This window comes from Pelistega indica (assembly GCF_000506865.1).
Classification (GTDB): domain Bacteria; phylum Pseudomonadota; class Gammaproteobacteria; order Burkholderiales; family Burkholderiaceae_B; genus Taylorella; species Taylorella indica.
Genome location: NZ_AYSV01000098.1, coordinates 1 through 53324 on the forward strand (window position 1 = coordinate 1; position 53324 = coordinate 53324).

Here is a 53324-nt window from a genome sequence, read left to right on the forward strand (position 1 = left end):
CATGATTTTCAGTCAGCTAAAAGTCTTTTACAAGTTTTTTCTTGTAGGTCTAGGCATACAGGCCACCACGAATAAGCTGAATAACTTGTACAATAAATTCAATTTCACGAATTCCGCCTTCGCCTAGTTTAATATTTTGCGAAGTATCTGTACCAGAACGATTAGCCGCTTTTTTTACCCATTCCTGACGTATTTGCTCACGTAATTTTCTTAATGACGCCAAGGCATCAAAGTCAAAGTATTTACGATAGACGAATGGGCGTCGTAAACTCTCTAAAGAATGAATGTCTTTTTCGGGATCACTATCTGAGAAAAATTTTACCGGAATGACGCGTGCTTTTAACCAAGCATAACGCTCCCATTCTCGACCTTGTGTGATTAAGTAGCTTTCTAAGGCATCTAGGCTCCAAGCCAAAGGACTACCGTCACCGTCTGGACGTAGGCGAAGATCTGTCCTAAATACAAAGCCGTCGGCATCAGGGTCTGAAATAATTGGCATCATTCGTTGGGTTAATTTGCCATAGAATTCATGATAACTAATAGGTCTTCTGCCAGTTGTCTCTCCCTCTGCACCATAGAGCATAATTAAATCAATATCAGAAGAAACATTTAGTTCTTGTCCTCCTAACTTTCCCATACCAAGTACAATCATTTCCATGGGGAGATTACTTAGTGGGTCAATAGGTACGCCATGAGCATTAGTTAAGTCTTGCATGACTGAACGATAAGCCATTTGTATAGCAATATCTGCCATCAATGACATGGCAGTTACTACTTCTTCTAAAGAGGCAATTTGATTGATATCTCTAACAATAAGCGTTTGGAAAATACGGTTTCTTAATTTACGAATGATAGAGCGGCAAGTCGCTACATCTACTGCTGGTGTATTGTTCAATGAACCCCCTAATTCAGTAAGCCAGTTCATTATCTGATCTGGCGTAACAGGGGTTTGGATATCTTCTAGTAATTGTTCACGAAGCTCTGGACGAGAATCTAAGCGTCTTTTAAGAAAATGGGACCAAAGTAAAGAATTTGTTAAGCTTTCGTTCATTTTTAATCACCAAACTGAGAAATCTATTCAACGTTATATAATAGTTTAAATACCAAATAAATTGATAATCAATAAGGTTTGTTTTGAATAAAGTTTTTAAATTACTTTTATATTTTTTCTGCAGCTGTTTGGTGCTTATGACACTACTTATATTGGTAGGGCGGTTTTATTTGGCTCCAAACATTGATAATTGGCGTCCAGAAATTATTCAATGGTTGCAAAAAAATGTACATCCTTCATTGCAATTTGAAAAAATTGTTGTGGATTGGGAAAAAGGCCTTATTCCTCATTTGCAGGTTAAGCAAGCATCATTAAGTAATGAAAAAAATAATGATGATGCAAAAATCGGTTTATTAGAATTAGCGATATCACCACGTTCTTTACTGATGTTTAAGCCTGAAGTTAGTAGTATTCGAGTATCAGATGCTGAGTTAGTGGTTGAACGCAATAGTGAAGGAAGAATATTGCTAGGAGGAAAACTCTTAGCTTCCCAAGATGGCAGTTTAAAAGTTAAACCAATGTCAGAACAGGATATGTTAGCGACTCTCAAACCTTGGCTTTCCTGGGGATTTGAACGCTTACCACAAAAAATCCTTATTGATAGTAGTCGTATTGTTTGGCGAGATAAGTTAGTCAGCGGTGTGGAGGATTTGGTTTTTGAGCCGGTGTATTTTAATGCTGAACATGACCAACAAAAATTAACAGTAGACTTACATATTAGTCCCCCAAAAAAAGCGGGTAGTTTTATTCTGCTAAATGCTAATGTAGATAAACAAGGTAATGGGTTTGTTAATATTAATTGGAAAGATTGGTATCCTCATTATTTTAAGAATTGGGTTGCTTTTCCTCTTATATTCCAGACAGGAAAAATTAAAAATGCAGAGGCTCATTTTACGTTTAATGAATTGAATATTACTGACTTTACGACACATTCTCAGTTAGAGGATTTTGTATTTCAAGATAAAGAGAGTGTAGGGGGGAAATTCCTGTTAAGTGGTAAAAATATTAGCGTAGATTTTTCTTCCAAAAATGGCTTAAGTAAACCTTATCAATTTGCATTGGCATCAGATGATTTACATATTGAGGCGAATGAGTTTTTCCGCCATCCTATGCAGGTTAACAAGGTGAGAATAGAAGGTGTATATAACTTACTTGAGGGCGATATACCAGAAGTGGTTTTTAATCATGCACACTTAGAAATTCCAAAAGGGAAGATGTCAGTGACTGGTTCGTGGCGATTTGATCCTCATAGTGATAATGGAATTGTTGATATTAACGCCAATGTCTCACGGTTAGAATTGAGCCAGTTAGCAAATTATCTGCCTAAAACGATTGATGCAGATGCCCTAGATTGGTTAGAAAAAGCATTTTTGCAAGGGTATGCAGAAAATGCTGAGATTAGTGTCAAGGGCGTTGTTGACCATATTCCCTTTGGAGAGCATGCATCGTCAGGTGATTTTAGAATCAAAGGGGATGTAAGGGATGTGCAATTACACTATCATCAATTTCCCGCAAGAGAAAATACCTATTGGCCTGATATCTATGTCAAGGAGGGGACTATTGATTTTAATCGTGGCAATATTCTGATTAAAGGTCCACAATTATCTTTTAATCCTGAATTAGCATTATCCAAGCTAGCGACTAATGATGCTCAAGTAGAAGTTAATAATATTGAGAAGAATACAAAAGTATTAATCAAAACTGGTATAGAAACCAATGGTGATAGTTTTTTAAAATTTTATCGTCATTCTCCGTTAAGACCTTTATTAAATAAGGTGTTAGATAAAACGAAAATATCTGGAGAATTAAAAGGCAACTTGGACTTAACGATTCCTATTATGGATCCAGATAAGACCAAAGTGGATGCTCAATTTGATGCATATGATACCAGTTTCCAATTTTCACCTAACCACCCTACATTGATGCATGCAGATGGAAAAATAAAAATTAATGAAAAGCATGTTGAAATTGAAAAAATTAATGGAAAGTTACTTGGTGGATCAGCTACTCTACAAGGAGGAATTGGTGCTAAAGGAGATATACTTCACGTAAATGGTAAATTTACGGGACAAGGACTAAGAGACTTTTTACCGTTAAAAGGATTGCATCGTGTACAGGGAGTGGCAGATTATGCCACACAAATCCATTTCTTAGGTGGTGATTTATTAGATGTAAATGTGCAGAGTCAATTACAAGGTTTATCAATAGATTTGCCAAATGGTATGGGTAAATCTGCTTCGCAAAAAACACCTTTGTCAGTAAAGCTTATTGCTCCAAAGACACATCAATATGAACAATTAAAAATAGACTTTAAGGATTTTGTACATATTGTTTTTGAGCATAAAAATAGGTCTATTAATGCCTTTAATCGAGGCGTCATAGCAATTAATAAGCCAGCGAAACTACCAGTAGATGATTTATCTATCGATGCCTTAGGAGGAGACTGGGATATTAATGCATGGTTAGATATTGTAGATGAATTTTCAACCTATAGTAGTGGTTCCTTACCTGTGAAATCTACTTCGTCGTCATCAGCTAAACCATCGTTATTCCCATCATTGCGACAAATTTCAGCTAAGGTCAATTCCTTAAGTTTGTTCGATGTCATAGTGAAAAATATTCAGGCTGTTGGGCAGTTACAGGCAAATACTTGGCAATTTAATTTGGATTCTAATGATATTCAAGGGGATATTAGCCTGAAATCTTTGCATGGTCGTGTAGAGCGTATTGATGCTGATTTAAATAGAGTAAGTTTTAGTGCGAAAGAGAATTTTCCTTCTTCAACTGATACAGATGATATTTCTAGTAAAACCTCTCGAGTTGATTTAATGGATATTAATGGAAAAATTAAGCAACTCTATTGGAATAAACAATTAATAGGCAGTATTGATATTAATAGTAAAAGGATCTCTAAAGACCAGTGGCAACTTGATAGTTTACGTGTTAGTAATGATGTAGCGAGTCTTTTTGCTACAGGGCAACTAATCAGTGATACGACTAAAACTGGTATGCAAATGAAGGTGAATATCAATACGGTCAATATGGGTGATTTTTTAAGTTATTTTAACTATAAAGATTTTATGAAGGCTGGTACTGGTTTTGCTAATTTGGAGGTGGCTGCTCCAGACGTTCGTCACATTCGTGTAAAGGATTTGGATGTGAGTGGTAATGCGCAAATTAAACATGGTGCTTTATTGACACTAGATACTACAGCGACAAAAGCATTGGCACTTATCTCATTACAGTCTTTATCAAGTCTTGCAAACTTAACCACAAAAACACCTAGTGTGATGGGGAAAGGCTTACCATTTGATTTTACGCGAGCTTTTTTTGAACTAAAAAATAATCGTTTTTATGTGAGTGATTTTCGACTGGATAGCCCTATATTGGCAATGGCTGCTGTTGGCAATACAGAGATTGCAAGCAAAAAACTAAACTTTCAAGTGGCAGCGATTCCTAAAATTGAAATGAGTGGAACAGCGGTTCTTGCTGGGATCATTGTTAATCCAGTAGTCGGTCTAGGCGCTTTTTTATCGCAATGGCTATTATCAGATAGCCTTAATAGGGCATTAACAACTTATTTACATGTTTCAGGTGATTGGGATAATCCATTAATTAATGATCAACCGTTGCCGAAGGATGAAGAGTTGAAAGATGAGAAACAACAAAAGAATATTGATGCACTTTATCGTAACTAAATTGCAGTTATTATCGATAAGGAATGCTATGATTACATCACAAAATAATCAATGATAATAACGAAAAAATTAGGAGATACTGCTAATGTTAAGTGTATTTGATATATTCAAAATAGGTGTAGGCCCATCTAGTTCTCATACGGTTGGCCCGATGATTGCGGCTGTGCGATTTGTCAATCGATTAGAAGAAGCTAATCTCATACCAGATGTGGCTCGAATCACCATTGAGTTATTTGGCTCGTTGGGTGCAACGGGGTTTGGTCATGCTAGTGACAAAGCTGTTATGGTGGGGTTGCATGGCTATTTACCTGATGAAGTGGATTGCGATATTATTCCCGCCTTAGTAGATAAAATTAGCTAGCCAACATAAAATTTCCTTATTGAATAAACAGGAAATAGCATTCAATCCTGATAAAGATATTATTTTTAATTGGCAAGAGACATTGCCACAGCATCCTAATGGTATGCGTTTCAAAGCGTTTGATGCTGATAATACGTTGTTGATGAAAAAAGAATATTATTCTATCGGTGGTGGTTTTGTGATGAATTGTGATGGTTTAAAAGTGAACTTATCGCCAGATGTCGTTGTACCATATCCTTTTAAGACGGGGGATGAGTTGATGGAAAAAGCTACTAAGAATAATCTTAGTATTGCTCAACTCATGATGGAAAATGAGAAGGTCTATCTACCTGAACAGCAAGTACGTGAGAAATTGTTAGACATCTGGTCTGTTATGCAAGCTTGTGTGAAAAGAGGCTGTTCACAAGAGGGTGTTTTACCGGGTGGTTTTAAAGTAAAACGACGAGCACATTCTCTTTATGAAACGCTAAAATCACGCCCCGAGGAATCTTTACGAGATCCTTTGGCAATGTTGGATTGGGTTAATTTATATGCGTTAGCCGTGAATGAGGAAAATGCGTCAGGTGGGCGTGTCGTGACAGCACCGACTAATGGTGCTGCTGGGATTATTCCTGCTGTAATGCATTATTATGATCGATTTTTGTCACCGAATAACCAACAGGGTATCATTGATTTTCTATTAACAGCAGGCGCAATTGCGATTTTATATAAAGAAAATGCTTCTATTTCTGGGGCAGAGGTCGGTTGCCAAGGTGAAGTAGGTGTTGCTTGCTCAATGGCAGCAGGGGCTTTAGCCGCTGTTCAAGGGGGAACGGTACAGCAAGTTGAAAATGCGGCTGAGATTGGTATGGAGCATAATCTTGGTATGACTTGTGATCCTGTGGGAGGGTTGGTGCAAGTGCCTTGTATTGAACGCAATGCTATGGGGGCTGTTAAAGCTATTAATGCTGCACGCTTAGCCTTACGCGGTGATGGACAACACCTAGTATCATTGGATAAAGTGATTTTGACGATGAAACAAACTGGCGCGGATATGAAGTCAACGTATAAGGAAACCTCACAGGCAGGTTTGGCGGTTAATATTCCAGCGTGTTAGTGTGATTTACTTAGAAAAATAATCACAGCGTGATTGGCTTAGAAAGGGAGCAGACAAAGCTCCCTTTGTTTTAGATAATAAATTGTTTAGTGAGTGGCTCTTTTGAAAACGATAAAATCAATTAAGAAAGCACCCACTGTAGATAAACCGGCAATAGCTGACCAGTGAGCGTGTCCGTGATTACCAATTACTAATAGTACGGTAGCAGAACCAAATAAAGCACCAAAAACTGCACGAGTGGCTAGGTAAGCCCAATTTTCATCAGATAATTTGCAATTGCCGTTAGAGCGGAAACGGAAATTTTGATGATCCAAGAAACATGTTGCTACTGATAGAAAAGTACCAAAAGCACCAAAGAATAAAGCAGTGAAGCTGATAGACCAGGTAACTAATAGAATGAATAAGCCGATAATAATTAAGGCAATAACAAAAGTGCCATTACTAAATGGAGAAGGGTGATTGGCTACCTCTGTTTGTGTGGTATTTTCAGCAGAATAATTAACTGTTTCAGTAGATTGTTCAGGTGTATCTTGCATAAATAACTCCTTTAGTACTTTAGTATTTAGTAATTAGAATAAGATAGTATGCTTAGCCCATTATAAAACATATATAAGGTTATCATATTGAATACGGACAGTTTATTATAGCTATCTCATATGAAAATTAAATTAAATCGTCTTATTATCGTTTCCCTTTTGGCGACTATGATGAGTGCTTGTACCTACTATGGTGGTGCAGGTGTGAATAATAGTGGTTATGGATGGTCGTTAGGAACAGGAGTGGCATTTTAGTTTTTAGAGGCTAATTATCCTAAACATCAAGTAGTAGATGAATTTAATCACTCTCTAGATAATTGTAATTTTAATAAAGTATTGATTTACAGATATTTAAAAAAAAAATTCGGATAAAATAGAGAGCTATTCATGTTTTTTTTTTATTAAAAGTAAGGTTAATTAAATGCAACCAACAGTAGAAACATTAGAAGGTTTAGAACGCCAAGTTGATTTAGTCGTATCATTAGACGACATTGAAAAAGAAGTAAAAACACAATTACAACGTGTGGCTCGTACAGCTAAAGTTCAAGGCTTCCGTCCAGGTAAAGCACCTTTGTCTGTTATTGAGCGTAGTCATGGTCCAAGCGTACGTTATGACGTATTAAACCAAAAAGTTGGGCAAGCATTTGATGAGGCAGTTAAGGCAGCTGGTTTACGTGTTGCTGGTGTCCCATCTATGGAACCAAAAGAGGGTGCTGCTGAAGGTACTGTAGCGTTTGTCGCTAAATTTGAAGTTTTCCCAGAAATTACATTACCTGATTTTTCAAGTATCGAAGCAACTCGTGTGACAACAGAAGTTGGTGATGAACAAGTAGAAAGTACTTTAGATATCTTACGTCAGCAACGTGCTAATTACGAAAAAGTAGATCGTGCAGCACAAGATAATGACCGTGTTACTGTTGATTTTGTAGGTAAAATTGACGGTGTTGAGTTTGAAGGTGGTAAAGCAGAAGCTTTCCCATTCATTCTTGGTCAAGGTCGTATGTTGCCAGAGTTTGAAGCAGCAGCAAAAGGCTTAAAAGCAGGTGAAGAAAAAACTTTCCCATTATCTTTCCCTGAAGATTATCAAGGTAAAGAAGTAGCGGGTAAAACAGCTGAATTTACTATCGTGATGAAAGAAGTTGCAGAGCCAGTATTACCAGAAGTTAATGGTGAGTTTGCTAAATCGTTAGGTCAAGCTGACGGTGATGTAGCTAAATTGAAAGAAGAGATTCTTAAAAATATCCAACGTGAAGCTAAAGCACGTGCATTAGCTCGTACAAAATCAAATGTATTTGATGCTTTAGTTAAAGTATCAACGTTTGATGTGCCAAAAGCGTTAATTACTGATGAAGTGAATTCTCGCATTGCCCAAACACGAGAAGAGTTAAAAGCGCGAGGTATGCCAAATGCTGATACATTCGAAATTCCGTCTGCTGCTTTTGAAGCAGAAGCCGATCGTCGAGTTCGTTTAGGTCTGTTATTAAATGAAGTGGTGGAAAAAGAGAATTTACGCCCAACAATGGATCAAGTTCGTGCTCGTATCGAAGAGTTTGCTCAAAACTATGAGAAACCAGAAGAAGTAGTGGCTTATTACCTAAGTAATAAACAAAGCCGTGCTGATATGGAAAACTTAGTGCTTGAAGATAATTTAGTGGATTTTGTGCTTTCAAAAGCGAAAGTTACAGACTCTAAAGTTGATTTCAAAGAAATTATGGGACAAGTATAATGACTAGCCGTTTTACCGATTTTTATGCGTCTTTGCATGGTGATGAGTCGGTGAGACCGACCAGTCTGGGCTATATTCCAATGGTAGTAGAGCAGTCTGGTCGTGGAGAGCGTTCTTATGACATCTACTCTCGTCTCCTTAAAGAAAGAATTGTATTTTTAGTGGGTGAAGTAAACGATCAGTCTGCTAATCTTGTGGTTGCTCAATTACTTTTCTTAGAGTCAGAGAATCCTGAGAAAGATATCTCTTTGTATATCAATTCTCCAGGAGGTGGTGTTTATGCTGGCCTCGGAATTTATGATACGATGCAATTTATTCAGCCAGAAGTTTCTACGCTTTGTACTGGTTTTGCAGCTAGTATGGGAGCATTCTTATTGAATGCTGGAGCTCCTGGCAAGCGTTTTAGCTTACCTAATTCGCGTATTATGATTCATCAACCTTTAGGTGGCGCGAGAGGGCAAGCGACTGATATTGATATTCAGGCACGTGAAATCTTATCGTTAAGAGAGCAATTAAATCAAATCATGGCGAAACATTCAGGACAATCCTTAGATGTTATTCGTCAGCATACCGAAAGAGACAAGTATATGAGTCCTGCGGATGCATTAGAGTTTGGCTTAATTGACAGAGTACTTGAAAAGCGTTCAGCGCTTTAAGGTTCTAAAGGGTTAACATTTGTTAATTTAGATGGTCGGTTAACGCCGACCTCTTTTATTTATAGAAAAAATCATATGACTGATAAATCTTCAAAAAACGAACGTTGTTCTTTCTGCCATAGTACAAAGGCAGAGGTTAAAAATTTAGTTGCAGGTCCTTCAGGACTTTATATTTGTAATAATTGCATCAACGATTGTTTAGAACTCATTAAATCAAATGATAAGAAACAGGCACAGGTAGGTGACGAAGCTCCTTTACCTACTCCTGTAGAAATTAAAGCATTTTTGGATCAATACGTTATTGGTCAAGACCAACCTAAACGTCATTTAGCTGTTGCAGTATATAACCATTACAAACGAATTCGTTATGCTGATAATCAGTTAGATACTGAAAATGATGATGTAGAATTAAGCAAAAGTAATATTTTATTAATCGGACCAACTGGTTCTGGTAAAACATTATTAGCACAAACGTTAGCTCGTCAATTGAATGTACCATTTGTGATGGCAGATGCTACTACTTTGACTGAAGCAGGCTATGTTGGCGAAGATGTCGAAAATATTATTCAAAAGCTATTGCAAAATTGTGATTATGATGTGGCAAAGGCTGAAAGAGCGATTGTATATATTGATGAGATTGATAAAATTTCTCGCAAATCGGATAATCCATCAATTACACGTGATGTATCTGGTGAGGGTGTACAACAAGCATTGCTTAAATTAATTGAAGGTACTGTGGCTTCTGTGCCTCCACAAGGTGGACGCAAACATCCTAATCAAGACTTTATTCAAGTGAATACAACCAATATTTTGTTTATTGTAGGTGGTGCGTTTGATGGCCTTGAAAAAGTTATTCAAAATCGAACAGAGAAGTCTGGGATTGGTTTTGGAGCGAGTGTTCAAAGTAAATCAGAAAAAGGTGTAGGCGAGTTATTTAATGAAGTAGAGCCAGAAGACATTATTAAATTTGGTTTGATTCCCGAATTAGTTGGTCGTTTGCCTGTCGTAGCGACTTTAAAAGAACTAGATGAAGATACTTTGGTACAAATTTTGACTGAACCCAAAAATTCATTAGTTAAACAGTATCAAAAATTATTTTCGATGGAAGGTGTTGAATTAGAAGTTGAGCCAGCAGCATTAAAGGCAATTGCTAAAAAAGCTCTAAAACGTAAAACTGGTGCCAGAGGATTGCGTTCTATTCTAGAGTCATCACTGATGAATATTATGTATGATTTGCCGTCACAAAAAAATGTAGCGAAAGTGATTCTTAATGTTGATGCCATTGAATCAGGTAAGGCGCCAGTATTAGTTTATAAATAAGACTTGAAATTTAGATACAAGCCACTATTTAAGCTACTTGTAGAAAACTTATTTTAAAGGATTTCAATGTCGACTAATCGCAAATTTCAAATGCAAAATACAGTTGAATTACCATTGCTTCCATTACGTGATGTAGTTGTTTTCCCGCATATGGTTATTCCTCTTTTTGTGGGACGCCCTCGTTCTATCGGAGCACTTGAAAAGGCAATGTCTGAGACTAACCATCAAGTTGTATTGGTCGCTCAGAAATCTGCAAATAATGATGACCCAGGTCCTGATGATATTTATGATGTCGGGGTGTTGGCAAACGTATTGCAGTTACTTAAATTACCAGATGGAACCGTCAAAGTGCTTGTTGAAGGCAAGCAACGTATACTCGTGCGCGAGATAAAAGAAGTGGATACGCATTATAGTGCTAGAGTTGAAGAAGTTGAGGTGGATGATACTCGTACACCCGAAATTCAAGCATTGATGCGTGCTGTACTTGAACACTTTGATCAGTATGTCAAAGTTAATAAGAAAATTCAACCAGAGGTATTGGGCAATTTACAAAGTATTGATAGCCCAGATCGTTTGGCTGATACGTTGGCATCACATTTAACGGTTAAGCAAGATAAAAAACAATTATTACTTTCTACCTTAGATGTGACAGAGCGCTTAGAACAAGTGCTTAGCATTGTTGATACTGAAATGGATATTATGCAAGTGGAGCGTAAAATCCAAAGTCGTGTCAAGAAACAAATGGAAAAAAGTCAACGTGACTATTACCTCAATGAGCAAGTTAAAGCTATTCAAAAAGAATTGGGTGAAGGTGAGGATGGCGTTGATTTTGAAGAGTTAGAGAAGAAAATCGAGGCGGCTGGTATGCCTAAAGAGGCAAAAGAGAAAGCCACAGCTGAACTCAAAAAATTAAAAATGATGTCACCGATGTCGGCAGAAGCGACAGTGGTGCGCACCTACGTGGATACGCTAGTTAATGTCCCTTGGAAGAAAAAATCTAAGGTGAATAATTCATTGGCTAATGCTCAGTCGGTTCTGAATGAAGATCATTATGGTCTTGAGAAAGTGAAAGAGCGTATTCTTGAACATCTTGCGGTTCAACAACGTGTGACTAAGGTTAAAGCACCAATTTTGTGCTTAGTAGGACCTCCTGGTGTGGGTAAAACGTCATTAGGACAATCCATTGCTAAGGCGACTAACCGTCAATATGTACGTATGGCGTTAGGTGGTGTTCGAGATGAATCAGAAATTAGAGGTCATCGCCGTACATATATTGGAGCAATGCCAGGCAAAATTATCCAAAATATGACTAAAGTTGGTGTTAAAAACCCTTTATTCTTATTGGATGAAATTGACAAAATGGGTATGGATTTCCGTGGTGACCCAGCATCTGCCTTGCTTGAGGTGCTAGATCCAGAACAAAATCATACCTTCCAAGATCACTACTTAGAAGTAGATTATGATTTATCCGATGTGATGTTTGTGGCGACAAGTAATACCTTGAATATACCACCTGCATTATTGGATCGTATGGAAATTATTCGTCTTGCTGGTTATACAGAAGATGAAAAATTACATATTGCTAAAGATCATTTGCTACCGAAATTGATGACAAATAATGGTCTAAAAGAAAATGAGTTGGTGATTCAGGATGAAGCTATTTTAGATATTATTCGTTATTACACCAGAGAAGCAGGGGTGCGTTCTCTTGAACGTGAAATGAGTAAGATTTGTCGTAAAGTTGTCAAAGAGATTTTATTGGCAGGGGCTGATAGTAAGGAAATCGCAAAACCTAAAAAAACAGCCGCACGTAAAGCGACTAAGACACGAACTATTACTGTTAATAGCAAAAATATTGAACAGTATCTAGGGGTGCACAAATTTACATTTGGCTTAGCTGAAAAAGACAATCAAGTTGGGCAAGTAACTGGTTTAGCGTGGACAGAAGTCGGTGGTGATTTATTGACTATTGAAGTCGCTGTCGTACCTGGTAAAGGTGCAATTCAACAGACAGGCTCTCTCGGTGATGTGATGAAAGAGTCAATGATTGCGGCACGCACAGTTATTCGTTCTCGAGCACATCGTTTTGGATTGGCTGATAGTCTTTTTGAGAAAAAAGATATGCATATTCACGTCCCTGATGGAGCGACACCTAAAGATGGTCCATCTGCTGGTATTGCAGTGACAACTGCTTTGGTCTCAGCTTTTACAGGTATTCCTGTTAAAGCAAATGTGGCAATGACTGGTGAGATAACCTTAAGAGGTGAGGTATTAGCAATTGGTGGCCTTAAAGAAAAGCTACTAGCTGCACATCGTGGTGGTATTACGACAGTCTTGATTCCACATGAAAATGTGAAAGACTTAGTGGAAATTCCAGACGCCATTAAAAATAGTCTTGAAATTATTCCTGTTAAATGGATAGATCAAGTACTAGAGGTAGCTTTGGAACGTATGCCACAAGCATTAACAGAGGCTGAAGTTGCTGCACTTAATATGGTTGAATCTGTTAAAGGAGTACAACCTATAGAGGTTAAAAAAACGAAAACTCGTCGTGTAGCTAGTCACTAGATCAGGTCATTATTAGTAAAAAGTCTAGTCATGGGCTGATTGCTTAGATGTGAACGGTTTATCTAAAAAGTGATGAAAAGGACTGCTGACTGTATTTAACAGATGGCAGTCCTTTTAGTTTTTACCTACATCATATCTGTGAGGTTTTCTTCTTTAGTTAATAGGAGAGGGGAATGTACTATTTTCTGTAGCGGCAGGTTTAGGGAAACTAGCGTTATCATTGCCAGATGCCGAGTTGGATGGTGTGCTTTGGCTTTGTGTTGTTGGACGAGTCGTAGCTGGTTTAGGAAAGCTACTATTTTCACTAGTAGTACTATCATTACTATTTAAAGGTAGCGTTTCCACATTACCCACACGAATAGAGTTTTTGGGGGCTGATTCAGTGGTAGCATTATTTGCAGGTGCCGTGGTTGTATTGTCGGTATTGGTGATTGCAGTGCTATCAGTGGTTGCTGGGGCAGTAGGTACGGTTGGTAATGCTTGTTTTAAATGAGGATTTTGTTCAAGTACTTGGCCTGCTTCTTCATTGCTGCTGTTACCTACATTGACGTCATCAGTAGTATTATTTTGGTTAGCTGTATCAGGGACTTCAGTATCTTGCTCTGATGTTGTCGCTTCCGTTGTTGCTGGTGATGTTGCTGTAGTTTCTACTGTCTCTGGTGGCGTAGCTGGCGTGATAGTTCCACTGACCGTGTTTTGAGGGGTATCCGTAGATTCTACAGGAGGGATAGATGCTTGATCTGGTCGAGTGAATGCACTATAAAACGTACTAACAATAAATAGGAGTATAGCAATAGAAATGGCTAAAAAAATAAGTGTTATGGCTTTTTTACCCATGTGAGTAATCTCCTGTTCGTTTTAAGACTGAATTGTCTATTTTAAGGCTATATTAGTTCAAATACATAAAATTTGTTTGTCATATACCACAAGTCTTTACAAAATTTAGTAGTTTTTCGGGAGCAAAACCCGCTAAGGCGTGAATATCATTAAGAAAACTGCTAGAATCATTATATTCTTATCTTCATATATAACCGATTTATGAGCACATTTTTCACGAACTAACTCTAGAATAATTAAATTCTGGCCGCTCGTGCTTTGCTCTGCATTGGTGTTATTGATAACGCGGCTACCATTCAAGGTGTCGCGTTTTTTATTTTTAAGGTTTAATAGATGATTCAGATTACTTTACCTGATGGTTCAAAACGAGAGTTTGAACAAGCAATTACAGTAGGCGAAGTTGCGCAAGCAATTGCACCTAGTTTAGGGAAAGCCGCACTAGCAGGCAAAATTAGCACAGCAGGTAAAAGCACGTTAGTTGATACGAGTTATGTTATTAAGGAAGATACTGACCTTTCTATTATCACGGCCAAAGATCCAGAGGGATTAGATTTGATTCGTCACTCAACAGCGCATTTATTAGCCTATGCAGTTAAAAGTTTATTTCCTGATGCACAAGTGACTATCGGTCCTGTAATCGAGAATGGCTTTTACTATGATTTTTCATATAAGCGCCCATTTACGCCAGAAGATCTCGAAAAAATTGAGAAAAAAATGGCTGAATTAGCTAAGAAAGATGAGATAGTGACACGTGAGGAATGGTTGCGTGATGATGCTGTTGCATTTTTTAAATCACAAGGTGAAAACTACAAGGCGGAGATTATTGCCTCTATTCCAAGTAATGAGACAATTAGTTTATACCGAGAAGGTGATTTTATTGATTTGTGTCGTGGACCCCACGTGCCATCAACAGGAAAATTAAAAGTTTTCAAATTAATGAAGGTTGCTGGCGCTTATTGGAGAGGCGACTCAAAAAATGAAATGCTACAACGTATTTATGGTACGGCTTGGGCAAGCAAAGAAGAACAACAAGCTTATTTAACGATGTTAGAAGAGGCTGAGCGCCGTGATCACCGTAAATTAGGTAAAGAATTAGATTTGTTCCATTTCCAAGATGAAGCACCAGGATTAATTTTCTGGCATCCTAAAGGATGGAGAATTTGGCAACAAGTAGAACAATATATGCGCCAAGTTTATATTGATAATGGGTATCAAGAAGTTAAAGCTCCTCAGATTTTAGATTTAAGCTTGTGGAAAAAAACAGGTCACTGGGATAACTATAAAGAAAATATGTTTACGACAGAGTCAGAAAATCGTGAATATGGTTTAAAACCGATGAACTGTCCTGGACATGTGCAGATTTATAATGCAGGTCTACATTCTTATCGTGAATTACCTATCCGTTATGGTGAGTTTGGTCAATGTCACCGTAATGAGCCATCAGGTTCATTGCACGGAATGATGCGTGTGCGTGGTTTTACTCAGGACGATGGTCATATTTTCTGTACAGAAGATCAGTTGTTGAAAGAGTGTGCAGACTATACGGCTTTATTACAAAAAGTATACAAGGATTTTGGCTTTACGGATATTTTGTATAAAGTTGCTACTCGTCCAGAAAAACGCATTGGTGCTGATGAAATTTGGGATAAAGCTGAAGAGGCTTTAATGGAAAGCTTACGCCAATCTGGTTGTGAGTACGAAATTTCTCCGGGAGAGGGTGCCTTCTACGGTCCTAAGATTGAGTATACGCTTAAGGATGCGATTGGTCGTCATTGGCAATGTGGTACGATGCAAGTAGACTTTTCTATGCCTGTACGGTTAGGTGCAGAATATGTTGATGCTAATGATCAGCGTAAGAATCCAGTTATGCTTCACCGTGCTATTTTAGGTTCATTGGAACGTTTTATTGGTATGTTAATTGAGAACTATGCGGGTGCTATGCCACCATGGTTATCACCAGAGCAAGTGGCTATTTGTCCAATTTCGGAACAATTTAATGACTATGCGCAAAGTATTTCTGATCAACTAAAAGCCAAAGGCTTTAGAGTGATAGCGGATTTACGTAATGAAAAAATTACTCGTAAGATTCGTGAAAATAGTTTACAGAAGATCCCTTATATTTTAGTTGTAGGTGAAAAAGAGCGCGACGCTAATGCGGTAGCTGTACGTGCACGTGGAAACCTAGATTTAGGGGTTTTATCTGTTGAAGATTTTATTAAACGCTTAAGCAATGATGTTGCACAACGCATTGATGTAAAAGCGTAATGTATTTATTAATTTTTTAGGAGTTATAACATCGCAACCGAAAAGACACACCAAATTAATGGTGAAATTCGTAGTCCAGAAGTACGTTTAATTGGTATTGATGGTGAGCAATTGGGCGTTGTTTCTATTAAAGAAGCATTAGCTAAAGCAGATGAAGCAGATACTGACTTAGTTGAAATTGCTCCAAATGCAACACCACCGGTATGTCGTTTGATGGACTATGGCAAGTTCCGTTATCAAGAGCAAAAGCGCTTACAGGAAGCCAAATCTAAACAAAAAGTGGTTCAGGTTAAGGAGATTAAATTCCGTCCTGGTACTGACGAAGGCGATTATCAGGTTAAATTGCGTAGCCTGAAGCGTTTTATTGAGGATGGTGATAAAGCCAAAGTTACTCTGCGTTTCCGAGGTCGTGAGTTAGCACACCAAGAACTTGGTATGAAGGTATTGGAGCGTGTTAAAGAAGATTTGGGCGATATGGTGAGTGTTGAAGCAATGCCTAAACTAGAAGGCCGTCAAATGGTCATGGTCGTTGCGCCTAAGAAAAAATAAAGATTACTAGGTAATAGGCTAAGAGTAGCTTATAATATTAGGCTTAGAACATCGGGTAGCAAATCTGCTACCCTATTGTTGTTTGTTCAAACAATAGCGTGGAGTTAAGAAATTCATGCAAGTATTATTTATAATCGACTCAATTGACACATTGAAAGCCTACAAAGATAGTACGGTGGCAATGATGTATGCGTTGAGTGCAAAAGGGCACGAACTTTTCATTACTGAACAAAAAGATTTATATATTAATGGACAAGTTTTTGCTAAAACTCAAGCGATTCAAGTTATTGACGGTGCTAATTTAGAAGAGCACTCTTGGTGGCAAGAAGTTGGCAGTGTCCAAGAAACGAATCTAGCTGATTTTGATGCAGTCATCATGCGTAAAGATCCTCCCTTTAACATGGAGTATGCTTATAGCTGTCATTTATTGGCTTATGCAGAAAAATTTGGTGCCAAGGTGTTTAATACTGGCATTGCGATGCTTACACACCCTGAAAAATTGTCTATTACTGAATTTAGTCAATTCACCTCTCCAACATTAGTGTCTAAAGATATGGCACGAATCAAGGCTTTTCATCAGCAACATGGTGACGTTGTTGTTAAGCCATTAGATGGTATGGGAGGAATGGGTATTTTCCGTTTAGGTGCACAAGAGCCAAATTTAAGTTCTATTTTGGAATTATTAACCAAAAATGGCACAGAAACGATTATGGCTCAGCGTTATATTCCTGAAATTGTTAAAGGGGATAAGCGTATTTTAGTTATTAATGGACAAGCGGTACCTTATTGCTTAGCACGTATTCCTTTGGCAGGTGAAACTCGTGGTAATTTAGCCGCAGGTGGACGTGGTGTAGCACAACCATTGAGTGAAAGAGATTGGGAAATCGCCAATAGTTTAGCGCCAATATTACGTGAGCGTGGACTGTTTTTAGTAGGACTTGATGTTATTGGTGATTATTTAACCGAAGTAAACGTCACTAGTCCAACTTGTTTTGTTGAGATTACGCAACAAACAGATTTTGATGTTGCCGCTTTCTTCGTTGAACAACTTGAACAGGTGTTGAGTAAATAATATGAAAACATTAATTGTGGTAATTGCTCATGTACCTTTAGCATCGGCGTTAAAAGAAGTGGCTCTTCATGTGTTTGCACAAGCTAAAGATATTCTTGTTTATGATGTAGCAGCAGATGAAGATCCAGAGCAATTACAACAAAAGCTCAATGCGGATATTCAAGAACAATTATCAACTTATCAACAAGTGATTATATTTAGTGATTTGATTGGTGCAACGCCTGCCAATACAGGATTTAAAATTGCCCAAGCCTTAAATCATCAACAAGTATCTAGTGAGTTTTTTGGTGGTACAAATGTTTGTATGTTGCTTAATGCAATTCGTTATAATGATTTACCGCTTCAAGAATTAAAAACAAAAATTCTTGAAGGAGGACAAAAGGGATTGCAATCAATAGATTGCTCCTGTCAATAATAAAGATTTGGTGTTGGAGTAAACATGCCTTCAGTGGATATTGAAATTAGTAATAGATTAGGGTTGCATGCTCGAGCAGCCTCTAAATTAACACAATTAGCCTCTACGTTTAAAAGTGAAATCTTTATCTCTAAAGGATCACAACGCGTAAATGCCAAAAGCATAATGGGTGTTATGCTTTTGGCAGCAGGTAAAGGTATGACAGTCACTATGGATGCTGAGGGTGAAGATGCTGATGCGGCATTAGTTGCTTTAAAAGCGTTATTTGATAGTCGTTTTGGTGAGCCAGACTAAACAAAAAAGAGAGAATAAAGGGTATGGAGCAAAAAGAGACTGATAATGTCACTGCTGTCATGGCGTTACACGGTAAGGGAGTTGCCAAAGGTATTGCTATTGGACAGGCTGTGATAATGGGTGCTGCCTTATTAGAGGTGAGTCATCACTTAATTGCTCCCGAAGATATTGAAAGTGAGTGCGTACGCTTAGATAATGCACTACGAGCAGTGTTTAATGATCTAGAGTATATCAAGAATAATTTACCAGCAGATGCACCAATAGAGTTAGCACCCTTATTGACAGTACATAGTTTATTGGTTGCAGATCCTTTATTAGCTAGTGAGACCAAAAATCTTATTCGTCACCATCGCTATAATGCCGAATGGGCCATTACAACACAAGGGCAGGTCTTATCTAAACAATTTTCCCAAATGGAAGATGAGTATTTAAGAGAACGGGCGAGTGATGTTAATCAAGTCATTGAGCGTGTATTGTCTTTTTTATCGGGCGTCAAGAGTTTTGATTTAAAAAGTATTCAAACAGAACAAGTGACTGATTTACCCTTTATTGTGGTGGCTCATGATATTTCTCCTGCCGATATGCTTAATTTACGAGATAAGCATTTTGGCGCTTTTGTCACTGATGCTGGTGGGCCGACATCGCATACGGCTATTGTCGCGAGAAGTATGCATGTTCCTGCTGTAGTAGGGATGAAAAATGTACGATCGTTGGTCAAGGATAGAGACTTGATGATTGTAGACGGTGAAGCTGGTTTAGTGATTGTAAATCCATCACCACTTATTTTGAGTCAATATTGTCGCTTACAAAAGCAATACGAGACAGAAAGAGAGTTTTTATTGCTTCAAAAGGATGCTCCAGCTGTTACGGTTGATGGCGTACACATTGAATTAGAGGCGAATATTGAGCTTCCCGAAGAAGCTAAACTAGCCTTAGAAATGGGAGCAACGGGTATAGGTTTATATCGTAGTGAATTTTTATTCATGAATCGAGAGCAGTTGCCAAGCGAGGATGAACAATATGAAGCCTATTCTTCTGTGCTCAAAACAATGGGTAACAAGCCTGTGACGATTCGTACCTTGGATATTGGTTCAGATAAAAATTTAAATGATGAAGCAACTGTAGCTGTTAACCCTGCATTGGGCTTGCGAGCGGTAAGATATTGCTTAGCACATCCGGAAATGTTCTTAACCCAATTAAGAGCGTTATTAAGGGCGTCTGTGCATGGGCGATTGCGCATTTTGATTCCAATGATTTCACATATGCACGAAGTATTTGCTGTCAAGCAATATCTGGAGCAAGCACAAAATGAACTAATGGCAGAAGGGTATAGCATCAATGATAATATTGAACTAGGGGCGATGGTTGAGATTCCTGCTATTGCTATTGCTATAGAACCTTTCCTTAAAGAGTTAGACTTTGTTTCTATAGGTACTAATGATTTAATTCAATATACTTTGGCGGTTGATCGTGTTGATGATGAAGTGGTGAATTTGTATGACTCTGTTCATCCAGCGGTACTCAGACTTATTCATATGACGATTCAGGCAGGTGATAAAGCAGGGAAACATGTTGCGGTGTGTGGTGAGATGGCGGGAGATGTATTATATACTCGGTTATTGTTGGGTCTAGGGTTAAAGTCTTTTTCTATGCATCCTCAGCATATTCCGGACATTAAACAAATTGTGCGCCATGCCCATACTAATGTATTACGAACAAAAGTAGCCAAAACACTTAATCATGCTATTGCCATTGATTTAGATGAGGTTAATGCGAGCTAACAACTATAGAATAGCTTATGAAGATTCAATTATTACTCCTTTCTTTTGCGGTAAGTGGTATCAGTGCTTGTACAACGATTTTATATGAGAACACTGATATCCATTTTATGGAACAATGCTCAGTTAAAGAAGGTACATGTGATGGAGCCTTGCAACGAATGCAGGCAGAATGTGCTAAAAAAGGGAAAACCATTGATAGCCAAGTTAAAGGCAACAAGGCTATTGTCTTGTGTCGTCCTGATGTACCTAAAGATGTAAAACCAGAAGGTACACCAAAGGTGGATGCCAAAAAAGCAGATGTTATCCCGAGTGCTAAACAAGCAGTAAATCAGCAGGCAGAAGGTAAGTAATCATCAACAGAGTCCTAAACAATGCTCTGCTTCTTGATTCTTTAGATAGCCTTCGGTGACGATTCTAACTACCTCATCTGGGCAGTCCGTGAGCGAATAAAGATTTAAATCTTTAGGTGAAATATAGCCATGGCCTAGAAGATTTTTTTCAAAAAAAAAGAATTAAATCTTGCCAGAACGCTTTACCCACAAAAACAATCGGTGCTTTATTTGCTTTGCCTGTTTGAATTAAGGTGAGAGCCTCAAAGAGTTCATCTAATGTTCCAAAGCCACCAGGCAAAATAATATATGCCCAACTGTTCATAAAGAAAGTCGTCTTACGAGGCATAAAATATTTGAAATCAATGCTATGTGATTGATAAGGATTGTTTGATGTCTCGAAAGGTAATTTGATATTTAAACCTACACTTGTGCCACCGGCTTCATAGCAGCCTCTATTTGCTGCTTCCATAATACCGGGACCACCACCAGAAATAATACTGAAACCAGCCTCAACAAGTTTCTTACTTATCTGAATTGTTTTAGAATAGTACTCAGAGTCGGGTTTTATACGTGCACTGCCAAAAATACTTACTGCTTTTGTCACTTCGGTTAAATGTGCTGCTGCGTTTGCTAATTCTTCTGATATTTCTTTAATTTGACCTTGGATTGTTGTTGCTCTTAAATTTGCCATGAAAAAAACCTTATTACTTGTAGATGGTTCTAGTTATTTATACCGTGCATTCCATGCCATGCCTAATCTCCGCAATAAGGCTGGGGAACCCACGGGTGCTATATTCGGTATGATTAATATGATGCGTAAAATTCATCAAGATTTTAGTCCAGATTATATGGCTTGCATTTTTGATGCCCCTGGAAAAACGTTTCGTGATGATTTATACCCTGATTATAAAGGTCATCGCCCACCAATGCCAGATGATTTACGTGCACAAATCGAACCTATTTATCAAACGATTACAGCGTTAGGTTGGACTATTATTGCACAACCAGGTGTTGAAGCGGATGATATTATTGCTACTTTAGCAGAAATTGCACGACAAAATGATGTCAACACAATTATTTCTACAGGTGATAAGGATTTAGCCCAATTGGTTAATGATCATATCAGTCTTATTAATACGATGAGTAATGAACGTCTTGATCGGGAAGGCGTTAAAACTAAGTTTGGGGTTTATCCTGAACAGATTATTGATTACTTGATGTTGATTGGTGATAAAGTGGACAACGTCCCGGGCGTGGATAAAGTGGGAGATAAAACAGCGGCTAAGTGGTTACAAGAATATTCAACACTAGAAAAGCTTATTGAGCATGCAGATGAACTCAAGGGTAAGGTAGGAGAAAATTTTCGTGCCGCTATTCCACAATTTGGATTGACTCGAGAATTAATTACGATCAAACAAGATTGTGATTTGACAGGTTTTTATCATCAGTTAGATGATTTATTGCCAAAACCTCAAGACAAGGATAAGTTGGTTGAGCTTTACAATCAATTTGGCTTTAAAACATTTTTAAGAGAGGTTAGTGGTGATGATAAAGCGATTCCAGAGCAGGATTCACGCAAGGTTGATGATTTGCCACCAGCACCAGCTACTATTCACTATGAAATGATTACGACAGAGCAGGCCTTACAAAAATGCTTGGAGACGATTACCCAAGCAGAAGTCGTAGCACTTGATACAGAAACCAATAGCCTAGATGGTATGAAAGCGCAGCTTGTTGGTTTATCCCTCTCGGTAGCCGTAGGTCAAGCCTGGTATATTCCTTTGGCACATAATAGTGCTGGTTTACTGGAAGAACAACTGGATAAGCAAAAAACGCTAGCCTTACTAAAACCTTGGTTAGAGTCTCCCAAGCTGATTAAAGTGATGCAAAATGCCAAATATGATGCCCATGTATTAGCAAATGAGGGGATCAGCTTACAGGGTGTTAAGCATGATACGATGTTGATGGCCTATGTATTGGTGTCTAATTCTAAAGTTAGTCTAGAGGCTTTATCTGAGCGATATTTAGGTCGAAAAGGATTAAGCTTTGAGGAAATTTGTGGTAAAGGTGCTCATGCAATAACCTTTGATCTAGTACCTTTAGATAAGGCGACTCAATATGCTTGCGAAGATGCTGATTTTACCTTTCAACTGGCTAGTGTATTAGAGAAAAAATTACAGCAAGAAAGAGGTTTTATTGATACCTATGCGTTAGAAATGCAAGTTTGGCCTGTTTTATTCCGTATGGAGCACAATGGTGTTAAATTAAATGAGCAAGAGCTTTTACAACAGTCAAATGAATTAGGTGATGTTTTGCATAAGTTAGAAGAAAAAGCCTATGAAATGGCGGGTGAGGCTTTTAATTTAAATTCTCCAAAACAATTAGGTGAAATTTTATTTGAACGCTTAAAACTTCCCGTGCTGAGTAAAACATCAAAAGGGGCACCATCAACAGATGAAGAAACCTTAACAAAATTGGCACAGGATTATCCCTTACCTGCCTTATTATTGGACTATAGGAGTTTGGCTAAACTTAAGTCCACTTATACAGATAAATTACCTAAAATGATTAATCCTAAAACAGGGCGTGTACATACGGATTATGCACAAGCCGCTGTAGTGACAGGACGCTTATCATCATCAGATCCTAATTTACAAAATATCCCGATTCGTACAGCAGAAGGACGCCGTGTTCGTAGAGCGTTTATTGCTGAGGACGGATATCATCTTATGTCAGCCGATTATTCTCAAATTGAGTTAAGAGTGATGGCACATATTTCCGGGGATAAGAATTTACAAACAGCCTTTGCTCAAGGACAGGATATTCATAGGGCAACAGCTGCGGAAGTTTTTGGCATAAGCGTTGATAATGTCACTGCTGAACAACGTCGCGCAGCTAAAGCCATTAACTTTGGTTTGATATATGGGATGGGAGCGTTTGGATTAGCGAGTAATTTAGGTATTACTAGAGAGGCAGCACAAAATTATATCCACTTATATTTCCAACGTTATCCTGGTGTTGCGGAGTATATGGAACAAACTCGAGAAAAAGCGAATAGACAAGGCTATGTAGAAACAGTATTTGGTAGACGCTTGTGGTTACCAGAAATACAAGGAGCCAAAGGCCCAAGAAAAGCAGCAGCCGAACGGGCAGCTATCAATGCACCGATGCAAGGAACAGCCGCCGACCTGATCAAAAAAGCAATGGTTGCTGTACAGCAATGGCTAGATACAGAACAACTACAAAGCCGCCTAATTATGCAAGTCCATGACGAATTAGTCCTCGAAGTGAAAAACGAAGAAGCAAACCAAGTCCGCCAAAAACTACCAATACTTATGGCTAGCGTAGCCCAATTAGCAGTCCCACTTCTCGCTGAAGTCGGTGAAGGAGAAAACTGGGAACAGGCACATTAAAGCGTTTTCGGTGATGCGAAGACGTAGGTGACGCATCACCAAAAATATAAAAAGAGGAATGGGGAGAGTTTTCGGTGATGCGAAGACGGAGGTGACGCATCACCAAAAATATAAAAAGAGGAATGGGGAGAGTTTTCGGTGATGCGAAGACGGAGGTGACGCATCACCAAAAATATATAGTTAATGGAGGAATGACATCAACTATATAGAGGGTGAAGGCGACGCATCACCAAAATTAAATAGAGAGAGTGAGTAGAGTTTTCGGTGATGCGAAGACGGAGGAAGCGCATAAAAAATCACTACCTCTTTAATCTGTCTCTTATATACTTGGAGGGATTAATTAAGGTAGTGATTTTTTTGTTAACACCAATTATTCATTAACGCATATTGAGATTTTGTAATGCACGGATACGACTCTCCATCGGAGGATGGGAGGCAAATAGTGCCATCATATTATTAACTTTTTCTGTAATACCGAAAGCTTGCATTCCTTTAGCAAGTTCGCCAGGCTCTAATCCTCCAAGTCTTGCTAACGCATTTTCCATTGGTTTGGTTGAACCTAATAATTGAGCAGAGCCAGCATCAGCACGATATTCACGCTGACGAGAGAACCATGCCACAATAATAGAGGCAAGAATACCAAAGACAATTTCACAGACCATTGAAGTGAGGTAGTAGCCAACGCCCACGCCATCACGATTATCATTTTTCATGATAGCACGATCAACAAAGACAGCAACGATACGAGCAAAGAATACGACAAAGGTATTTACTACTCCTTGAATTAAGGTCAGAGTGACCATATCACCGTTAGCAACGTGAGCAATTTCATGACCAAGTACAGCGGTTACTTCCTCTTCATTCATATTTTGTAGAAGTCCTGTTGAGACAGCCACTAAGGATTCATTTTTAAAAGCACCTGTTGCAAAGGCATTTGGTGCTCCTTCATAAATACCGACTTCAGGACGCCCAATACCCGCTCTATCCGCAAGTTGATGCACAGTATCCACAAGCCATGCCTCTGTTTGAGAAGCAGGGGCATTAGGATCAATAATTTGTACACCCATGCTCATTTTCGCCATTTGTTTACTCATAAATAGAGAAATAATGGATCCAGTAAACCCAACAATTGCAGCAAAGACCAATAATTGACTGTAGTTGATACCGTTTTCTGTTAGATAACGATTAGCCCCCGTAACAGTTAGTGTAATGTTTAACACCAGTAAAACGGCCATGTTGGTCATTAAGAATAAGAAAATACGCTTCATTTAGCTATCCTTTTGTAGGGTAAAACAATAGAGTGATTTCATTGATTTTAATATATAAGGGTACTTCGTATAATCACAATGCTAGAATTAAACGGATTTTGTTAAGTTTTGTTATAACTAATGCTTTATATTGATGGCAAAAGGTTTATAACTTGAAGATTTAGTGTGGTAAGAATCTTTGTAAATGATTGACGAAAAATAGGAAATGACTAAAATAGTAAGATTATTCAGATTTTAATAGTGTTATCAGTATGCAATCGCTTTGGATGTTGCTAGCATCTTTTTTCTTTGCAGGTATGGGTGCAGCAATAAAAGGTTCTCTTGAATATGGTGTTTCACTGCCAATTGTCATATTTTTCAGGGGGTTACCGTCAGTTATCTGTATTGCAATCTGGGCGATGTTGACCAAAAATACCTTAGCAACGCAATATCCTGTTGCTCACCTCAAGCGAAATGTGCTGGGTACTACATCGATGTGGTTTAGTTTTTACGCTTTGGGTCAATTACCTTTAGCAACAAGTACTAGCTTAGGTTATACCTCTTCATTATTTATTGGCTTATATGTGGTGTTTTTCTCATCACAATTTCATAAAGATTATCCTAAACTAATTGCTATTTTATTAGGTTTTTGGGGGATTGTATTAGTCTTGAAACCTAGTATTAGTGAAGGGCAATGGTTTGGTGCTGGTGCAGGGATGCTGGCAGGGTTGTTTTCTGCATTTGCCATGTTTCAGGTAAAATCCTTAGGGAAATTGGGTGAGCCAGTATGGCGCACTGTTTTTTATTTCTCTTGTATGGTTATTTTTTCTGGTCTCGTCATGATGGATTATCATGAGTTGTTTCAGTTATCGTGGCAGGCGTATGGTTTATTAGTATTAGCAGGTTTACTAGGGCAGTTTGGACAATTAGCTATGACAGAAGCGTATGGTCATGGATCGGCTGTGATTGCCGCTGTTTTACAATATTCTACTATTATTTTCTCAACTATTTTAGGTATGGTTTTTTGGAATAATGTTCCAGATATTATTGCTTGGGTGGGTATGGCTACGATTATTATTGCTGGTATTTTAGTAGTGGTTATTGACCAGAAATTGTGGTTGTCAGAACATATTTTTAAAAGAACTAGGAGTAAATGATGACATCAGTATTAATTTCAGCAGAAGAAATTTTACAAAAAGGGTTGAACGCTTTTCGTTTTATTGATGCAAGACATGATTTAGTCAATCATCAATTAGGAACAGAGCAGTATATTAAGGCACATATCCCTACGGCTATTTTTTTAAACCATGAAACAGACTTATGTGATGTTAAAACAGGTAAGAATGGTCGTCATCCATTACCTAAGCGAGAAGATTTTGCCAACGTACTAATGGCAAAAGGCATCCATATTGATGATGATATTGTCGTATATGATGCTGATAATATGATGTTTGCAGCACATGTATGGTGGATGTTGCGCTGGATGGGTTTTGCTAATGTATGGGTTCTGAACGGTGGATTTAAAGCATGGCAAGTGGTAGGTGGTGACGTGGAAGAGGGTATTGCTCCAGCCTTACCACCAGTTACTTGGACATTGAGAGAGAGTCTTGTAAAAACAGTCTCTGCCGATGAAGTATTGAAAAATATTCAATCACAACAATTTGTGCTATTGGACGCTAGAGCCCCTGAACGCTATCGTGGCGAGGTTGAGCCTATGGACCCTGTTGCTGGTCATATCCCTGGTGCCATTAACCATCCATTTGCCTTAAATGTGGAGGCTGATGGAAAAATGAAATCTCCGCAAGTACTAAGAGACGCTTTTTTACCCTATACTCAAAAAGGCTTGGTAATTAATCAATGTGGCTCTGGTGTGACAGCTTGCCACAATATCTTAGCAATGGAAGTGGCAGGTTTACATGATTATGCCTTATACCCTGGATCTTGGAGTGAGTGGGTTGCCGATTCTACAAGACCCGTAGCGACAGGTGAGTAATAGGATATTGACTGCTTAGTCTATGTCAATGTATGGGTTATTAGGAAATTTTTTGAAGAATAATTTTAGTTAAGGAATAGTTTTGTCGATTATAGATTTATTTACACAAGACAGTGTTGCTTTGTCTGAACGTGTTAGTCGTGGAATGCAAGCTTTTTATACTGAAAAAGATGATGTTGCTGAGTTTGATCAACGACAATTATTAGATAAATTATCGAGTCTTTCTATTCCTGAACAGCCATTGAGTCAAGATGATTATATGGATATGGTGGATGAAACAATTCTTCCTCAATGTTCACATCTAGCAAGCCCTACCTATCTTGGTCATATGACCAGTCCTTTACCTCATTTTATCCCTGAAATTGGACGTTTAACCCAAACGTTAAATCAAAATATGGTAAAGATGGAAACCAGTCGTGGTTTAACGTTGTTAGAGAGACAGTTATTAAAAATTATTCATCAGCAAGTGTATTCTTTTGAGGAATCATTTTATACACCTTATTTAAGAGACTTTAGTCAGACAGTTGGTATATTTACTAGCGGTGGGACAATGGCAAATATCACAGCCTTATGGGTGGCGGTAAAAAAAGCTCGTACTCATTCGCCGCAAGTCAAAAAATGGATGATTGTAGGCTCTGAGTTAATGCATTATTCTTTTGATAAAGCCGCTGCTTTGCTAGGAGTTGAATTAGTACGCTTACCAGTGGATGAACATAATCGCTTGAATCTTGAGAGTTTGAGACAACAGTGCAATGCTTGCCAGCAGAAAGATATTGGCGTGGCATGTATTGTGGCAATCGCTGGGACAACTGATTTTGGTAGTGTTGATGCGATTGATCAAATTGCTAGCTTGGCACAAGACCGTCATATTCATTTACATGTTGATGCTGCCTGGGGTGGGGCGTTTATGTTGAGTAAAGATAATCGTGCTTTACTTAATCATATTGAACAGGCAGATACCATCACCATTGATGGCCATAAACAAATGTTGATGCCAATTGGTACGGGAATGTTATTTTTTAAAAATCCTATTGATTCGCAAGTAATTCGGCATACAGCTCCTTATGCTGTACGAGAAACGTCTTTAGATCAAGGACGGTTTACGATTGAGGGTACTAGACCGGCTAATATGCTTTATTTGCATGCCTGTTTACATTTAATTGGTAAACAAGGATACAACGAATTGTTTAATAAGGCGATGGAAAATATTCGTTGTATGGCACGGTTGATTGGTGACAATCCTGCCTTTGAACTACTATCCGCACCAACCATTAATATTCTAGGGTATCGTTATATTCCTGAACGTTATCGCGGAAAAACGTTAAGCCCACAAGATAATGTCGTTATCAATGACTTTAATCAGCGCTTGCAAAAAATACAGCGAGCAAATGGTAAGAGTTTTGTTTCACGTAGTAAACGAAAATTTGCCAACTATGATGAGCAAGAATTAGTTTTTCTAAGAGTAGTTATTTTGAGCCCGTTGGTTGCAGAGGAGCATATTCGTTTTGTATTACAGGATCAGTTTACTATTGCTCAGGAATTAGAGAAAACTATTGATTAGAAAATCTAATGTACCTATTTCATTTATTTGTTTTTGCTTTTTACCTTTATACGGTTTGGCGATTAATCATACCACTACCACTTTCACGTTATAGCCGAGCCTTTTTAGCATTTGTATTATTACTTATCACGCAGTACAGATGGTTTCAGCTGTGGTTTTTTGGGTCAATGTTTTCACCCGAACTACCTCACAATGTTGTGCTTATTTTAGGTGGCTTATTTGCGGGATTTAGCCTGTTAATTATGCTTACCTTGCTGAGTGATATTGTCTCGCTTATTGGACGTATTTTTAGTATACATAGCTTATATTGGTCGACACGTAAAAGGGTGGTTATTTTTTTAGCCACAATAGTATTAGCTATCATTGGGGTACAAGCCGCGATTCGCGTACCAGATGTGAAACGAGTAGAAATCCCGATTAAAAATCTTTCTCAAAAATTAGATGGATTAACTATTGTTCAATTGACTGATTTACATATTAGCCACTTATTCCGTGATGCTTGGTTAAATGAGGTTGTACAGAAAACGAATCAACTCAATCCTGACATAATTTTAATCACGGGTGATTTTATTGACGGAGAGGTTTCTGATAGATGGTCAGATATCCAAGCATACAAACAACTAAAAGCAAAATATGGTGTTTTTGGAATCATGGGTAATCATGAATATTACTATCATGGTGAGAAATGGTTTAAAGCATTAGGGGAACTTGGTATTGAGATGCTGGCGAATGAGCATCGGGTGATTTACCCACAAGGTGAACCGTTTGTTGTGGCAGGTTTGACTGATGAGGCAGCACTGCGGTTTAAATTACCCGGTCCAGCGATTGATAAAGCATTAGCTGATAGGCCCGATAATGCCATAACAGTGTTACTCGCCCATAGACCTCAAGAAGTGGCTGAACATATTGCCAAAGGAGTGAGTTTACAGCTCTCTGGGCATACACATGGTGGCATGATTATTGGTTTTCAACAATTGGTTAAATTTTTTAATGGTGGCTTTGTCTCTGGCTTATATAAAGTGGGTGAGGGGTGGTTATATCTTAGTAATGGTACCGGTTTATGGAATGGCTTTCCCATTCGTTTAGGCGTACCTTCGGAAATTACCCTCATAACATTACGGCATCAATAATGTTAGTGAGTAAATATTAAGAGGCTTGAATTAACGAATAATGAGTAACAAGGCAAAAAAGCAAAAAAGGCACGCCCTATATTGGGCGTGCCTTTAGTGTATAGCATGATTTGTCGATAACTTATTTAGTCATCAAACGGTGGTACCACTCGTGGAAATGTTGCATACCGTCTTCCATGGGTGACTGATAGGGCCCCACTTCATTTGTACCACGATTTAATAAAGCTAAACGACCGGCGTCCATGCGCTCAGCAATTTCATCATCCTCAATGGCTGTTTCCATATAAGCAGCACGTTGTGCTTCCACAAAATCACGCTCAAATGCAGCAATTTCTTCTGGATAATAAAATTCCACAACATTCATTGTCTTTTGAGGACTAACAGGATAAAGGGTTGAAAGCACTAATACATGAGGATATAACTCAATCATATGTGTTGGATAATAAGTTACCCATACAGCACCAAAGTCGGGAGTTTCACCTTGACGGAATTTTAATAACTCATTATGCCAGCGTTTGTATACATCAGAGCCGGGATTGGCCAAAGCCTGATGTACACCAACACGTTGAGCACTGAACCAGTCTGAGAATTCCCATGTTAGGTCAGAACAAGTGACAAATTGACCTAAACCAGGATGGAAAGGTTCAACATGATAGTCTTCCAAATAGACCTCAATAAAGGTTTTCCAGTTGTAATTGCACTCATGGATTTCAACATGATCTAACACATAGTCTGAAAAATCAAAATTGCTTTGCTTGAAAAGCGTTGCCATATCTTGTGCAGGATCACGAACCCCTTCAAATAAAAGGCCATGACAATCTTTTAGAGGGAATTTTTCAAGGCGTTTACAAGGTTTGCTTTCAAAATGTGGAGCTCCTAATAAATCTCCTGTATTGTCATAAGTCCAGCGATGAAGTGGACAGACAATATTGCCTCCTGTACTACTTAAATTACCGTGATTCGTTGAGGGATCGGTAACATTACCTGCCTGACCGCCAAGCATAATCGCCTGACGATGACAACAGACATTCGAGATGAGATCTACGCCTCCTTGATTGCGCACAAGCACTCGGCCTGCATTTTCTTGCGCTAACGTGCGCCAGTCACCAATTTCAGGAACTGATTTTTGGTTACCAACGTAAATAGAGGAATTTTTGAAGATTAATTCTTGTTCTAATGCAAAGATTTCTTCATCGAAGTAGGCGTTTACTGCAAGTTGAGTAGCGCCAGGTGTGACATGTAGTTTTTTACCGATGTCGGACATTTTAGAAGCCCCCCGCTTTTAAAAGTTAAAGAAGGCAACTCACCAAGGGTCATGAGTTGCAAGGTTGAAAAGGGATAATTATATAGTTAATTCAAGATCTTATTTTAATTTTTATAAAAAATAAAAAAATTAGTTTATCAGAAATTAATTTCTGATGTTGGCTCAAGTAGCCCTTTCGGCGTGCAGGTTTTTACCATGGACTTGAGAGGATAGCGTTCTTGGTGATTGGACTAAAAAACCTGCACGTCAAAATACATATGGAGATAGTTAATAATCTGGAATTAATTTATCAGAAATTAATTTATTATTTTAGATTATCTTGTGCCAATCCTATGTGAGATTGCGTAAAATAACTCTTTTATACTGAGAATCATAATTTGGAGTGTATGATGTCTAAGGCAAACAAGGCACCGACCAATTTTGAAGATGCACTGGCTGAATTAGAACAAATTGTTGAGGGAATGGAAAATAATACCCTGACGCTTGAGGAGTCATTAAAAGCTTACGAGAGAGGTGTGTTTTTAGCGAGAGTTTGTCAAGAAAAACTAGATGCAGCAAATCAACAAGTATTGGTTTTACAAAAAAATTTACTTCAACCATTGAATAATGATGGAGAGGACGAAGAGGATATAAAACAGGTAAATTCTACTGTTAATGTTGATGATAGTGATGAAGATGGCATAGATGATGTAGATACCCCACCTCTGTTTGCACCTCAAAAGCCTAAAAAAAGCAAGGTAAGTGCTCCTGTAGGGGGTGATCTTGGTAATCTTGATGACGATATCCCATTTTAATTATGAATAGTTCAACACTTAATTTTTCGTCATGGTTAAGCGAGACTGTATCATCAGTTGAGCAACATTTACAGCATTATATGCCTGCAGTTGATGTATTACCTGAAGTGTTGCATGAAGCGATGCGTTATGCCGTGTTGGGACCAGGTAAAAGAATTAGGGCTGCACTCGTATATGCCTCGGGTTTAGCGTGTATGAACTCAGCCATGCTTGAGGAACAGCAGAAGCAGAATTTATCATTTGCAGCTGCAGCTGTAGAACTGATACATGCGTATTCTTTGGTGCACGATGACTTGCCTTGTATGGATGATGATGATATGCGTCGAGGACGTCCAACCACCCATATTCAATATGGGGAAGCGATGGCTTTGTTAGCGGCAGATGCTTTACAACCACTGGCTTTCGACCAATTAGCACAAATGCATATCGATCCACTATCAATTGTTCAAGCAATTAGGGTATTATCTGAGGCGGCAGGTAGTCGTGGTATGGTCGGTGGTCAAGTGATTGATGTCGCAAATGTAGGTAATTTATTGGAATTGTCTCAATTGCAAAAAATGCATCAGATGAAGACTGGTGCTATGATTGAAGCAAGTGTTCGCTTAGGTGCTATTGCCGCTGGAGCGAATAATGATTTGACGGCGCAATTGAATCGTTATGCTGTAGCTATTGGCTTAGCATTTCAGGTAGTTGATGATATATTGGATGCAACAGCAGATACACAATCATTAGGTAAGACAGCAGGTAAAGATGCACAAAATAATAAACCTACCTATGTTTCCCTTATGGGATTAGAGGCTTCTAAAGCATTTGCTCATCAGTTATATAATGAGGCCTTGGTCGCTATTGATTCTTTGGGGTATCAAGCGCAGCGTTTAAGAGAATTAGCTGATTTTATTATCCGCAGAAATTATTAATGAGATTTTATGACGCAACTATTATCTAGTATTCATTCACCTAAAGATGTTCGTGCACTTTCACGTGCACAGCTGACAACCTTGTCTAACGAGTTGCGCGATTTTATTGTTCAATCGGTTGCGAAGACAGGAGGGCATCTTTCATCCAATTTAGGTACCGTAGAATTGACGGTTGCCTTACATTATATTTTTAATACGCCACACGATAGAATTATTTGGGATGTTGGGCATCAATCCTATCCGCACAAAATTCTGACGGGACGTAGAGAAAAAATGTCAACCTTGCGACAAGCGGGTGGTATTTCTGGGTTTCCTAAGCGTAGTGAATCGGATTATGATGCGTTTGGTACAGCACATTCTTCTACCTCTATTTCTGCTGCATTAGGTATGGCCGTAGTCTCACGAAATAGCAATACACCTAGACAACATATCGCCGTGATTGGTGATGGTGCAATGACAGCGGGTATGGCGTTTGAGGCACTTAATAATGCAGGTGTTACGCCAGGAGTTAATTTATTAGTCATTTTGAATGACAATGATATGTCTATTTCTCCTCCAGTAGGTGCATTAAATAAATATCTAACTAGATTAATGTCTGGTAGTATTGCTAAAGATGCTCATGACCTAGGTAAAGCCGTTCTTGAACAGTTGCCAAGTCCTTTGATGGATATTGCTCGCAAAGTCAAAGGTCATGCCAAAGGTATGCTAGGTCCCGCGACTTTATTTGAGGAATTAGGGTTTAATTATTCAGGTCCTATTGATGGACATGATTTAGATGCCTTAATTCCTACCTTAGAAAATCTTAAAAAATTGGGTGGCTTACAATTTTTGCATGTGATTACCAAAAAAGGGCAAGGATATAAACTCGCAGAAGCTGACCCAATTTTGTACCATGGACCAGGTAAGTTTGATCCTAGTTTAGGTATTCAAGCAAAAACAGGAGCAAGTAAACCAACGTTTACCCAAGTTTTTGGTGAGTGGATTTGTGATCAAGCAAATGCGGATCACCGTTTAATAGGCATCACACCTGCAATGCGTGAGGGAAGTGGCTTAGTTGAATTTGAAAAACGGTTTCCTGAGCGTTATTTTGATGTAGGAATTGCTGAGCAGCATGCCGTAACATTTGGAGCAGGGATTGCTTGTGAAGGATATAAGCCTGTCGTGGCGATTTATTCGACCTTTTTGCAACGTGGGTATGATCAACTTATCCATGATGTGGCTCTCCAAAACTTAGATGTGACGTTTGCTTTAGATAGAGCGGGGATTGTGGGTGCGGACGGTGCAACGCATGCAGGTAATTATGATATTGCTTTTTTAAGATGTATCCCTAATATGATAGTAGCCGTTCCTTCAAATGAAAATGAAAGTCGCTTATTATTAAGCACCTGTTATCAGTATGAGGGACCTGCTAGTGTACGCTATCCTCGAGGGTCTGGCATTGGTGAGGTAGTTAAGAAAACCCTAGATACTGTTGCTATTGGTAAAGGGGTGGTACGGCAAGAAGGCAACGAAATTGTCATTTTAGCATTTGGACCTCTCCTTTACCCAGCCATGGAGGCGGCTAAAGAATTAAGTGCTACTGTGGTTGATATGCGTTTTGTTAAGCCACTGGATACTGATTTAATCAAGCAATTAGCGCAGGCTCATCGTGCGTTTGTGACAATTGAAGAGGGCTGTATCATGGGGGGTGCAGGAAGTGCAGTCAGTGAGTATCTATACTCTCAAGGAATATGTAAACCAGTATTACAACTTGGCTTACCCGATATGTTTATTGATCATGGTGAACAACAAGCAATTTTATCGAGTCTTGGCTTAGATAAAACTGGAATCTTAAAGAGTATCCAAACTTGGAAACAAGGGTTATAAATTTAATTAATAGCATTGCTTAATATTTTAAATTTAAATTTTAAGTGAATTTAGCTTACAATCAAATAATCGAAATATTCATGAGTGCAGATATGGTAGTTTTTATCTGCACTGTTTTTTTTAAATAGGTAATAAATTAATGAGTGAGAATTTTAGCAATCTAGCCGTTATGCCAGATGTACAAAGCAGTTATGATCCTCGTCAGATTGCAATTCAGAGAGTTGGAATTCGAAAAGTAAAATCACCATTGTTAATAAAACAAGAGGCTGAGCAAGTGCAAGCCAGTGTTGGTGAGTGGACATTAACGGTGTATTTACCAGAGAGTGAGAAAGGCACGCATATGTCACGGTTTGTGTCTTTGCTAGCTAACTATCGACAAACTGCGATGGATGTCTCGGTATTTAAACAAATGGCTAATGAGATGTTAACTCTGCTAAATGCAGAAAAAGGGGATATTACAGTAACTTTCCCTTATTTCATTAATAAGAAAGCGCCTGTGTCAGGGGTAGAAAGCTTAATGGATTACCAAGTAACTTGGCAGGCTAATGCTTCCAAAGAGTCCATTGAGTTTGTTATGACAGTGGTCGTGCCTGTGATGAGTTTATGTCCATGCTCAAAAGCTATTTCAGCGTATGGAGCACATAATCAGCGCTCTCATATTACTGTAGAAGTGGTTAGCGAACAGATTTATTCTATGGATGATGTAATAAAGTTGATTGAAAAGCAGGCATCAAGCGAATTATGGGGGCTGTTAAAACGACATGATGAAAAATATGTGACTGAATATTCTTATGATAATCCTAAGTTTGTGGAAGATTTGATTCGTGATGTTGCAGTGGCTATCAAAACACTTCCAGGCATACAGCGATACAAAATTGAAGCAGAAAACTTTGAATCTATTCATAATCATTCTGCCTATGCGGTTATTGAGGGATAGGCTACCAATATTAACAAAAAGGTTTGTTAATAAAAAAGACCTACACGAAAAGTGTAGGTCTTTTCATTTAATTTAATCAAAAAATTAATTTGATTAAATTATTTTAGAGACAGAATCCAAGTCGCTAATGTTTTAGCTTCGTCATCTGTTACTGGGTTTGGTGGCATAGGAACAGAGCCCCATTTACCGGTACTACCACCTTTAATACTAGCCACAAGCAAATCAATTGCTTTGTCATCAGAGGCATATTTAGCTGCAACATCTTTATATGAAGGACCAATAACTTTGGCTTCTACATTATGACAGGCCATACAGGCTTTAGCGTTTGCCAAAGCTTGCGCATCTTGTGCGTTAGCAGAAGACATAACTGTCATTAATACACCAGCTGTAAGTAAAGATTTAATGATTAAGCTCATATGATTAACCCTCCAAAATAAATAGGAAATTAAATACGTTTAACGATAATGGGGTCGTTAAGAGTAATCTACCATAACTTGATAAAGGATGAAATAAAAATGGGGTAAAGAATTGATAAATAGCAAAATTCTTGAGAAAAATACTCAAATATTAAGATATTGACGATAAAATAAGACAAAAAGAATCATTATGTCATTATTTATAAGTTAAACTTTAAAGTATTAATGCATTGAAGAGTAACTTGGGTGAGATAAAAATAGCTAAAAACAAACAATAACACTGTTAGGATTTCGATTTTTTATTTAAATATTTGATTTATTAGTAAAAAAAGAATAAAATTGATAGTTTCTTGCTCGACTAATAGTTTATTAATCTATTGGCGGGCTTTTTAATCCATAAGGAGTTAATATGCGTCACTACGAAGTAGTGTTTATTGTGCACCCTGATCAAAGTGAACAGGTTCCTGCCATGACAGAACGTTACCAGTCTATGGTAACAGCTAACGGTGGTAAAATCCATCGTTCAGAAGATTGGGGGCGTCGCCAATTGGCTTACCCAATTCAAAAACTAGTAAAAGCTCACTATGTTTGCTTAAACATTGAATGTGATCAAGCAACATTGGACGAATTAGAACATTCTTTCCGTTATAACGATGCTGTATTACGTCACTTAGTGATCAAAGCTAAAGCAGCTCAAACAGCACCATCAATCATGATGAAAGCTGTAGAACGTGAAGAGTCTCGCAAAGTGGCTGCTGAAGAAGCAGTTGTTGAGCAAGACGAAGAATAATTGAGAAGGATCAATTGAACCAGTTAAATTTACGTGCCAGAGTGATAGAGGTAAAACCCTTACGATTTACTCCGGCTGGAATACCGGTTCAAGAACTCTTACTTGAACACTGCGGAGAGTCTCTCGAAGCAGGGTACACGAGAAAGGTAGAGTTTACAGTATTAGCGGTAGCTATCGGAGAGATAGCACAGCAAGTACAACAAGTAGCTCTCGGGACAGAAATTACTATTCAAGGTTTTTTGTCATCTTCTCGTAAAAACTCAAGTAAACTTGTGCTTCATATTCAATCTGCACAGTTTGCTCGACAAGTACCAAGTAAAGTGTTGGTCTAAAAGTTTACAAGTTACGGGGAATATCCCCAAAAGTTTAAAGGCAAATACCATGGCTTTCATGAAAAAAGGCAAGGAAAAACGCAGCAAATTTACGCAGCAAAATCCATTGTTCAAACGTCGCAAATTCTGCCGCTTCTCAGCAGCAGGTGTTGAAGAAATTGATTACAAAGATGTAGACACATTACGTGACTTCATCACTGAGACTGGTAAAATTATTCCAGCTCGTTTAACAGGTACTAAAGCTAATTACCAACGTCAATTAGATACAGCAATTAAACGTGCTCGTTTCTTAGCTTTACTTCCATACACCGATAACCACAAATAAGGATTACTCAAATGCAAGTTATTCTATTAGAAAAAATCGGTAAGCTAGGTGATTTAGGTGAAATCGTTAAAGTTCGTAACGGTTTTGCACGTAACTATTTAATCCCTCAAAAGAAAGCTCGCCGTGCAACTGAACAAGCGATTGCTGACTTTGAAGCTCGTCGTGCTGAATTAGAAAAAGCACAAGCTGAGCGTTTAGCAGCGGCTAAAGCAATTGGTGATAAATTAAACGGTTATCGTTTAGTTCTTTCTCAAAAAGCTGGTGTTGATGGTCGTTTATTCGGCTCAGTAACATCTATGGACATTGCGGCTGCATTAGTTGCTGCTGGCTTCGAAGTGACTAAACAGCAAGTTCGTTTACCAGAAGGTGCGTTAAAAGCTGTTGGTGAATATCCTGTATCATTGCACTTACACGCAGACGTGGATGCAGATATCACTGTACAAGTTCAAGGTGAAATGGCTTAATTCAAAGCGAATCGCTTAGTTTCATTCGAACTACCCTCATAAGCTATGCATAGCTTATGAGGGTTTTCTTTTGGTTCAGTGTTGAACTGGTATGGAAAATAGGGCTGATACTATCAAAAAATTAAGCTAGGTCTATGTTCGGTAGTTTTCTATTAAGCGGTAAAAAATTTTATGAAAACCTCTTTATTTCTACACTAAACGGGTATTAAAAAACTTCTAGGATACAGGTTTTTTTATGTATAACTATTTTGTCATCAGTACAAAATAAAAATTTAAGAACTACATAGGTGTTTAGTAGTAAATTGAGATAAAATAAAAGATTACCCATAGAGATAATGATAGATAATAATAAAGATGTCAGACGATTCTATTTTTGATGCTCCTCCTAGCGATTCACGCCTTGATCTTAGCCAACTAAAGTTGCCTCCTCATTCTATTGAAGCGGAGCAGTCTGTATTAGGCGCCTTATTAATTGATAATAAGGGGTTTGATCAGATTAGTAGCTTTTTATCAGAGGATGATTTTTATCGTAGAACACACCGTATCATCTGGCGACATATTTATAATCTGGTTAGTTTAGATCGTGAAGCAGATGTATTGACGGTAGCAGAGTCTTTGCGTTTAGCGAATCAAGACAATGAGGTAGGAGGTGTTGCTTATCTCAATGAATTAGTGATGAATACTCCTTCAACTGCCAATATAGTGCGTTATGCTGAGATTGTGCGTGAAAGGGCTATGCTACGCTTATTAGCGAAAGCCGCTGATGAAATTAATGCGATGGCGTATCATTCAGATGGGAGACGAGCACGGCAGTTACTAGACGAAGCAGAATCTAAAATTTTCAAAATTGCCCAAGAAAATGGTGATGGTGCAACTGATTTTCATGCTATGCCAAATGTTTTGGTAGAAGTGTTAAATGATTTAGAAGAACTATCATCTCGTCAGGATGCTTCTGATGTGACTGGTATTAGTACAGGATTCAAAGACTTGGACTCTCGTACAGCCGGTATGCATAGTGGTCAGTTGATTATTGTGGCAGGACGACCAGCAATGGGTAAAACCTCGTTTGCCATGAATATTGTTGAGCATGTGGCTATTCATGAGAAAAAAGCTGTTGCTGTATTTAGTATGGAGATGGATGCGGTGCAATTAGGGCATCGTTTATTAGGCTCTGTAGGTAAAATTAATCAACAGCGTATGCGTACAGGTAAATTACTCCAAGAGGACTGGCCACGTGTAACGACTGCTGTCAAATTACTTGAAAAAGCTAAGATTTATATTGATGAGACATCAGCGTTGACACCTATTGATTTGCGCGCACGTGCTAGACGTTTGAAAAGCAAAGAAGGCGAATTAGGATTAATAGTTGTGGACTATCTACAATTAATGTCAGGCTCTGGTCGAAATGATAATCGTACGGCTGAGATTTCTGAAATCAGTCGCTCTTTAAAGCAATTAGCACGCGATTTAAAATGTCCAATTATTGCTTTATCACAGCTTAATCGTGGTCTAGAACAACGCACTAATAAGCGTCCCATTATGTCTGACTTGCGTGAATCTGGAGCGATTGAGCAGGATGCGGACGTTATTTTGTTTATCTATCGTGATGAAGTGTATAACCCTGAATCGCCAGATAAAGGTCTAGCTGAGATTATTATTGGTAAACAACGTGCGGGTCCAATAGGCACTGTTCGTCTAACATTTGCAGGCGAATATACTAAGTTCCTTAATTATGCAGGGGCAGGGGATTCTTTTGTTAGCGAGTAAGGCGCTGAAAATTTAGCCCATTAGCATTAATGATTAAAAAGCCTTGATGCTGAGGAGTGTGATCTATATCCCAATCACTTAGTACATAACGATACCTGATTTTTCCTGATTCTAGGTCTGTCGAATTAATTACATGAATAGCTTCTTTATGCGTATGTCCATGTATGACGTAATCAATATCGGGATTTGTACGGATAAGTTCTTCTAGACTGGTTGGATTAATATCATATTGTTGATGATAAAGCTTATCTTTTTGCCGATGCTTTTTTTTACTTTGGTTACGTAAATATTCAGCTATTTTATAGCGCCACTTTAAAGGTAGTCGTAAAAATAATTGTTGAAGTTTTTTCCAGCGGAAAAGGTGTCGCATCAACATATAGCCTTTATCATGCGTGCATAGTTCATCACCATGGCTCATGAATAGATGACCGGCATCTGAATGGACAATAATTTGTTCTGGTAGTATGTGTAAATTGAGTTGTTTCGCTAATTTTTTACCAACCAAAAAATCACGATTACCATGAATAAAATAAGTGGGAATTTGTTGAGCACATTCTGCTATGGCGTTGATACTATCACGTAACCATGGTTCATCAGAATAATCGGCTAGATCATCACCAAACCAAGCATTAAAGACATCTCCCAACAAAAACAGGACATCTGCTTCTTGGCTAGCTTTCTTTAAAAAGTCAAAAAAGGCTTGATTAGTTAAGGGAATGGATGGCCCCAAATGAATATCTGAGGCCACATATAAAGTACCTGACAAAGAAAGTGTAGGTAGTTTTTTCACAAATAGTTGAGTAGAAAATTATTCAACAATCGTTGCTTTTTCAATAATGACATCTTCTGTTGGTACATCTTGATGGAAGCCTTTATTGCCTGTACGTACACCTTCGATGGCATCAACTACATCAGTACCTTCTACTACCTTACCAAATACGGCATAACCCCAGCCTTGTGCATTAGGTGCAGTGTGGTTTAAAAAGTCGTTGTTATTTGTATTGATAAAGAACTGAGCACTAGCAGAGTGAGGGTCGCTAGTACGAGCCATAGCGATAGTGTATTTGTCGTTAGTTAAACCATTTTGAGCTTCATTTTTAATTGGTTCTTTCGTCTCTTTTTGTTTTAGACCTGGTAAAAATCCACCACCTTGAATCATAAAGCGTTTGATAACACGGTGGAAAATCACGCCGTCATAAAAACCATCTTTTACATAAGATAGAAAATTCGCAGTAGTTACAGGGGCTTTTTCTGCATTAAGTTCTAAAACGATAACGCCTTTGTTAGTTTCTAATTTAACGCGAGGAGCTGTCATAGTTATTGATTCCTTTTTTTGAGTTTGTGCTTGCGTAGTACTTATCGGCAGAACAAAAATACCTGCGATTAAGAGACTACTGATGCATTGTTTAAATAATTTCATTAGTTGCCACCAGTAATAATTTTTTGTGCTTGTTGAGCACGAATACTAGCACCTTTTATCCCTTGTCGAGCTGCTGTTTCAAAAGATTGTTTGGCAAGTGCCGTATAGATAAGTCCAATATTTTGATTTGCAATAGGATAATTGGGACGAATAGCGATAGCCATTTTGAGTGACTCTAGTGCTTCTTCCAAAGAGCCAATATTAATCTGAATCGCTGCCATATTATTCCATGGTTCGGCAAGTTCAGGGTATTTAGAAGTCATATCTCGGTAAATACTCATCGCTTTTTGAATATCACCCTTACCTGCGTAAGCACGAGCTTCTAAAAACAATAATTGTACATTGACCGTGGGTTGAGTGATATTCCCCTGAGGCTTTTTGAGTTTTGCAATTTCGATTAAAGCACTATCGAATTTACCCGCCGTTAGTAGACTATTAATCCTTGTAGTTGCTTGGTCGCTACTTTCAGGTAGACGAGTATCAACAGAAGGCTCTAATTTTTTTAAGAAATTGGCAACAGTCTCGGAGCCTCCTTCTGGTGGGGGCTCAAATCCTGTCACATAATTGTTATCAGCAGCACCAAATCCGGACTCTGATCCTGTTGCAGGAATAGAGTCTGGAACGCTTGGTAAATCAGTAATAGGAACAAATTGAGCCATTACTATTTGTTGGCTAACTAATAAGGCGAATACCGATAAAGTTAATCGTTTCACAAATACTCCAATTCATTCAATCTTCCGCATAAAGCATATATAATTGCTTGCGGATTGTTATACTTAATTTTTATTATTTTATCCTTAGTTTTTATGCGATATGGTAAAAGTATCCGTTTCCATGAGGAAATCTTTTACCAAATACAAAAAAACGCTCTGTTGAGAACTCATTATGCTGATTTACAACTCATTATCACGACAAAAAGCTCCCTTAAAAACAGTAGAAGAAAAGAAAGTTCGTATGTATGTGTGCGGAATGACGGTATATGATTTTTGCCACCTTGGTCATGCCCGTATGTTAGTGAGTTTTGATGTGGTACAAAGATGGCTGCAAGTGAAAGGCTATGAAGTCACTTACGTGCGTAATATTACAGATATTGATGACAAAATTATTAAAAAGGCCGTTGCTACAAATAAACCTATACAAGAGGTGACGGCTTTTTATACTGATGCTATGCATGCGGATGAAAAAGCATTGCAAGTAGAATCACCGACACATGAACCAAGAGCAACTCAGCATGTGCCTGGTATGTTACAAATTATCCAAGATCTTGAAGCAAAAGGTCTGGCGTACCAAGGTGAAGACGGAGACGTAAATTATGCGGTACGTTTATTCCCAGGCTATGGAAAATTATCAGGACGTTCATTGGATGATTTAAGGGCAGGTGAACGCATTGCCATTTCTGATAGTAAGCGGGACCCTTTAGATTTTGTTCTGTGGAAATCAGCGAAAGTAGATGAACCTGCAGATACAAAATGGGAGTCTCCTTATGGTTGGGGAAGACCTGGTTGGCATATTGAATGTTCAGCGATGAGTAAAGCACTATTGGGATTACCACTTGATATTCATGGGGGAGGTCCTGATTTGAAATTTCCTCATCATGAGAATGAAATAGCGCAAACTGAAGGTGCCTATGGTGGGGAATTAGCCAATATTTGGATGCATTGCGGACCATTAATGGTAGATAATGACAAAATGTCTAAATCGTTAGGTAATTTTCGCACTATTCGGGAAACAATTGGTAGTGAAACAGCAAGTAAAGATTTAGCTACATATGACGTCAATGTTAGAGAAGCTGAAATGTTGAGATTCTTTATCGTTCGTAATCATTATCGAAGTGCACAAAACTTTACCCCCGATAATTTATTTGATGCGCAAGCAGCTATCGATAGACTTTACCAAACGTTGCATAATGTTGGTTATGATGAGGTAGAGGTTGATTGGACAAGTTGCTATGCGGCAGAATTTTCAGAGGCTATGGATGATGACTTTAATTCATCATTAGCTGTATCGGTATTGTTTGAACTTAATACAGCAGCCAATAGAGAAAAATCAAAAAAATTAGCTAGCCAGCTACGTGCACTAGGAGGGGTATTAGGATTATTACAACAAAATCCTGCTACTTACTTGCAGTCACCTACGCGTTATACCCGTCATCAAACCAGCGATGCTAGTGCGATAAGTGAAGAACAAATTAATGCCTTGATTGAGGAGCGTAAACAAGCGAAACAATCAAAAGATTTTGCTAAAGCTGATCATATTCGTCAGCAATTGAAAGAGGTGGGCGTAGAGCTTGAGGATAAACCGGGCGGTTTAACTCAGTGGCGCAGGCTCTAGAATAATTATGAATAATAGTCTTATTACGATTAGTCCAAAGCCTGAATTTTGGGACGAAGCGGTGGAGTATTTACTCGCTAAGGATAGGATTTTGCGAAAAATTATTCCATTACATCAGAATGATTGGTTGGCATCTAAACAAACAGCTTTTGTTTCTTTGGCACGAGCGTTGATTTCACAACAAATGAAACCAGATAACGCTCAGAAACTTTGGAAAGCTTTGCTTAGCTTGTGCCAAGGAACTGTTACGCCAGCCATTATTCAGACATTAACGATTGAACAATTAAAGCAGGTAGGTATCACTAAACGCAAGAGTGAGTGCCTCTTAGATATGTCGACACATTTCTTGGATAAATCAGTAAATCCTCAGGCATGGTTTAGAGCGAGTGATGAACAAATTGTCAAAGAAATTACGGCTATTCGTGGAATTGGTGAGTGGACAGCACATATGTTTTTAATTTTTCATTTGCAGCGTCCAAACGTATTACCGATTGACGATCCCCGTTTAATACAGGCTATATCACAGCATTATTTTAGTGGTGAACCAGTCTCTCGCTCTGAAATCAGAGAGTTAGCACGAACTTGGCAGCCTTGGAGTACAGTAGCAACATGGTATTTATGGTGTAGTCTACAGTCTAATCAGGTATAATAACTCGTCTAAATAAAAGTCGCTTTTAAATGTAAGGTGCATAACCCATATGAAAAATACATTTCTAGAATTTGAAAAGTCCATCGAAGAATTAGAACAAAAAATAGAACAATTGCGTAATGTGTCTTCTGACTCAGCTGTAGATATTTCAGAGGAGATTAGTCGCCTTCAGCAAAAAAGCCAAGCACAAACAAAAAACCATTTATGAAAAATTAACACCTTGGCAAACAGCTTTGGTTGCTCGTCATCCACAGCGTCCTTATACCATGGATTATGTAAAAGAAATTTTTACTGACTTTCACGAGTTACATGGTGATCGTATGTATGCTGATGACTTATCTATTATTGGTGGGTTAGCACGTTTTAATGGTGAAGCATGTATGGTTATTGGTCACCAAAAAGGACGTGATACTAAGGAGCGTGCAAAGCGTAATTTTGGTATGCCTAAGCCAGAAGGTTATCGTAAAGCCTTACGCTTAATGCGTTTAGCTGAAAAATTTGGGTTGCCAGTATTTACGTTTGTCGATACACCGGGTGCTTATCCAGGTATTGGTGCGGAGGAACGAGGTCAATCAGAAGCCATTGGTCATAATCTTTATGCAATGGCAGAGCTTAAAGTACCTATTATTGCGACTATTATTGGTGAAGGTGGTTCTGGTGGTGCTTTAGCGATTGCAGTAGGGGATGTCGTGCAAATGTTGCAATACTCTACTTATGCAGTGATTTCTCCAGAAGGGTGTGCGTCAATTTTATGGCGAAGTGCTGAAAAAGCCCCAATTGCGGCAGAAGCGTTAGCAATTACTGCGCCACGGTTATTAGAGCTAGGTCTTATTGATAAGGTTGTTACAGAGCCTATTGGTGGTGCTCATCGTGATGCTATCACAATGAGTAAGTCGTTAAAACGAGCTCTTAGTGAAGCTGTTCGCCAGTTAGAAGGTCTTTCTACTCAAGAATTAATCGATCGTCGTTTAGAACGCCTAATGGCTTATGGTCGAATCGTTGAAAAAGATTAATACATTTTGGTCAAATGATAAAGCCAGCCGTTTGTATAAACCGCTGGCTGAATTATTTGCTACTTTGCGCCATCAATCTCTGGTAATAGGATTTAGTGGTGGTGCTGATTCAGCCATGCTAGCTGTATGTGCTAGTCAATTAGCGAAGGATTATGATATTCGTTTATATGCCTTGCATATCCATCATGGATTAATGAGTAATGCAGATAAATGGGTAGAGCAGTGTCAGCAGCTCTGTGAACATTTAGCTATCCCATTTAGTGTTAGTTATGTCACAGTTGATAAAAAAAGTGGTTTAGGTATTGAAGGTGCGGCACGTGAAGCACGTTATCAAGCGTTTGCTGACTATGCAAAAGCACATCAGATAAGCCATTTTTTATTGGCACATCATCTGGATGATCAGGCTGAGACTTTATTACTACGCTTATTGCGGGGCAGTGGTATTAAGGGTATGCGAGGTATGTCATCTATATCTAAAAAAGATGGTTTGGTATTTCATCGTCCTTGGTTGGGGTGTGAGCGTCAGCTAATTTTAGATTTAGCAGAAGAGTTTGCGGCACAGACGGGGTGGCAAGCGGTACAAGATGAAAGTAATTATGATACGCAGTATAAACGAGGTGCTTTACGGGTAACATTAAGCCCGGCGTTAAATCAATATTGGCCGAGTTGGAAACAAAACTTAGCACGTCATGCACGCTTAATGGATGAAGCACAAGCTATTATGGATGATATGGCAGTGCTAGATTTCCAACATTTATCCGTGAGTGAAGATCAACACAGTTTTTGTTTAAAAGCTTGGCGTGAATTGCCACCTTATCGGCAGAGCAATGTATTGCGTTATTGGTTGGCATTGCTTGGTTTACAAATGCCAACGGATAAACGCTTACAGCAATGGTTAAAGCAATTAAGAGAAGTACATCAGTTAGGCTATGATCGTGAGGTGAAATTGGAGCATGAACAATGGATTATTTATGTACGAAAAGGGAAAGTAATACTGAGTGATAATAAGAAAATTGCACAATAGACTACAACAATTCTTTATTTAAATTTCATCAAGAGATTATTTATATGCAAAATTTACCTAATTGTCCAGTATGCCAAAGCGAAAATACCTATCACGACACCATACAATTTATCTGTCCTGATTGCGGACATGAATGGTCTGAACAGGCTAATGATGATCTCGCAGATGAGCAAATAGTGGTCAAAGATAGCAATGGTAATTTATTGGTTAATGGTGATTCAGTGATTTTAATTAAAGACCTTAAACTCAAGGGTTCATCTGAAATACTTAAGAAAGGTACAAAATATAAAAATATCCGGTTGGTAACTGGTGATCACAATGTGGAATGCGGTAAATTACAACTTAAATCAGAATTTCTAAAAAAAGCGACGTCTTAAATAATAACTACTGATTACTGTTGCAAAGATGGTGCTGTATTATTATTTATCACTACGGAATCCGTTCCAAATGGTAAATAATATCTAAACGAGTCCATCAGCGATTTATTTCTTTTGTCCCTTGTTCATAATCATCATCCCTGTAATGGCGAGTGGTACACCAATGATTAAAGATGAATGTAAAGGTTCACCTAGCCATAAAGCAGAAATTAAAATACCAAAGACAGGAACGAGGGCAATATAAGCGGCGGCATTACCAGCACCTAAGGTTTTTACCCCATTAAAAAACCAAGAAAATGCTAGCGTAGTTGCCCCTAATGCCATACCGATAGCAGAAAAGTGTGCAACAAAAGGTGCATGGATAGCGCGTTGCCAACCCTCAGCGCCATCGACAAAAATACTAGTTATAAATAATAAAATAGCTCCTACACAAGTACCTACTGTTGTTGCTGTTAAGGCAGGAATACCTCCAATCACAGCCCTGCCAATGAGTGTATAGCTGACCCAACTAAGGACGCAACCTAATAATAAATATTCGCCTAAGCCAACATTACCAGACAGAAATTTTAAAGGGTTGCCTTGCGAGATGGCATAGAGAGAGCCAAAAATCGCTAATCCTATACCGAGAAGAATTTGCAGATTAAGCTTTTCTTTAAAAAGCCATGCAGCTAATAGCAACGTAAATGCAGGATTAAGTGCGATGACTGCTGAGGCTTTCCCTGCGGGAAGCCACTGTAGGGCAGTCATAAAAAACAAGGAATAGGCAAAGATGCCCGTAGCACCTGTGCCTATTAATCCTAACCACTGTTTAGCTGTTAAATCTCTGATAGATTTAAAACGATCAACGCTGTATAGCCAAATTAACAATGAAAGACTGGCAATAATAAATCTATATGTAGAGCCAGTGATAGGAGGCATATGCTGAGCAACAACTCGTCCCCATGCCCATGACGTCCCCCATAAAATTGCCATACCAATTAAACGTAAATGAATGCCGATATGAGAAGAGGATTGTTGTGTCATGGTAGAAACTACGCAAAAAAGTCTAACTATTATTAATAAACTGATAGGTATTCTATTATAAGAGTGTCTCTTTATGAATTGAACATTTCAAAATAAATCGTTAAAAAGAAAAAAGTCATGAGCTATTTAACGTCGCTCAATATATTGGATTTTTAGTGAGATAAGAATGGCTTGCGTTATTGACTAAAAAGAAAAAATTAAGTGTAAAAGGTGGTAGTGAAAGTACTATGTATTTTTTACAACAATTAAATTAATTTATTTTAAGTTTAAATTTAAGAATCGCTTGGATAAAAGCTATTAGCTTATATTTTTACTCAATTTGTAATTTTCTTGTCATGATGAATCGCTAGAATAATCTGGTTTTACTAGAGAAGCATCAATGAGAAAAAGTTACTTAATCTTATTGCCAACGTTTGTTTTTTTGGCACTGTTTACCTATTTCCCGCTATTTCGATCCCTAAGAGATAGCTTTTATGATTTCCGCTATACAACGGATCAATCAAAACCATTTGTTGGCTTAAAAAATTTTGAGCGTTTATTTGCAGATGATATTTTCTGGCAAGCGTTACTTAACAATATTGTTTATATCTTATTGACGGTTATTCCAAGTGTCGTCTTAGCTTTATTGCTGGCTGTCGCCTTAAATGAGAATAAACGTATTAATCGTTTTCTGCGCTCAATATTTTTTATGCCAACCTTACTACCTTTAGTGAGTGCTGCTACAGTCTGGATTTTTATCTTTACGCCTAATTTAGGGTTATTAGATTATTACTTGTCAAAAATTTTTGGCAATATGAACAATAATTTTTTGGGTTTTAGTGATACGGCAATATATGCGCTAGCGTTTGTGGGTGTCTGGAAGTTCGCAGGTTACTATATGCTGTTTTTCTTAGCAGGGTTACAAACTATTCCTGATTATGTGAGAGAAGCGGCTGTTATGGAAGGGGCAAACAAGTACCAAATCTTTTTTAAAGTTACCTTACCTTTATTAAGACCGACGATTAATTTTGTTTTGATTACCGCCATTATCTATGGTGTCACACAAATTGATCATGTAGTCGTTATGACTAATGGTGGTCCTAATCATTCTACCTCCGTTCTTTTACACTATATTCAGGATTTGGCACTTAATTCACATGACTTAGGTAAAGCATCGGCAGCAACATTTGTATCGCTCATTGCACTGTTTATTTTCTCAGTTATTAATCTTAGAGTGCTAGAAAAGGGGACACACTATGAATACTAGAAAAGGAACAGGGGTTACCTTAAGTCTATTATTACTTGTAGCGGCATTATTGTGGTGTACTCCTTTAATTTGGATGTTTTCAGCGTCTGTTAGTGCCACAACGTTTGGGCCTGAAATGGCATCATTAGTACCCAGTTTTCCGTTAAGTTTTCAACACTTTATAGATGCATGGGAAAGTACAGATTGGATTAATCTCTATAAAAATACCATTATTTTTGCATTTGGTACTTTCTTTGTACAAATGCTAACCATTACCACAGCAGGGTATGTATTCGCCTACCATCAATTTAAAGGCAAGACTTTTCTGTTTTATTTGCTGTTGTTGCAATTAATGATTGTGCCCGTGGTATTGATGATACCTAACATGATGACCTTAAGTGATTTTGGTTTACTGAATTCGTTATTAGGAACTATGTTGCCTTATTTTGCTTCAGCATTTGGCGTGTTCTTAATGCGACAAGCCTTTTTATCTATCCCAAAAGAATTAGAAGATGCTGCCATCATGGAAGGATGTGCATGGTATCAGACGCTTTATCACGTGTTAATTCCCATGGTTAAGCCGACCTTATTGTCGTTTGCGACATTTAGTATTACTTACCATTGGAATGAGTATTTATGGCCCTTAATGACATTAAGTGATCCAAGCAAGCAGGTACTTACTGTTGGTCTTGTGTCATTTGCAGCCGGGGCAGAGTCAGGAGGACAGTGGGGAGTTATTAGTGCAGGAACCATTATGATTTGTTTGCCACTTCTCATTATGTTTATTTTCTTTCAAAAACATTTCCTTAAAAGTTTTGGCTTTTCAGGTATTAAATAGTTTAAGGTTAAATAATTATGTTATTAGCTCATATTTCTGATTTACATTTTCGTCCACAAGGGCAAAAATTATATGACTTTATTGATGTAAATCAAAAAAATGCCAATGTGATTGCCCATCTGAATGCATTAGAAGAACAACCAGATGCTATTGTGATTACAGGTGATATTGTCAATTGTGGAATGCAAGAAGAATATATCGTAGCAAAACGCATTTTAGGTTTTTTGAATGCGCCAGTTTATATTGTGCCAGGTAATCATGATCATAAAGAATACTTTTTAGAGGCGTTTAAAGACATTTGTCCTCTTTTAGGTGATGACCCTAGCAAAATGCACTACTCTGTGGATTTCCCACAGGCGAGACTTTATTTCATTGACAGCGTTGTGCCTGGCGCATCATATGGTGAGTTGAGCGCAGAAACCTTGCAATGGTTAGACCAAGAATTGGCAAAAAATGAGAAAGAGAGCTATGTTTTTCTTCATCATCCTCCGATTGCCTTCGGTAATATTCAAATGGATGAGATAGGCTGTCGTAATGGCGCTGAGCTTCTTAAACTTGTTGATAAATACACGCATTTCACACGAATTTTTTGTGGACATGTGCATCGTGTCATGTTTGCGCAATACAAGCAAGCGATTATTGCCTCAGTATCAGGGACTACTCATCAGGTTCCTTATAGTTATACCGATAAAACTGATAGATATTCAGAAGAAGCTGGACCTATATTAATGCATCGTCATATGGATAATGTAGGCTTGGTTTCTTATTGTGTGCATTTACAGACCAAATCACCTTCTTATTTATATAACCCACAAATTAGTTGTTTTAAATAAGGTTGGGATATGTCGAGAGTAGATTTAGTCAATATACAAAAAAATTTTGGTAGTACAAAAGTTCTGGAACGAGTTGATTTATCCATCGAAAAGGGTGAGTTTTTAGTCCTCGTTGGTCCTTCTGGTTGTGGAAAAAGTACCTTATTAAGAATCTTATCTGGGCTAGAAGAGCCTAGTGAGGGAGATATTCTGTTAAATGGCGAACGTATTAATCATGTCCCTGCGGGTAAAAGAAATTTTGCCTTAATTTTTCAGAATTATGCTTTATTTCCACATATGAGCGTAGAGCAAAATATTCTATTTGGCATGAAAATTCGAGGGGAAGATAAAAGCCAGTTTGCGAGTAGATTAGCAGAGGTAGCAAATTTATTGCAACTTAATGCCTTACTTAAACGTAAACCCAAAGAACTGTCAGGGGGGCAACGTCAACGTGTGGCGATGGCGAGAGCCATTATTAGAAATCCATCTTTATTTTTAATGGATGAGCCATTATCGAATTTGGATGCCAAATTACGAGTTGAAGTCCGTGATGGTGTGATGGATTTGCACAGGAAATTAAGAACAACGACAATTTATGTTACCCACGATCAAGTCGAGGCAATGACAATGGCAGATCGTATCGTAGTACTTAATCAAGGTAAGCTTCAACAAATTGGGACTCCTGCCCAACTTTATCAGCATCCTGATAATCTTTTTGTGGCAACGTTTATTGGCAATCCAACAATGAATATTATTGATGTACCTGTTGATGGTCAGCAGTATGTGCTTCTTGAAGAACAAAAAATAGCACTACCATGCCGTGATTATGATGAACATAATGTCTTGTTGGGAATTAGACCTGAGCATTTATATATCAGTAACACAAGCTTATCAGAACAGGCCTTAAGTCTCTCCGGTAGGTTAATTCAGAAAGAGCTTTATGGCTCTGATTATTTATTAAAAGTACAAACCGATTATGGTGTTCTTCAATGCCGAATCCCTAATCTGGGGAATATTCCCAACATGAATACTGAAATCGTTCTGTATTTTGAACCAAGCTATTTACATTTTTTCTCACCAAAAACACAACAGAATCTTTCTAAGGAGTAATCAAGTGTTTAACATTAAGACTGTTTTAGGCATTAGCTTAGCGGCCGCATCTTTTAATGCATTTGCTGAAAAGCAAACCATTGATTTTATGTTTCCTTCTCCAGTTGAGGGTAAATTTACACAAGAGATGACAAAAGTGATTAAACATTTTAATGAGTCTCAACAAGACGTGGAAGTAAGAGGAATTTTTACAGGTGATTATGATACAACTAAAATGAAAGCTGAGGCGGCAGTGCGTGCTGGTCAGGCTCCTGCGTTAGTTATCATGTCAGCTAACTATACTGTTGATTTAGCTATTAACGATATGATTTCTCCTATGGATGAACTGTTTAAATATAGCGAAGATAAAGTATCAGCTAATGATTTTCTAGAGAAAAATTTCTGGCAACCAATGCATAAAAATGCTCAATATAATGGTGTGACTTATGCGATTCCATTCCATAACTCAACGCCAATTATGTATTACAACAAAAAATTATTCCAAGAAGCTGGCATTAAGGAGGCACCGAAAACATGGGCAGAGTTAGTAGATGCCGCTAAAAAATTAACAAATACAGAAAAAGGTCAGTGGGGTATCATGATGCCATCTACTAATAATGACTATGGTGGTTGGATTTTATCGGCATTAGTGCATGCAAATGGTGGTCAATTTAATAACCCTGACTATGCTGGAGAGGTTTACTATAATTCGCCTACAGCAAAAGGTGCTTTACAATTTTATAAAGACTTAGTGTTTAAACATAAAGTAATGCCTTCAGGTGTTTTAAACTCAAAACAAATCACAGCTGGCTTCTTATCAAATAAAGTGGGTATTGTATTATTAAGTACAGGCTCTCTAGGATTCATGAAAGAAAATGCTAAAGATGTTGATTTTGATGTAGCATTCTTACCTAAAAAAGTACGTAATGCAGTGATTATCGGTGGTGCAAGTCTTGTTACTTTTAAAGGCATTAGTGAAGAACAGAAAAAAGCGGCTTATAAGTTTTTAACCTATCTTGTTAGCCCAGAAGTGAATGGTAGCTGGAGCCGTTTCTCTGGATATTTCTCACCTCGTAAGGCATCATATGATACACCAGAAATGAAAGAATATATTGCTAGCTATCCACCTGCAAAAACAGCATTAGATCAATTGCAATATGCTCATCCATGGTATGCGATGTATGAAACAGTACCTGTTCGTCAAGCAATGGAAAATGCCTTAGCTCAAGTTGTATCTGATGAGAAAAAATCAGTTGAAGATGCGGCTAATGAAGCTCAGAAAAAAGCAGATGAGCTGATGAAACCTTATCAAGACAAAACTGCTTTAAGTGTGGAGTAATTTTTCTTGTTGTGTTTAGGCGTATTATCTTTCAGGATGAAAGATAATACGTCAAAAAACTAAAGAGGTAGGATTTTATTTAGGCGTGCAATCTTTCAGGATGAAAGATTGTACGTCAAAAAACTAAAGAGGTAGAAGCAGTTGCTATCAATAGAAATCCATTATGAGGTATTCATAATGGATTTTGATTTTGTAGGATTTTATTTAGGCGGTAAGCGTCCGGTGAACTCCGATTGACTTCCGTTTTTAAATGTTCAATGCCCCGATTTTGTCGGGGCATTGTGTTAATTCTTGGTGTCGTTTGGCGCTTGCCAACGATGAGGCAGAAGCTCAGCAATGTCCTTCGCTTTCTGTGTCGGCAATCGTTCCAACACATCCTTAAGGTAAGCATAAGGGTCATGGCCATTCTGA

46 protein-coding genes and 4 pseudogenes are annotated in these 53324 nt (G+C 38.2%); 38 read left to right on the forward strand and 12 right to left on the reverse strand.

Annotation, left to right across the window (positions count from 1 at the left end; all coding sequences use genetic code 11):
• Window positions 1-61: 61 nt before the first annotated feature.
• A pseudogene (locus V757_RS23910) lies at window positions 62-1051 on the reverse strand ([protein-PII] uridylyltransferase family protein); the annotation flags it as partial.
• Window positions 1052-1134: 83 nt separating this feature from the next.
• Here V757_RS23910 and V757_RS23915 point away from each other — a divergent pair.
• Window positions 1135-4749: a YhdP family phospholipid transporter gene (locus V757_RS23915; RefSeq protein WP_452425607.1), complete on the forward strand. Its 3615-nt coding sequence runs from the start codon at window positions 1135-1137 to the stop codon at window positions 4747-4749.
• 85 nt (window positions 4750-4834) lie between these two features.
• Window positions 4835-6206: pseudogene (locus V757_RS23920) on the forward strand (L-serine ammonia-lyase).
• An 86-nt stretch (window positions 6207-6292) separates the two neighbouring features.
• Here the strand turns inward: V757_RS23920 and V757_RS23925 are convergent.
• On the reverse strand, window positions 6293-6742 hold the full coding sequence (locus V757_RS23925) for a hypothetical protein (protein WP_023951942.1): 450 nt from the start codon (window positions 6740-6742) through the stop codon (window positions 6293-6295).
• Between the two features lie 120 nt (window positions 6743-6862).
• On the opposite strand from V757_RS23925, the gene V757_RS29655 reads away from it, so the two are divergent.
• From V757_RS29655 to lon, 5 genes are all read left to right on the forward strand, one after another.
• A complete protein-coding gene (locus V757_RS29655; RefSeq protein WP_256330959.1) occupies window positions 6863-6997 on the forward strand; it encodes a hypothetical protein in 135 nt (44 codons plus the stop codon).
• A gap of 166 nt (window positions 6998-7163) precedes the next feature.
• Entirely contained in the window at window positions 7164-8468 is a 1305-nt protein-coding gene (gene tig, locus V757_RS23930; protein ID WP_023951944.1) for a trigger factor, read from the forward strand.
• A complete protein-coding gene (gene clpP / locus V757_RS23935; RefSeq protein ID WP_023951946.1) occupies window positions 8468-9124 on the forward strand; it encodes an ATP-dependent Clp endopeptidase proteolytic subunit ClpP in 657 nt (218 codons plus the stop codon). Before tig ends, clpP begins: the two co-directional genes overlap by 1 nt.
• Window positions 9125-9199: 75 nt before the next feature.
• Window positions 9200-10444: an ATP-dependent Clp protease ATP-binding subunit ClpX gene (clpX, locus tag V757_RS23940; RefSeq protein ID WP_023951948.1), complete on the forward strand. Its 1245-nt coding sequence runs from the start codon at window positions 9200-9202 to the stop codon at window positions 10442-10444.
• A gap of 90 nt (window positions 10445-10534) precedes the next feature.
• Window positions 10535-13012 carry an endopeptidase La gene (gene lon, locus V757_RS23945; RefSeq protein WP_147628872.1) on the forward strand — a complete coding sequence of 826 codons (2478 nt, stop codon included), beginning with the start codon at window positions 10535-10537 and terminating at the stop codon, window positions 13010-13012.
• 153 nt (window positions 13013-13165) lie between these two features.
• Here the strand turns inward: lon and V757_RS23950 are convergent, their stop codons facing one another.
• Entirely contained in the window at window positions 13166-13849 is a 684-nt protein-coding gene (locus tag V757_RS23950; protein ID WP_023951952.1) for a hypothetical protein, read from the reverse strand.
• A 333-nt stretch (window positions 13850-14182) separates the two neighbouring features.
• Here V757_RS23950 and thrS point away from each other — a divergent pair, with 333 nt between their 5' ends.
• From thrS to V757_RS23985, 7 genes are all read left to right on the forward strand, one after another.
• Window positions 14183-16114 (forward strand): threonine--tRNA ligase, encoded by a 1932-nt coding sequence (gene thrS, locus V757_RS23955; protein ID WP_023951954.1) that lies wholly within the window; start codon window positions 14183-14185, stop codon window positions 16112-16114.
• 30 nt (window positions 16115-16144) lie between these two features.
• On the forward strand, window positions 16145-16663 hold the full coding sequence (infC, locus tag V757_RS23960) for a translation initiation factor IF-3 (RefSeq protein WP_081710688.1): 519 nt from the start codon (window positions 16145-16147) through the stop codon (window positions 16661-16663).
• A gap of 115 nt (window positions 16664-16778) precedes the next feature.
• Complete coding sequence (gene gshB, locus V757_RS23965) at window positions 16779-17735, forward strand: glutathione synthase (RefSeq protein ID WP_023951958.1); 957 nt, start codon at window positions 16779-16781, stop codon at window positions 17733-17735.
• A 1-nt stretch (window position 17736) separates the two neighbouring features.
• The gene (locus V757_RS23970) at window positions 17737-18150 is read left to right on the forward strand and encodes a PTS sugar transporter subunit IIA (protein WP_023951960.1); all 414 of its coding nucleotides are present in this window, start codon (window positions 17737-17739) and stop codon (window positions 18148-18150) included.
• Window positions 18151-18174: 24 nt separating this feature from the next.
• Window positions 18175-18444, forward strand: a complete 270-nt coding sequence (locus tag V757_RS23975; RefSeq protein ID WP_023951962.1) for an HPr family phosphocarrier protein — start codon at window positions 18175-18177, stop codon at window positions 18442-18444.
• A gap of 23 nt (window positions 18445-18467) precedes the next feature.
• Entirely contained in the window at window positions 18468-20225 is a 1758-nt protein-coding gene (gene ptsP, locus V757_RS23980; protein WP_023951964.1) for a phosphoenolpyruvate--protein phosphotransferase, read from the forward strand.
• 17 nt (window positions 20226-20242) lie between these two features.
• Window positions 20243-20575, forward strand: a complete 333-nt coding sequence (locus V757_RS23985; protein ID WP_023951966.1) for a hypothetical protein — start codon at window positions 20243-20245, stop codon at window positions 20573-20575.
• Window positions 20576-20578: 3 nt separating this feature from the next.
• Here the strand turns inward: V757_RS23985 and V757_RS23990 are convergent.
• Window positions 20579-21248 (reverse strand): annotated as a pseudogene (locus tag V757_RS23990) (LOG family protein).
• Between V757_RS23990 and polA the strand changes: the two are divergent.
• The gene (gene polA, locus V757_RS23995) at window positions 21247-23970 is read left to right on the forward strand and encodes a DNA polymerase I (RefSeq protein WP_023951968.1); all 2724 of its coding nucleotides are present in this window, start codon (window positions 21247-21249) and stop codon (window positions 23968-23970) included. The pseudogene V757_RS23990 and the gene polA sit on opposite strands and share 2 nt — an antisense overlap.
• 377 nt (window positions 23971-24347) lie before the next feature.
• On the opposite strand, the gene htpX is transcribed toward polA, so the two are convergent.
• A complete protein-coding gene (gene htpX, locus V757_RS24000) occupies window positions 24348-25238 on the reverse strand; it encodes a protease HtpX (protein WP_023951970.1) in 891 nt (296 codons plus the stop codon).
• A 266-nt stretch (window positions 25239-25504) separates the two neighbouring features.
• On the opposite strand from htpX, the gene V757_RS24005 reads away from it, so the two are divergent.
• The 4 genes from V757_RS24005 (at window position 25505) to V757_RS24020 (ending at window position 29901) form a co-directional block, all read left to right on the forward strand.
• Window positions 25505-26374: a DMT family transporter gene (locus V757_RS24005; protein ID WP_162146580.1), complete on the forward strand. Its 870-nt coding sequence runs from the start codon at window positions 25505-25507 to the stop codon at window positions 26372-26374.
• On the forward strand, window positions 26374-27210 hold the full coding sequence (locus V757_RS24010; RefSeq protein WP_023951974.1) for a sulfurtransferase: 837 nt from the start codon (window positions 26374-26376) through the stop codon (window positions 27208-27210). Before V757_RS24005 ends, V757_RS24010 begins: the two co-directional genes overlap by 1 nt.
• A gap of 82 nt (window positions 27211-27292) precedes the next feature.
• The gene (locus tag V757_RS24015; protein WP_023951976.1) at window positions 27293-28771 is read left to right on the forward strand and encodes an aminotransferase class V-fold PLP-dependent enzyme; all 1479 of its coding nucleotides are present in this window, start codon (window positions 27293-27295) and stop codon (window positions 28769-28771) included.
• A 167-nt stretch (window positions 28772-28938) separates the two neighbouring features.
• On the forward strand, window positions 28939-29901 hold the full coding sequence (locus V757_RS24020) for a metallophosphoesterase (RefSeq protein WP_218118040.1): 963 nt from the start codon (window positions 28939-28941) through the stop codon (window positions 29899-29901).
• 121 nt (window positions 29902-30022) lie between these two features.
• Here V757_RS24020 and V757_RS24025 read toward each other — a convergent pair whose 3' ends face one another.
• Complete coding sequence (locus V757_RS24025; RefSeq protein WP_023951982.1) at window positions 30023-31165, reverse strand: aromatic ring-hydroxylating oxygenase subunit alpha; 1143 nt, start codon at window positions 31163-31165, stop codon at window positions 30023-30025.
• A gap of 389 nt (window positions 31166-31554) precedes the next feature.
• Here V757_RS24025 and V757_RS29985 point away from each other — a divergent pair, with 389 nt between their 5' ends.
• From V757_RS29985 to folE2, 4 genes are all read left to right on the forward strand, one after another.
• On the forward strand, window positions 31555-31959 hold the full coding sequence (locus tag V757_RS29985) for an exodeoxyribonuclease VII small subunit (RefSeq protein WP_023951984.1): 405 nt from the start codon (window positions 31555-31557) through the stop codon (window positions 31957-31959).
• A gap of 2 nt (window positions 31960-31961) precedes the next feature.
• Window positions 31962-32876 (forward strand): polyprenyl synthetase family protein, encoded by a 915-nt coding sequence (locus V757_RS24030; protein ID WP_023951986.1) that lies wholly within the window; start codon window positions 31962-31964, stop codon window positions 32874-32876.
• 9 nt (window positions 32877-32885) lie between these two features.
• Window positions 32886-34742 (forward strand): 1-deoxy-D-xylulose-5-phosphate synthase, encoded by a 1857-nt coding sequence (dxs, locus tag V757_RS24035; protein WP_023951988.1) that lies wholly within the window; start codon window positions 32886-32888, stop codon window positions 34740-34742.
• 139 nt (window positions 34743-34881) lie between these two features.
• A complete protein-coding gene (folE2, locus tag V757_RS24040) occupies window positions 34882-35679 on the forward strand; it encodes a GTP cyclohydrolase FolE2 (protein WP_023951990.1) in 798 nt (265 codons plus the stop codon).
• Between the two features lie 98 nt (window positions 35680-35777).
• Here folE2 and V757_RS24045 read toward each other — a convergent pair whose 3' ends face one another.
• A complete protein-coding gene (locus tag V757_RS24045; RefSeq protein WP_023951992.1) occupies window positions 35778-36095 on the reverse strand; it encodes a c-type cytochrome in 318 nt (105 codons plus the stop codon).
• A gap of 409 nt (window positions 36096-36504) precedes the next feature.
• Here V757_RS24045 and rpsF point away from each other — a divergent pair, with 409 nt between their 5' ends.
• The 5 genes from rpsF to dnaB all read left to right on the forward strand — a co-directional run bounded on the left by rpsF (window position 36505) and on the right by dnaB (window position 39773).
• Window positions 36505-36885, forward strand: a complete 381-nt coding sequence (gene rpsF / locus V757_RS24050) for a 30S ribosomal protein S6 (protein ID WP_023951994.1) — start codon at window positions 36505-36507, stop codon at window positions 36883-36885.
• 14 nt (window positions 36886-36899) lie between these two features.
• Window positions 36900-37217 (forward strand): primosomal replication protein N, encoded by a 318-nt coding sequence (gene priB, locus V757_RS24055; RefSeq protein WP_023951996.1) that lies wholly within the window; start codon window positions 36900-36902, stop codon window positions 37215-37217.
• A 49-nt stretch (window positions 37218-37266) separates the two neighbouring features.
• Entirely contained in the window at window positions 37267-37542 is a 276-nt protein-coding gene (gene rpsR / locus V757_RS24060) for a 30S ribosomal protein S18 (RefSeq protein ID WP_023951997.1), read from the forward strand.
• A gap of 11 nt (window positions 37543-37553) precedes the next feature.
• Window positions 37554-38006 carry a 50S ribosomal protein L9 gene (gene rplI, locus V757_RS24065; protein ID WP_023952000.1) on the forward strand — a complete coding sequence of 151 codons (453 nt, stop codon included), beginning with the start codon at window positions 37554-37556 and terminating at the stop codon, window positions 38004-38006.
• Window positions 38007-38360: 354 nt separating this feature from the next.
• Window positions 38361-39773: a replicative DNA helicase gene (gene dnaB, locus V757_RS24070; protein WP_023952002.1), complete on the forward strand. Its 1413-nt coding sequence runs from the start codon at window positions 38361-38363 to the stop codon at window positions 39771-39773.
• Here dnaB and V757_RS24075 read toward each other — a convergent pair.
• The 3 genes from V757_RS24075 to V757_RS0114655 form a co-directional block, all read right to left on the reverse strand.
• On the reverse strand, window positions 39763-40521 hold the full coding sequence (locus V757_RS24075) for a UDP-2,3-diacylglucosamine diphosphatase (protein ID WP_218184505.1): 759 nt from the start codon (window positions 40519-40521) through the stop codon (window positions 39763-39765). The genes dnaB and V757_RS24075 overlap by 11 nt on opposite strands.
• Before the next feature lie 60 nt (window positions 40522-40581).
• Window positions 40582-41088 carry a peptidylprolyl isomerase gene (locus tag V757_RS24080; RefSeq protein WP_245587032.1) on the reverse strand — a complete coding sequence of 169 codons (507 nt, stop codon included), beginning with the start codon at window positions 41086-41088 and terminating at the stop codon, window positions 40582-40584.
• A gap of 104 nt (window positions 41089-41192) precedes the next feature.
• On the reverse strand, window positions 41193-41906 hold the full coding sequence (locus tag V757_RS0114655; protein WP_023952007.1) for a tetratricopeptide repeat protein: 714 nt from the start codon (window positions 41904-41906) through the stop codon (window positions 41193-41195).
• A gap of 169 nt (window positions 41907-42075) precedes the next feature.
• Here V757_RS0114655 and cysS point away from each other — a divergent pair, with 169 nt between their 5' ends.
• The 5 genes and pseudogenes from cysS (at window position 42076) to V757_RS24105 (ending at window position 46587) form a co-directional block, all read left to right on the forward strand.
• The gene (gene cysS, locus V757_RS24085; protein ID WP_031274742.1) at window positions 42076-43524 is read left to right on the forward strand and encodes a cysteine--tRNA ligase; all 1449 of its coding nucleotides are present in this window, start codon (window positions 42076-42078) and stop codon (window positions 43522-43524) included.
• Between the two features lie 7 nt (window positions 43525-43531).
• Window positions 43532-44173, forward strand: a complete 642-nt coding sequence (locus tag V757_RS24090; RefSeq protein ID WP_023952012.1) for a DNA-3-methyladenine glycosylase family protein — start codon at window positions 43532-43534, stop codon at window positions 44171-44173.
• A 49-nt stretch (window positions 44174-44222) separates the two neighbouring features.
• Window positions 44223-45186: pseudogene (locus tag V757_RS24095) on the forward strand (acetyl-CoA carboxylase carboxyltransferase subunit alpha).
• Complete coding sequence (gene tilS / locus V757_RS24100; protein ID WP_052019381.1) at window positions 45173-46210, forward strand: tRNA lysidine(34) synthetase TilS; 1038 nt, start codon at window positions 45173-45175, stop codon at window positions 46208-46210. The pseudogene V757_RS24095 and the gene tilS overlap by 14 nt, the downstream one beginning before the upstream one ends.
• Window positions 46211-46254: 44 nt before the next feature.
• Window positions 46255-46587: a zinc ribbon domain-containing protein YjdM gene (locus tag V757_RS24105; protein ID WP_023952016.1), complete on the forward strand. Its 333-nt coding sequence runs from the start codon at window positions 46255-46257 to the stop codon at window positions 46585-46587.
• Between the two features lie 105 nt (window positions 46588-46692).
• On the opposite strand, the gene V757_RS24110 is transcribed toward V757_RS24105, so the two are convergent.
• Entirely contained in the window at window positions 46693-47610 is a 918-nt protein-coding gene (locus V757_RS24110) for a DMT family transporter (protein WP_023952018.1), read from the reverse strand.
• A 379-nt stretch (window positions 47611-47989) separates the two neighbouring features.
• On the opposite strand from V757_RS24110, the gene V757_RS24115 reads away from it, so the two are divergent.
• Genes V757_RS24115 through V757_RS24135 form a run of 5 tightly spaced genes read left to right on the forward strand, consistent with a single transcriptional unit; the run spans window position 47990 to window position 52913 of the window.
• Window positions 47990-48856 carry a carbohydrate ABC transporter permease gene (locus tag V757_RS24115; protein ID WP_023952020.1) on the forward strand — a complete coding sequence of 289 codons (867 nt, stop codon included), beginning with the start codon at window positions 47990-47992 and terminating at the stop codon, window positions 48854-48856.
• Window positions 48846-49673: a carbohydrate ABC transporter permease gene (locus V757_RS24120; protein WP_023952022.1), complete on the forward strand. Its 828-nt coding sequence runs from the start codon at window positions 48846-48848 to the stop codon at window positions 49671-49673. The genes V757_RS24115 and V757_RS24120 overlap by 11 nt, the downstream gene beginning before the upstream one ends.
• 17 nt (window positions 49674-49690) lie before the next feature.
• Entirely contained in the window at window positions 49691-50506 is an 816-nt protein-coding gene (locus tag V757_RS24125; protein WP_023952024.1) for a phosphodiesterase, read from the forward strand.
• Between the two features lie 9 nt (window positions 50507-50515).
• Entirely contained in the window at window positions 50516-51595 is a 1080-nt protein-coding gene (locus V757_RS24130) for an ABC transporter ATP-binding protein (RefSeq protein ID WP_023952026.1), read from the forward strand.
• Window positions 51596-51599: 4 nt separating this feature from the next.
• Complete coding sequence (locus V757_RS24135) at window positions 51600-52913, forward strand: ABC transporter substrate-binding protein (protein WP_023952028.1); 1314 nt, start codon at window positions 51600-51602, stop codon at window positions 52911-52913.
• A 284-nt stretch (window positions 52914-53197) separates the two neighbouring features.
• On the opposite strand, the gene V757_RS28090 is transcribed toward V757_RS24135, so the two are convergent.
• Window positions 53198-53324, reverse strand: a 127-nt coding sequence (locus tag V757_RS28090) for an IS66 family transposase (RefSeq protein ID WP_023952030.1), incomplete at its 5' end; no start/stop codon positions are given.

What these genes read in the sequence shown, in the direction of transcription:
- V757_RS23925 (WP_023951942.1), bottom strand. Translation starts at nt 6,742, where the DNA reads ATGCAAGATACACCTGAACAATCTACTGAAACAGTTAATTATTCTGCT.
- V757_RS29655 (WP_256330959.1), top strand. Translation starts at nt 6,863, where the DNA reads ATGAAAATTAAATTAAATCGTCTTATTATCGTTTCCCTTTTGGCGACT.
- tig (WP_023951944.1), top strand. Translation starts at nt 7,164, where the DNA reads ATGCAACCAACAGTAGAAACATTAGAAGGTTTAGAACGCCAAGTTGAT.
- clpP (WP_023951946.1), top strand. Translation starts at nt 8,468, where the DNA reads ATGACTAGCCGTTTTACCGATTTTTATGCGTCTTTGCATGGTGATGAG.
- clpX (WP_023951948.1), top strand. Translation starts at nt 9,200, where the DNA reads ATGACTGATAAATCTTCAAAAAACGAACGTTGTTCTTTCTGCCATAGT.
- lon (WP_147628872.1), top strand. Translation starts at nt 10,535, where the DNA reads ATGCAAAATACAGTTGAATTACCATTGCTTCCATTACGTGATGTAGTT.
- V757_RS23950 (WP_023951952.1), bottom strand. Translation starts at nt 13,849, where the DNA reads ATGGGTAAAAAAGCCATAACACTTATTTTTTTAGCCATTTCTATTGCT.
- thrS (WP_023951954.1), top strand. Translation starts at nt 14,183, where the DNA reads ATGATTCAGATTACTTTACCTGATGGTTCAAAACGAGAGTTTGAACAA.
- gshB (WP_023951958.1), top strand. Translation starts at nt 16,779, where the DNA reads ATGCAAGTATTATTTATAATCGACTCAATTGACACATTGAAAGCCTAC.
- V757_RS23970 (WP_023951960.1), top strand. Translation starts at nt 17,737, where the DNA reads ATGAAAACATTAATTGTGGTAATTGCTCATGTACCTTTAGCATCGGCG.
- V757_RS23975 (WP_023951962.1), top strand. Translation starts at nt 18,175, where the DNA reads ATGCCTTCAGTGGATATTGAAATTAGTAATAGATTAGGGTTGCATGCT.
- ptsP (WP_023951964.1), top strand. Translation starts at nt 18,468, where the DNA reads ATGGAGCAAAAAGAGACTGATAATGTCACTGCTGTCATGGCGTTACAC.
- V757_RS23985 (WP_023951966.1), top strand. Translation starts at nt 20,243, where the DNA reads ATGAAGATTCAATTATTACTCCTTTCTTTTGCGGTAAGTGGTATCAGT.
- polA (WP_023951968.1), top strand. Translation starts at nt 21,247, where the DNA reads ATGAAAAAAACCTTATTACTTGTAGATGGTTCTAGTTATTTATACCGT.
- htpX (WP_023951970.1), bottom strand. Translation starts at nt 25,238, where the DNA reads ATGAAGCGTATTTTCTTATTCTTAATGACCAACATGGCCGTTTTACTG.
- V757_RS24005 (WP_162146580.1), top strand. Translation starts at nt 25,505, where the DNA reads ATGTTGCTAGCATCTTTTTTCTTTGCAGGTATGGGTGCAGCAATAAAA.
- V757_RS24010 (WP_023951974.1), top strand. Translation starts at nt 26,374, where the DNA reads ATGACATCAGTATTAATTTCAGCAGAAGAAATTTTACAAAAAGGGTTG.
- V757_RS24020 (WP_218118040.1), top strand. Translation starts at nt 28,939, where the DNA reads ATGTTTTCACCCGAACTACCTCACAATGTTGTGCTTATTTTAGGTGGC.
- V757_RS24025 (WP_023951982.1), bottom strand. Translation starts at nt 31,165, where the DNA reads ATGTCCGACATCGGTAAAAAACTACATGTCACACCTGGCGCTACTCAA.
- V757_RS29985 (WP_023951984.1), top strand. Translation starts at nt 31,555, where the DNA reads ATGTCTAAGGCAAACAAGGCACCGACCAATTTTGAAGATGCACTGGCT.
- V757_RS24030 (WP_023951986.1), top strand. Translation starts at nt 31,962, where the DNA reads ATGAATAGTTCAACACTTAATTTTTCGTCATGGTTAAGCGAGACTGTA.
- dxs (WP_023951988.1), top strand. Translation starts at nt 32,886, where the DNA reads ATGACGCAACTATTATCTAGTATTCATTCACCTAAAGATGTTCGTGCA.
- folE2 (WP_023951990.1), top strand. Translation starts at nt 34,882, where the DNA reads ATGAGTGAGAATTTTAGCAATCTAGCCGTTATGCCAGATGTACAAAGC.
- V757_RS24045 (WP_023951992.1), bottom strand. Translation starts at nt 36,095, where the DNA reads ATGAGCTTAATCATTAAATCTTTACTTACAGCTGGTGTATTAATGACA.
- rpsF (WP_023951994.1), top strand. Translation starts at nt 36,505, where the DNA reads ATGCGTCACTACGAAGTAGTGTTTATTGTGCACCCTGATCAAAGTGAA.
- rpsR (WP_023951997.1), top strand. Translation starts at nt 37,267, where the DNA reads ATGGCTTTCATGAAAAAAGGCAAGGAAAAACGCAGCAAATTTACGCAG.
- rplI (WP_023952000.1), top strand. Translation starts at nt 37,554, where the DNA reads ATGCAAGTTATTCTATTAGAAAAAATCGGTAAGCTAGGTGATTTAGGT.
- dnaB (WP_023952002.1), top strand. Translation starts at nt 38,361, where the DNA reads ATGTCAGACGATTCTATTTTTGATGCTCCTCCTAGCGATTCACGCCTT.
- V757_RS24080 (WP_245587032.1), bottom strand. Translation starts at nt 41,088, where the DNA reads ATGACAGCTCCTCGCGTTAAATTAGAAACTAACAAAGGCGTTATCGTT.
- V757_RS24090 (WP_023952012.1), top strand. Translation starts at nt 43,532, where the DNA reads ATGAATAATAGTCTTATTACGATTAGTCCAAAGCCTGAATTTTGGGAC.
- V757_RS24105 (WP_023952016.1), top strand. Translation starts at nt 46,255, where the DNA reads ATGCAAAATTTACCTAATTGTCCAGTATGCCAAAGCGAAAATACCTAT.
- V757_RS24110 (WP_023952018.1), bottom strand. Translation starts at nt 47,610, where the DNA reads ATGACACAACAATCCTCTTCTCATATCGGCATTCATTTACGTTTAATT.
- V757_RS24115 (WP_023952020.1), top strand. Translation starts at nt 47,990, where the DNA reads ATGAGAAAAAGTTACTTAATCTTATTGCCAACGTTTGTTTTTTTGGCA.
- V757_RS24120 (WP_023952022.1), top strand. Translation starts at nt 48,846, where the DNA reads ATGAATACTAGAAAAGGAACAGGGGTTACCTTAAGTCTATTATTACTT.
- V757_RS24125 (WP_023952024.1), top strand. Translation starts at nt 49,691, where the DNA reads ATGTTATTAGCTCATATTTCTGATTTACATTTTCGTCCACAAGGGCAA.
- V757_RS24130 (WP_023952026.1), top strand. Translation starts at nt 50,516, where the DNA reads ATGTCGAGAGTAGATTTAGTCAATATACAAAAAAATTTTGGTAGTACA.